Origin of the sequence: Actinoplanes sp. NPDC049802, assembly GCF_040656595.1 — a bacterium.
GTDB lineage: Bacteria > Actinomycetota > Actinomycetes > Mycobacteriales > Micromonosporaceae > Actinoplanes.
Genome location: NZ_JBFAMR010000022.1, coordinates 46896 through 102117, shown reverse-complemented (window position 1 = coordinate 102117; position 55222 = coordinate 46896). Strand labels below are relative to the sequence as shown.

The window sequence follows — 55222 nt, the reverse complement described above, 5'->3', positions numbered from 1 at the left end:
AACGAGCGGAAGGTGCAGCTCCACGAGCAGGACGCCTTCGTCTGGCACGCCTACCTGCCGGGTGTGGAGCCCGGGCAGCGGTACGGCTATCGAGTCTACGGGCCCTACGAGCCACACCGGGGACTCCGGTGCAATCCGCACAAACTGCTCCTCGACCCGTACGCGCGGGCGGTCGACTCGGACATCGACTGGCATCCGTCGCTGTACGCCTACGACTTCGGCAACCCGGATCAGATGTCGGATCTGGACTCGGCGCCGTACATGCCCAAGGGCGTCGTGGTGAACCCGTACTTCGACTGGGGCAACGACCGGCGGCCGGACATCCCGTACCACCATTCGGTGATCTACGAGACGCACGTCAAGGGGCTCACCCAGCGGCACCCGGAGATCCCGCGGGACATGCGCGGCACCTACTCGGCGATCGGGCACCCGGCGATCATCGAGCATCTGAAGAGCCTCGGCGTGACCGCGGTCGAGCTGATGCCGGTCCACCAGTTCGTGCACGACAACCGGCTGCACGACCTGAGGCTGCGTAACTACTGGGGTTACAACACGCTGGGGTTCTTCGCGCCGTACCACGGCTATTCGGCGATGGGCTCGCTCGGTCAGCAGACCCAGGAGTTCCGCGGCATGGTGAAGGCGCTGCACGCGGCCGGCATGGAGGTCATCCTCGACGTCGTCTACAACCACACGGCCGAGGGCAACCACCTGGGCCCCACGCTGTCGCTGAAGGGCATAGACAACCGCACCTACTACCGGTTGGTGGACGATCAGCCGCAGTTCTACATGGATTACACGGGTACGGGTAACAGCCTGAACGTGCGCAGTCCGCAGAGCCTCCAGCTGATCATGGATTCGTTGCGTTACTGGGTCACCGAGATGCACGTCGACGGGTTCCGGTTCGATCTGGCCTCCACCCTGGCCCGCGAGTTCTACGACGTGGACCGGCTGTCCACGTTCTTCGAGGTGGTGCAGCAGGATCCGGTGGTCGGCCAGGTGAAGCTGATCGCCGAGCCGTGGGACGTCGGGCCGGGTGGCTACCAGGTGGGCAACTTCCCGCCCAACTGGACCGAGTGGAACGGAAAGTACCGGGACACGGTCCGCGACTTCTGGCGCGGTGAGCCGGCCACCCTGGCCGAGTTCGCGTCCCGGATCACCGGGTCGGCCGACCTCTACCAGGACGATGGCCGCAAGCCCTTCCACTCGATCAACTTCGTGACCGCACACGACGGGTTCACGCTCAACGACCTGGTGACGTACAACGACAAGCACAACGAGGCCAACGGCGAGGACAACCGGGACGGCGAGAGCCACAACCGGTCCTGGAACTGCGGCATTGAGGGCCCCACCAAGGACGAGAAGGTGCTGGCCCTGCGGGCCCGGCAGCGGCGTAACTTCCTGGCCACGCTGATGCTCAGCCAGGGCGTGCCGATGATCTCGCACGGCGACGAGCTGGGCCGCACCCAGCAGGGCAACAACAACGCGTACTGCCAGGACGGCGAGATCAGCTGGATCGACTGGGAGAACGCCGACGAGCGGCTGCTGGAGTTCGCCCGCAAGCTGACCGCGTTCCGGCACCGGCACCAGGTGTTCCAGCGCCGCCGGTTCTTCACCGGTCTGCCGGTGACCGCCCGCGGCGGCGGCGACCCGCTGCCCGACCTGGAGTGGTTCACCCCGGACGGGCGGCAGATGGCCGGTGACGACTGGGGCAACGACTTCGGCCGGGCCGTCGCGCTGTTCGTCAACGGCGAGGGCATCCGGGAGCGCGGCCAGTACGGCCAGCGCCACGTGGACAGCTCGTTCCTGCTGTTCTTCAACGCGCACGACGCGCCACTGGAGTTCACCACTCCTCCCGCCGAGTACGGCGAGAAGTGGGAGAAGGTCATCGAAACCGCCGACCCGTCCCCGGATCGCCCGTCCGTCGTGGAAGCTGGACACAAGATCTGGGTGCCGGATCGGTCCCTCATCGTGCTGGACAGGACGGTGTGATGCCCGCCAACAGGCCGAGCGGTACCTATCGAGTTCAGATACGCCCCGACTTCCCGCTGCGAGCCGCCGCCGAGATCGCCGACTACCTGGCCGATCTCGGGGTGAGCCATCTCTACTCGGCGCCGCTGCTGACCGCGGCACCCGGCTCCGAACACGGTTACGACGTGGTGGACCACTCGGCCGTCAGCCCGGCGCTGGGCGGGCCGGACGCGCTGCGCGATCTGAGCCGCGCGCTGCGGGCCGCCGATCTGGGCCTGGTCGTCGACATCGTCCCGAACCACGCGGGAATCGCCGCGCCGATCGAGAACCCCACCTGGTGGGACGTTCTCAAGAACGGGCAGAAATCGGAGTTCGCCCGGTTCTACGACATCGACTGGTCGCGGGGCCGGCTGCTCGTGCCGGTGCTGGCCGACTCCCCGGGCGCCCTCGACGACCTGCGCGTCGAGGACGGCGAGCTGCGCTACTTCGACAAGCGGTTCCCGATCGCCGACGGCACCGGCGACGGCACGCCGCGGGAGATCCACGACCGCCAGCACTACGAGCTGGTCAACTGGACCCGCGGCGACGCCGAGCTCAACTACCGCCGCTTCTTCGCCATCACCGACCTGGCCGGCCTGCGCGTCGAGGAGCCGGAGGTCTTCGACGCCACCCACGCCGAGATCCTGCGCTGGTACCGGGAGGGCATCGCGCAGGGCATCCGGGTCGACCATCCGGACGGGCTGCGCGACCCGGGCGCCTACTTCGCCCGGCTCCGCGAGGCCGTGCCGGGCGCCTGGATCGTGGTCGAGAAGATCCTGGAGCCGGGCGAGAAACTTCCACCCTGGCCGGTCGACGGCACCACCGGATACGACACGATGTGCCTGCTCAACGGCGTTTTCGTGGACCCCGGCACGGAGGCCTTCTTCGACACCCTCGACCGGCACCTGACCGGTGCCACCACGTCCTGGCAGGACCTGGTCCACCAGGCGAAGTGCGCGGTCGCCACCGGTTCCCTCGCCGCTGAGCTGGCCCGCCTGGCCCGGCTCGTCCCGGAGATCGAGGCCGCCGACAAAGGCCTCGCCGAGCTGGCCGCCTGCTTCCCGGTGTACCGCTCCTACATGCCGGCCGGTTCCCGTTACCTGGCACAGGCCCGGGCGGAGGCGGGCCGCCGCAGGCCGCAGCTGATCGGCGTGCTCGACCGGCTCACCGCCCGTCTCCGCAACCCCGCCGACGAGCTGGCCGTCCGCTTCCAGCAGTTCACCGGCGCGGTGATGGCCAAAGGGGTGGAGGACTGCGCGTTCTATCGGTGGACCCGGTTCGTGGCCCGCAACGAGGTCGGCAGCGACCCGGCCAAGTTCAGCGCCATCCCGGAGGAGTTCCACGAGGCCTCCGAGGAGCGCCAGGCCGCATGGCCGGGCACCATGACGTCGCTGGCCACCCACGACACCAAACGCGGCGAGGACGTCCGGGCCCGCCTCGCGGTCCTCTCCGAGGTGCCCGGCGACTGGACCGAGGTGGTGCGCCGGTGGGTCCGGTTCGATCCGCTCCCGGACCCGGCGCTGGCCCATCTCCTCTGGCAGGTCACGGTGGGCGCGTGGCCGATCTCCCGGGAGAGGCTTCAGGCGTACGCCCGGAAAGCCGCCCGGGAAGCCGGGACCGGAACGTCCTGGCTGAAACCGGACGAGGGTTTCGAGGCCGCCCTGCGGCGGATGGTCGACCGGATCTACGACGATCCGGCGCTGCACCGGGAGGTCGCCGACTTCGCCGCCTCGATCACCCCGCCCGGCTGGATCAACTCGCTCGGCCAGAAGCTCGTGCAGCTGGCCATGCCCGGTGTGCCCGACGTCTACCAGGGCACCGAGCTGTGGGACCACTCGCTGGTCGACCCGGACAACCGGCGGCCGGTCGACTTCGCCGAGCGCCGCGAGCTGCTCGGCCGGATCGACGACGGGTGGCTGCCGCCGGTGGACGACACCGGCGCCGCCAAGCTGCTGATCACCAGCCGGGTGCTGCGCCTGCGCCGGCAGCGCCCGGAACTGTTCAGCTCGTACCGGCCGGTCTTCGCCGAGGGGCGGGTCGGCGATCACGTGCTCGCGTTCGACCGTGGCGGCGTGATCGCGGTCGCCACCCGGCTGCCGGTCGGATTGTCACGGCACGGCGGCTGGGGCGACACCACACTGTCACTCGACGGTCACAGTTGGACGGAAGTGTTCACGAATACCAGCTACGGTGGGAATCGTCTGACGGTGGCCGAGCTGCTGCACACCTATCCCGTCGCTCTCCTGGTGAAAGAATGACTGTCTTCGAGGTCTGGGCGCCGGATAAGCCGGTCAAGCTGCGTCTCGGTGAGCACGATCACACGATGGAGGCCGTCGGGGACGGCTGGTGGCGGGCCGACGTGCCGGCGCCCGCCGGTGCCGACTACGGCTTCCTCCTGGAGGGGCGCGACGGGCCGCTGCCCGACCCGCGATCGCCCTGGCAGCCGGACGGGGTGCACGGCCTGAGCCGGCTCTACGACCACTCCGCCTTCGCCTGGACCGATCAGGCGTGGACCGGCCGCCGGCTGCCCGGCTCGGTCCTCTACGAGCTGCACGTCGGCACGTTCACACCGGAGGGCACCTTCGACTCGGCGATCGAGCGGCTCGACCACCTCGTCGACCTCGGCGTCGACCTGGTCGAGCTGCTGCCGGTCAACGCGTTCAACGGCACCTACAACTGGGGCTACGACGGGGTCTGCTGGTTCGCCCCGCACGAGGCGTACGGCGGGCCCGACGGCCTCAAGCGCTTCGTCGACGCGGCCCACGCCAAGGGCCTCGGCGTCGTGCTGGACGTCGTCCACAACCACTTCGGGCCCAGCGGGGCGTATGCGCCGATGTTCGCCCCCTACCTCAGCAGCGGCAGCAACGCCTGGGGCAGCGCCGTCAACCTCGACGGCCCCGGCTCCGGCCAGGTGCGCCGCCACATCATCGACAGCGTGCTGATGTGGCTGCGCGACTACCACGTCGACGGTCTGCGGCTGGACGCCGTGCACGCGCTGCACGACGAGGGCGCCGTCCACCTGCTCGAGGAGATGGCGGTCGAGGTGGAGACGCTCGCCACCGAGCTGCGGCGGCCGCTGTCGCTGATCGCCGAGTCCGACCTCAACGACCCCAAGCTGATCACCCCGCGCGAGGCGGGCGGGTTCGGGCTGCACGCGCAGTGGGACGACGACGTGCATCACGCCCTGCACACCCTGCTCACCGGTGAGCGCCAGGGCTACTACGGGGACTTCGGATCGCTCGACTGTCTGCGTACCGTGCTGGAGGGGGCGTTCTTCCACGCCGGCACCTGGTCGTCGTTTCGCGGCCGGCGGCACGGCCGCCCGGTCGACCGGCAGCGCACCCCCGGCCACCGGTTCGTCACCTTCCTGCAGAACCACGACCAGATCGGCAACCGGGCGATCGGCGACCGGCTCACCGCCACCCTCTCGCCCGGCCTGCTCAAGGTGGCCGCCACCCTGCTGCTCACCTCACCGTTCACGCCGATGCTCTTCATGGGCGAGGAGTGGGCGGCCGGCAGCCCCTGGCAGTACTTCACCTCCCACCCGGAGCCCGACCTGGCCGCCGCCGTGCGGAACGGGCGGCGTAAAGAGTTCGCCCGGCACGGCTGGGACGAGTCCGAGGTGCCCGACCCGCAGGACCCGGCCACCTTCGAGCGCTCCAAGCTCGACTGGTCCGAGCTGGAGAAACCCGGCCACGCCGAGATCCTCCAACTGCACCGCGACCTGATCAGGTTGCGCCGCAGCGTCCCCGGCCTCACCGACCCGTGGCTGCACCGGGTCGAGGTCTGGCACGGCGACCGGCACGTGGTGATCCGGCGTGGGCCCAACGTGGTGGCCGCCAACCTGGCCGGCACGGCACAGACCGTCAGCGTGCGCTCGCTGCCCCGCGCCGTGCTGCTGGCCACCTCGCCCGGTGTGACCGTCGAGCGGGACCGGCTGGTGCTGCCACCGGAGAGCGCCGCGGTCGTCTCGGTTCGCTGACGTGCCAAGATCCGTCATCATGTGATCGTGAGCGTGCGGAAATCCCGGAAGAAGAAAAAGAAGTCGTCGCACTGGTGGGACTCGTGCGCCGGCCCCGACTGTGACTGCGACATCCCCGGCTGTGACTGTTTCTCGCTGAGCACCATCGTGCGGTTGTCCGCCGTGCTCGTTCCGGCGACCCGTTCCGAGCGCGCCGTGGTCGGCGCGATCCACGGCTACCGGAAGATCTCGCCGAAGCTGCCGACCCGATGCCGGTACACGCCCACGTGCAGCGCCTACGCGTTGCAGGCGATCGAACGGCACGGGTTGCGGGCCGGGCTGCGGCTCACCGCGGGCCGGCTCGCCCGCTGCCGTCCCGGCGTCCGGTACGGGACCGGGGACCCCGTTCCCTGACCTCGTCGGGCACGATGACTCGTCAGGGACGAAGGGACGGGTCGATGGGGGACGAGAACAGGCCGCCGGAGCAGCCGCAGTGGCGGCTGCCCCGGCAGTTGCAGATGGCGCCGGAGCTGGTCCGGCTGCTGCTGCGCACCCCGCCGCCCCCGGTGCCGGGGCAGCCGGAGCCGACCGCGGAGGAGATCGCCTCGCAGACGCTCGCCCAGCAGGAGGTGATCGAGGAGGTCATCGCCGAGGTCGAGAACGCCATCGTGGTCGACCGGGAGTACCGGTTCAAGGTGTGGCGGCTCGCCGGGCTCGGGCTGCTCATCGTGATCACCATCGCGGTGGTGCTGGGGCGCCTGTTCGTGGGCGGGCCGCCGACCGTGGCGGAGCTTCGGGAGCAGGCCGGAGTCGACAGGTGGCCCACTCTCGACATCGGCGTCAAGGACGATCAATTCGGTACGGCCTACTACGACCCCGCCGCGAAACAGTGGTCGGGCTTCGACATCGACATCGCCTACATGATCGCGGAGGACCTCGGGTTCCGCCGGGAGGACGTGCGCTTCTTCGGCATGGAGAGCGAGGACCGGGCCCGGATGCAGGCCAACGACCCGGACGGCGGGGAGCGGGTGCCGGTCCACATGGTGATCGCCAGCTACAGCATCACGCCGGAACGCGAAGACCGGCCGGGAGTGACGTTCTCCCAGGCGTACCTCGACACCGAGCAGTCCGTCATGACGCTTCGGGGCCATCCGCCGGTCGCCGCGCTGAACGATCTGGAGGGCAAGAAGGTCTGCACCCTGTCGACCTCGACCAGCCAGTCCACGCTCGACGATCTCGGCGCCACGGTGATCCAGAAGAACCGTGTCCGGGAGTGCTTCGCCCTGCTGGACGGCAGGGGAGTCGAAGCGATCAGCACCGACGCCGCGATCCTCGCCGGATGGAAACACCGATTCCCCGAGAAATACGAGCATTTTGACCTGGGGTTGGACACCACCGAACGCTGGGGCGTCAACGTCGGCGAGAACCTGGCCCTCAAAGAACTCGTCGACCTCACCCTCTACCGCTCCTGGGCCGACCCCGAGGACAGCCGCTGGGAAGAAGCCTTCGACCGCAACCTCCAGGTCGAAGTGAAAAGGAACGGCAGCACCCCGATCGCCGCCGCCCACCAGCCCCGGCCCGAACGGCCGAACGTGGGCTGGCTGCCGTGGGAGGACCCGCTCACATGAGCGAGCTTGCGAGCGAAGTCGAGATCCACACCGGCGCCGTCGGCAAGGAACGGCCGCTGCCCCGGCAGAGCTACCGCGCCGAACTGAACTGGCTGCTCGCCGTCCTGCCCGGCTTCCCGCTGCTGCTGCTCGTGCTGCGGTTGTGGTACCTGAGCCGGCAGGACCTGCCCACCATGCTGCTGCTCGTGCAGTACATCAACCCGCTCGGCATGATCGGCGCGCTCTTCATCACGCTGAGCTGGACCATCCCCGCCGCCATCCTGCTGGTCCGGGTGCTCGGCGGCATCCTGCTGGTGAGCGTCCCCGGGCGCACCGCCAACTCGTTCCTCGCCGTGACCGCGCTGCGGATGCCCGGCTGGGTCGTGGTGATCGCCGCCGGGATCGCCGCCTTCACCTGGCAACTGCGGATGCTGCCGCTGCTCATGATGCTGATCGTCGCCGTCCTCGGGCTCACCGCGGTGCAGGGCGAGCAGGGGGAGCCGTGGCTGATGCGGTGGCTCACCCTCGGCGTACCGATCCTCACCGGGATCCTGGTGTGGCTCTTCGTCTGGCCGGGACTGGTGGCCGCCGTCCGGGCGGGGCAATGGGCGACAGCGGTGCTTCTGGCCGTACCCCCGCTCTTCGGTCCTCTGCTGACCGGCCCCGTGCCGGAGCGATGGGCGCGGATCGCCACCCACTGGCCGGCCGTGGCGACGGCCTTCGCCATGCCGTTCGTGGTCGGCGTCGTCTTCCTGCGCGCCCCGGTCCTGCCGGACAGCGCCATCGAGGTGACATCGGAGAAGGAACCGGTCAAGGTCGTCCGCGGCCAGTTGATCGCGGTCGACGACACCTCCACCACCATGCTCCAGCCCACCGGCGAGGTGACCTTCATACCGAACGGGCAGGTCCGGTCCAAGACCCTCTGCCCGCAGTCGGTGCGACCACCGGAGAGCGGCCTCACCGTCCGGGGATGGCCGGTCGAGGCGTCGGCACTCCAGTGGATCGCACCGACACGGACCGTCACCGAAATCGATCCGCGCTGCCTCGGGCGCCCTCTTGACCGGGGTTGAGGGTATTTTCAGCAACGACATGTGCGACATGCCGCCCACCACGTGCAGACAGGTTGGCGCCGACCTGGCAGGCTGCACGCCATGACCTTGCACCTCCGGTGGGCGGCCGTGACCGACCAAGGACACGTCCGGAGCAACAACGAGGACTGTCACTACGCCGGTGATCGGCTTCTCGTCGTCGCGGACGGCATGGGCGGCATGGCCGCCGGCGATCTGGCCAGCCGGATCGCCATCGAAGCCATGGTCTCGCTCGACATCCCGATCGACACCGAACATCAGATGGACGCCCTGCACCGCGGGCTGGAGTTGGCCAACGGCCGGATCGCCGAACAGGTGGCCGCCGACCCCTCCCTCGCCGGCATGGGCACCACGCTGACGGCGGTCCTCTTCAACGGCGAGCGGGCCGCCATGGCCCACGTCGGCGACTCCCGGGCGTACCTGTTGCGCGCCGGCCGCCTCAACCAGCTCACCAAAGACGACACGTACGTCCAGATGCTCGTCGACCAAGGACTGATCAAACCGGAGGAGGCGGCCGCCCACCCGCGGCGGGCCGTCGTCACCCGGGTTCTCCAGGGGGAACCGGTGACCCCCGCCTACGTCATCGTCGAGCCGCAGGCGGGCGACCGCTGGCTGCTGTGCAGCGACGGGCTCACCGGCGTGGTCCCGGACCCGGTCCTCGAAGAGGAGTTGCGTACCGTCTCGGATCCCAAGTCGTGCGCGGAGCGTCTCATCGACCTCGCGCTCCGCGGCGGCGGGCCGGACAATGTGACGGTGGTAGTCGCCGACGTGACAGCCGGAGACTGACCCGCACCCCCTTCGAAGGTGGCTCTTCGTGGCAGTCATCACCACGGCGCTGATCCTGGGCCTGGTCGCGTTCGGTGAACTCGTCCTCGGCACCCCACGCCACTTCACCGCCACGGCGCAGCTCATCGCCGGCATCGTCGCGGCGACGGTGTGCGTCACCGTCGGCCGCGGCCGGTCCGGCGTCCCGCGCCAGTGGCGGCTGCTCGCCGCCTGCGGCCTCATCGTCTGGTCGCTCACCCGGCTGTGGTGGGCGCTCGGCGACCCGCCGCCGGCCGTGTACGGCATCGGCTACCTGGTGCTGCCCGCCTGCATGCTGCTCGGGCTCCTCGTCGCCGTGCACACCCGGCCCCGGCCCGTCCCCACGTCGCCGCTGCGCGACCAGATCGCCCTCGTCATCGACAGCGTCCTCATCACCGGCTCGGTGCTCGCCCTCGTCTGGTCGGTGATCCCCGGCGACTCCATCGGCGACCTCACCGGGACGGCACTGCTCGGCTACGTCGTCGCCGACCTGATCCTGCTCACCATGGTGGTGCTGCTGCTCACCACCCGGCCCGACTCACCGGCCGGCAGACGGCCGCTGCGGCTCATCGGCGCCGCCCTCGTCGCGTTCGGCACTGCCGACACCATCCGGTTGGCCGGGGACGGACCGGCCTGGCTGGAGAACGCCGGATACCTACTCGGGCCGGCCCTCATCACACTCGCCGCGCTGAGTCCCGCCCGGAACGCCCCCGCCCGGCCGGCCGCCGAACTGCTCCAGCGCGACTGGTTCCATCTGCTTCTGCCGTACGGGCCGGTGCTGGTGACCGGGGTGGTGCTGGTGGTGAGAACGGTCGCGGGCAGCACGCTCACACCCTTCGAGGCCTACCTCGGGTGGCTCGGGCTGGCCCTCGTCGTCACCCGGCAGATGATCACCATCGTGGACAACACCGTCCTGTTCGACCGGGTCGCGGAAACCCAGCAGCGGCTGCACCATCAGGCGTACCACGACCCGCTGACCGGCCTCGCCAACCGCGCCCTCTTCCGGGAACGGCTCGTCCTCGCCATCGACGCCCACCACCAGCACGGCGCGCCGGTCGCGGTGCTCTTCGCCGACCTCGACGACTTCAAACTCATCAACGACACCTTCGGGCACGCCATGGGCGACCGGGTGCTGCACGCGATCGGCGAGCGGATGCGGGCCTGCGTGCGCCCGCAAGACCTGGTCGCGCGGCTCGGTGGCGACGAGTTCGCGGTCGTCCTGGGACACACGCCGCCGCCGGCGCCGATGCCGCGGCGCCGTCTTCGCTCCCGGCTGGGTTTCGCGGCGCGCGGCCGTCGCTACATCCTCTCCGCCGCGGGGGTACGGGTGACGGGCGCTCCCGGCCTGCCTGTTCCGCCAGCCGGCCGGCCCGCACCTGGGTCGGGTGGCGTGGCCGGGCCGGCTTCGGCTCAGGTCCCGGCTTCGCGTCGCCCGGTGACCGGCCGGCCGATGGATTCGGATGCCCGTGCCGGGGCGCCGGCTTCCTCGTCCGCGTCTCGTGCGGCTTCGTCCTTCGCTCCTGGGCCTGCGTCTGCTGGGCCTGCGTCTGCTCCCGGGTCCGCGTCATCCCCGGAACTCGCGGCCGCGGCCTCTTCCGGGTCCGCGGCCTTTCTCGGGGCGGTGTCCTCTGTCAGCACCGAGCCGTTCGGTTCCGTGCCCCCGGACACTACCGGTTCCACGTCGGCCTCCAGCGGGAACGGCGCCGTCTCCCCGGTGGAGGAAGCCGACGCCGGTCCGGCGGGGGAGGGCTGGGCCGGTGAGGCGGAGGCGATCGGGCAACGACTGCTGGCGGCGCTGCGGGAGCCGTACATCATCGATGGCCGCTCGGTCGGGGTCGGTGTCAGCATCGGCCTGGTGGCGGCGGAGCCGGGTGACCGGCTCTCCGCCGACCTGCTGCTGCGCCGCGCCGACGCCGCCATGTATGCGGTCAAGCGCCGTGGCAAGGGCGCCCTCATCCGGTACACCGGCCGCCGCGACTCCGGCCCCAATGCCGACCTGCCACAGCTCCTGGCGGGCGCCCTGGCCGACGGAGGCAGCCCCGCCGAAGCCGGCTTCGAGGTCCACTACCAGCCGATCGTGCGGCTCGGTGACAGCGAGACCGTCGCGGTCGAGGCCCTCGCCCGCTGGACCGACCCGGTGGCCGGCCCCGTCCACCCCGACGTCTTCGTCACGATGGCCGAACGCACCGGCCTGGTCGCCGCCATCGACGACTTCGTCCTGGACCGGGCGTGCGCTGACGCCGCGGCCCTCGCCGACCGTTTCGGCCACCCGATCGACCTGCACGTCAACGTCTCCGCCGGCCGGCTCGGCCAGCAGGGCCTGGAAGACGCGGTGCGGGCCGCGCTCGCCCGGCACTCCGTGCCGGCCGCCCGCCTGATCATCGAGATCACCGAGACGTTGCGCATCCCCGACCTGCCCCGCGCGGCCGCCGTCGTGGGCCGGCTCAGAGCCCTGGGCGTACGCGTGGCGCTGGATGATTTCGGCAGTGGCTACAACGCGCTGGCCCAGCTCCACGCGATCCCGGTCGACATCGTCAAGCTCGACGCCACCCTGACCGACGTCTCCAGCGCCTCGGACCGGTCCGGCGCCCTGTGCCGTTCCGTACTGGCCATCTGCGCCGAACTCGGCATCACGGTCGTGGCCGAAGGACTGGAAACCCCGGAACGCTCCGCGGCCCTCAACGACCTGGGCTGCCCACTGGGCCAGGGCTACCTCTTCGGAGCGCCGGCACCGCTCGCCGCGCTGGGCCCGCCCACGTCCTGAGCGAGCGGGAGATGTCCCGCAGGACGAGCTTCCTGGAAACCTGAAAGAGGCCGACGCTGCTACCAGGGCCGGCCGCAAGGTTTCTACTGCGTGCCGCGGGAGGACACCGACGACATCATCCGGCGGCCGACGGAACCCACGCGCGAACTCTGATGCCGCGCCCACCCGCACGGATGCGACACCGTCCGCCTCGCGGATCATCGTGAGCGGGGCTTCAGGCGGCGGGTGGGCTCCGCCGTGGTCGGATCCTCCGGCCACGGGTGACGTGGGTAACGGCCCCGCATCTCGGCCCGCACCTGCGGATAGCCCTGCACCCAGAACGAACCGAGATCCCGGGTGACCGCCACCGGCCGCCCGGCCGGGGAGAGCAGGTGCAGGAGAACCGGAACCCGGCCGTCGGCCAGCCGTGGTGCCTCCCGCCAGCCGAACGCCTCCTGCACCTTCACCGCCAGCACCGGCGCCGCCGGGTCCCGGTAATCGACCCGCACCTGCGACCCGCTGGGTACCGGCAGCCGCTCCGGGGCGACCTCGTCCAGGCGGCCCGCCACCCGCCACGGCACCAGGCGCCGCAGGCCCGCGGTGACGTCCAGCTTCGCCAGGTCGGCCCGGCGACGGACGGAGCCGAGATCCAGCCACTCCTCCAGGCCCGCCAGCAGCGCGGTGTCGGACACGTCCGGCCACGGATCGCCGAGCGCCGCGTGCGCGAAGGCCAGCCGTTTCCGCAGCTCCTCGGCACCCCGGCTCCAGGGCAGCAGACCCAGACCCGACTCGCGCAGGCCGGTGGTCAGCGCCTCCCGGATGAGCGCCGGATCAGGATCGGTCAGCCGCTCGGACGTCAGCGTGATCGCCCCCAGCCGCTGAACCCGCCGGGCCACCACATCCCCGTCGATCCAGCCGATCTCGGTGGCATCGGTGAGCAGCGGTGCGGCGACCTCCCGTGCGGTGTCCTCGTCGATCGGCGCGGCACTGCGGATCCGCGCCACCCGTGCACCGGCCGGGCGATCGGCGCTCGCGACGGCGAGCCACGGCGTGCCCGCGAGCGAGCTGCCTGACGGCAACTCGGCCGCGGTGCCGCCGGCCATCAGATAGGCCCGCCCGCCCGGCTCCCGGACCCGCGCCACCCGCTCCGGAAACGCCAGGCCCACCACCAGCCCGGCCGCAAGGTCGTCCCCGAGCCGGCCACCCGACGCACCCGTCCCGACCGTGGCACGCCGCTCACCACCGTCGCGTGCGGGGGCGAGCGTGTCCCGTGGCGGCCGCTGGGCGCTCCCGCCCGCGGTGAGTGCGGGGGTCTGGGCGGGTGTGTCGCCGTGGGGTGAGGCGCCCGGGGCCGGTGTCCGCGTGGCCCGGTCGACGGCGCTGGTCAGGCGGCGGACCTCAGCTCGCCAGGCGGTGTCGTCGGAGGAGCGGGAGCGGCGCCACGCGGCGACCACGTCGTCGGTGGCCGACCGGTCGTCGTCGAGGACGGCGACGAGTTCGGCGGCACGGCGGACCCCGACCGTGGTGGCGCCGTCGAGCAGGGCGCGCGCCAGGCGTGGATGCAGCCCGGCGGACGCCAGGGCCCGGCCGCGTGGGGTGACGCGGCCGTCGGACCCGAGGGCGCCCAGGTCGTGCAGCACGGCCGTGGCGGCGCGGAGGGCGCCGGCCGGCGGTGGGTCGGGCAGAGCGAGGCCGGTGCCGTCGGGATGCCCCCACAGGGCGAGGTCGAGCGCGAACCCGGTGAGGTCGGCGGCCGCGATCTCCGGCTCGGGCTGGGCGGGGAGCCGGTCGTGCAAGGCCGGGGACCAGCAACGGTAGACGCGTCCGGGCGCCTCTCGCCCGGCCCGGCCGGCGCGCTGATCCGCGCTGGAGCGGGACACCGGCACCGTGGCCAGCGCGCCCAGACCCCGGGCATGATCCATCCGTGGGACCCGGCTGAGCCCGGCGTCGACCACCGCGCGCACCCCGGGGACGGTGAGGCTGCTCTCGGCGACCGCGGTGGCCAGCACCACCCGGCGGCGTGGGCCGGCGCGCAACGCCGCGTCCTGTGCTGAGCCGGACTGCCTGCCGTGCAGGGCGACCACATCGACATCGAGGCCGTGAAGCCTTCCGGCGACCGTCTCGATCTCACGGGCGCCGGGCAGGAAGACCAGGACGTCGCCGTCGCCCTCGGACAGCGCACGCCGTGCCGTCGCGGCCACGTGGTCGAGCAGACGTGGGTCGACGCGCAGCCCGTGCGGTGGCGCCACCGGACCGGCCGGCGGCGCCCAGATCACCTCGACCGGATGGGTGCGGGCGTGTGCCGTGAGCACCGGCGCCGGGCTGTCCGGCGCCCCGAGAACCGCGGCGAGGCGATCGGCGTCGGCGGTGGCCGACGTGGCGAGCAGGCGCAGATCGGGGCGGAGCGCGGCCCGAACCTCGACCAGGAAGGCGAGTGCCAGATCGGAGTCGAGGTGACGCTCGTGGCACTCGTCGAGGATCACCGTGGCGGCACCGGCCAGCTCGGGATCGGCCTGGAGCCGCCGGACCAGCAGCCCGGTGGTGACGACCTCGACCACGGTCTCGCGGGAGACCTGGCGCTCACCGCGCACCGCGTAACCGACCCGGCCACCGGGATGCTCGCCGAGCAGCGACGCCATCCGGCGGGCGGCCGCCCGGGCGGCGACCCGCCGTGGTTCGGCCACGATGACCCGGCCACCGGCGGCGAGCGCCAGCGGGACCAGCGTGGTCTTGCCGGTGCCGGGCGGGGCGACCAGGACCGCGGCGCCGGTGCCGGCGAGCGTGGCGGCGACCCGGGGCAGCACGGGGCGGACCGGAAGGTCGGGGAGAGCGTCGGTGGCGATGAGCACGGGACCAGTCTGGCCCATGCCTGTGGCACTTCCGCGGTTGTCCACAGGCTGGCTGTCGCTTACCACATTCCCGGCGGAAGCGGGCGTTGTCCACAGAAGCTGTTACGCCCACTGGCGTTGTCCACAGGCGAGGTTTTCCCGCGTGTTTCGTGGCAGGGTGGCGGACGAACGAGCCCTGTTAATTCTTCGGTCCGCCGGTGCACGCCGCGGGCCCGGCCTGATTGACTGGCCAAGATCGACGAGGGGGTGACCGATGGGTGTGGTGGATGTCTTCAACGCTCTGCCCACGGAGCGTCTGGAGGAGGAGTTGCTCGCCTGCTGCGCGGCGCCCGCCTGGGGCGCCCGGACGGCCGCCGGCCGGCCCTATGCCGACCGGGCCGCGATCATCGCGGCGGCCGATGCCGCTTCCCGTGAGCTGAGCTGGTCCGATGTGCTGCTCGGCCTGTCCGCGCATCCACGCATCGGCGAGCGGGCCGCCGGACAGTCCCAGGAGGCCGCATGGTCCCGGGTGGAGCAGTCTGCCGCCGCGGGCAGCGCCGACGACGAGACCCGGGCCGCCCTCATCCTGGCGAACAAAGAGTATGAGGCCCGATTCGGGCACGTGTTCCTGATCTTCGCGAGTGGCCGGACGCAGGCGGAGATCCTGGCCGTGGCCCGGGAGCGTCTCGGCAACGACGACGCCACCGAGCGGGCGATCGTGACCGACGAGCTGCGCCGGATCGCGCTGCTCCGGCTGGAGCGGGTGCTCGATGCCCTCTGACGGCGTGACGGCCGAGTTCCACGCGCGGATCTCGACGCACATCCTGGACACGGTCACCGGCGAGCCGGCCCGGGACGTCTATGTCCGGCTGGAGCGCCGCGACGCCGACGGCTGGGGCACCATCGCCGAGGGCCGGACAGACGACGACGGCCGCCTGCGTTACGAGGTGCCGATGCACGCGTGGCAGGCCGGCGGTTACCGCCTCTTCTTCTACGTGGAGCCCTACCTGGGCGGCGACTGCTTCTTCCCGGAGATCACGGTCGCTTTCCACGTGCACGACCCGACCCGTCACTATCACGTGCCGCTGCTGCTGAGCCGGTACGGCTACACCACCTACCGAGGGAGCTGACCGTTGGCGATAGTTCTCGGACCGAACCGTTACGGCAAGGCGGAGACCCGTCTCGTCCGCGTGCACCGTGACGGTGAGACGCACGGCCTGGTCGACCTCAACGTCAGCGTCGCGCTCTCCGGCGACCTGACCGCCACCCATCTGACCGGGGACAACTCCGGCGTCCTGCCGACCGACACCATGAAGAACACGGTGTACGCGTTCGCCAAGAAGCACGGTGTCGGCGAACCCGAGGCGTTCGCCCTGCTTCTGGCCCGGCATTTCGTCGCCACCCAGCCGCAGGTGCACGGGGCGAAGGTGTCGATCGAGTCGTTCGCGTGGGACCGGCTCGGCCCGCATTCGTTCCGGCGTCGTGGCGACCACACCCGCACCACCGTGGTCACCGTGACCGAGGAGGCAACCCAGGTGGTCTCCGGAGTCACCGGCCTGGTGCTGCTGAACTCGACGGACTCCGAGTTCCACGGTTTCGTGCAGGACGAGTTCACCACCCTGCCACCGGCCACCGACCGGATCCTGGCGACCGCGGTGGATGCCCGCTGGCGGCACGGCGGCGACGCCGCCGACTGGGCGAAGTCGTTCGAGGGCGCGCTGGACGCGCTGGTCAGCGCTTTCACCGACACTTACAGCTACTCGTTGCAGCAGACGCTGTATGCGATGGGCGGCCGACTGCTCAGGGCTCGGCCGGAGGTGGCCGAGGTGCGGCTGGCGCTGCCCAACAAGCATCACTATCTGGTCGACCTGTCGCCGTTCGGTCTGGACAACCCGAACGAGGTGTTCATCGCCGGCGACCGGCCGTACGGATTGATCGAGGGCAGTGTGACGCGTGACGACGCGCCGCCGGCGACAGCGGAGTGGTGGCTGTGATCCTCATCGAGAACGCTACGGTCGCGACCGTCGACCCGGCCGGACGGGAGCACACCAGCGGTCATGTGCTGGCCGGTGACGACGGGCGGATCGCGGCCGTCGGCGCGGGACCGGCGCCCGTCGTGCCGGAGGGCACCCGCCGGGTGGACGGCTCCGGTTGCCTGATCACTCCCGGTCTGGTGAACACACATCACCACCTGTACCAGTGGGCCACCCGCGGCCTGGCGCTGGACGAGACGTTGTTCGGCTGGCTCACCACGCTCTATCCGATCTGGGGCCGGCTGGACGCCGAGATCGTCGGCGCGGCTGCCGGGGCGGGCCTCGGCTGGCTGGCCCTGTCCGGCTGCACCACCAGCATGGACCATCACTACGTCTTCCCCCGTGACGGCGGTGACGTGCTGGCCGCGGAGATCGAAGCGGCGCGCATGATCGGCGTGCGGTTCCACCCGACGCGGGGCTCGATGGACCTGAGCCGCAAGGACGGCGGCCTGCCACCCGATCACGTCGTCGAGGACACCGACGAGGCGCTCGCCGCCACCGAGGCCGCCATCGACCGCTGGCACGATCCGTCGCCCGACTCGATGCTGCGGATCGCGGTGGCTCCCTGCTCGCCGTTCTCGGTGACGACCCGGCTCATGCAGGAGGCCGCGGTGCTGGCCCGGCGCAAGGGGGTGCGCCTGCACACCCACCTGGCCGAGACCGACGACGAGGACGAGTTCTGCCGCAAGCGGTTCGGCTGCACCCCGGTGGAGTACGCGGAACGCGTCGGCTGGCTGGGCGACGACGTCTGGCTGGCGCACGGCGTTCACCTGGACGACTCGGCGATCGCCAGACTGGGCGCCACCGGCACCGGCGTGGCGCACTGCCCCAGCTCGAACGCGCGACTCGGCGCCGGATCGGCCCGGGTTCGTGAGCTGCTCGACCACGGCGTCCCGGTGGGGTTGGGCGTCGACGGGTCGGCGTCGCAGGAGGTCTCGCACCTGGGAGCCGAGCTGCGGCAGGCGCTCTACACGGCACGGCTGCGCGGCGGCCCGAAGGCGATGGACGCGCGGGAGGCGTTGCGGCTCGGCACCGTCGGCGGCGCCCGCTGCCTGGGCCGGGCGGACGACATCGGCTCGCTGGAGGTGGGCAAGCTGGCCGACCTGGTGATGTGGCGCCTCGACGGGCTGGGCCACGACGGCATCGACGACAAGGTCGCGGCTCTGGTCTTCGGCCCACCGGCGCGGGTCGATCTGGCGCTGGTCGGCGGCCGCCCGGTGGTGGAGCGCGGCGAGCTGGTGAACGCGGACGCCGACACGCTCACCGAGCGGGCGCGGCGGGCGCACCGTCGCCTCATGGACGCCGGCTAGCGGCCCGAAAGAGAAGTGAGCCACAGCGGCCGGGGGGTGGTAGACCGGTGGGAAGGACCATGAATAATGCTCGATTACGGTACGGGGGAGTAACCACACTGAGAGGAATCGTCAACGATGACCGAGATCCTGTCCGACGAGGCCGTGGCGTTCGTCGCCGACCTGAACCGGCGCTTCCGCGCTCGCCGTAACGAGCTCCTCCAGGCGCGGGCCGCGCGCCGAGCGGAGATCGCGGCCGGGGCCACGCTGGGCTTCCTGGCGGAGACCGCGGACATTCGCGCGGCCGAATGGACGGCGCCGCCCGCGCCCGCCGATCTCCAGGACCGCCGGGTCGAGATCACCGGACCGACCGAGCGCAAGATGACGATCAACGCGCTCAACTCCGGTGCCAAGGTGTGGTTGGCCGACCTGGAGGATGCGAACACCCCGCACTGGTCGAACGTGGTCGACGGTCAGCGGAACCTGTTCGACGCGATCCGGCGCACCATCACGCTGGAAACCGAGAAGAAGACGTATGAACTGAACGGCGGGCCGTACCCCACGATCGTGATGCGCCCCCGCGGTTGGCACCTCGACGAGCGTCACCTGCCCGTCGACGGTGAGCCGGCGGTCGGCGCGCTGGTCGATTTCGGGCTGTACTTCTTCCACAACGCCAAGGAACTGCTGGAGCGCGGCAGCGGGCCGTACTTCTACCTGCCGAAGATGGAGTCCCACAAGGAGGCGGCGCTCTGGAACGACGTCTTCACCCACGCGCAGGAGGCGCTCGGCATCCCGGTCGGCACGATCCGCGCCACTGTGCTCATCGAGACCATCCCGGCCGCGTTCGAGATGGAGGAGATCCTCTACAGCCTCCGGCCGCACATCTCGGGCCTCAACGCCGGCCGGTGGGACTATCTGTTCAGCATCATCAAGTACTTCCGTGACAACCCGAACATGATCCTGCCGGACCGTGCCGCGGTGACCATGACGGCGCCGTTCATGCGGGCGTACACCGAGTTGCTCGTCTCCACCTGCCACAAGCGGGGCGCCTTCGCGATGGGCGGGATGGCCGCCTTCATCCCGAGCCGCCGCGACCCGCACGTCAACGAGGTGGCGCTGGCCAAGGTCCGGGAGGACAAGGAGCGCGAGGCCGGCGACGGCTTCGACGGCTCGTGGGTGGCCCACCCCGACCTGGTCGGAGTCTGCAAGGAGATCTTCGACCGGGTGCTCGGCGACAAGCCCAACCAGCTCGCCAGGAAGCGCCCGGACGTCGCGGTCGTGGCCGCCGACCTGCTGCACGTGGCCGGCACCGGTGGCGCGGTCACCCGGGCGGGCCTGCACAACAACGTCAACGTGGCCCTGCAGTACCTGGAGGCGTGGCTGCGTGGCAACGGCGCCGTCGCGATCCACAACCTGATGGAGGACGCCGCCACCGCGGAGATCTCCCGCTCCCAGGTCTGGCAGTGGATCCACAACGGGGTCAAGCTCGAGGACGGTACGCCGATCACCGCGGAACTGGTCGGGCAGATCGAGGACGAGGAACTCGCGAAGATCCGCGAGGAGGTCGGCGACGAGGCCTGGACGGCCGGGCGCTACGACGACGCCCGCAAGCTGTTCGAGCGGGTCGCCCTCGCCGACGACTTCGCCGACTTCCTGACGAGCGCGGCCTACGACTCGATCGACTGACGCCCCCACGGCCGGCGCAAAGCGCACGCCACCCCGGCGGTCGGCACAAGCGAACGCCACCCCGGCGGCTCGCGGGAGGCGAACGTCACCCTGGCGGGGCGGCGGCTGGAGGCGAACGCCACCCCGGCGGGGCGGAAGACGAACGCCACCCCGGCGGAGCGGAAGACGAACGCCACCCCGGCGGGGCGGAAGACGAACGCCACCCCGGCGGAGCGGAAGACGAACGCCACCCCGGCGGAGCGGAAGACGAACGCCGCACGGCGCCGCCGATGCGGGTGACGGGGAGGTGACGCCGTCCGGGGTCGGCGGGAAGGCGGGCGCCACGAGCGCTCGTGGGTAGCTCCGGGGAGGCGCCGCTGTGCGGCGGCGTCACCCCGGGGTGGCCGTAACGGTCGCGAAACGACCGGGACGGACAATCACCGGCAAGATCGACGGGGAGGGTCGTGGATGCGCCTGAGTGGGCAGGACTACGACGAGATCGACGTGAGCCTCGCCGCACACGACGCGTTCCTGCGGGCCCGTTACCCCGGTGAGCAGGCCGGACGGCAGCCGGTGCACACGGTGTACGTGCCCGCCGACCGCCTCGGTGACTTCCGTGACTGGGGCGCCATCGCGCTGCGGACGATGGACGAGAACGACTTCCCCTGGCCCGACCCGGCCGTCCGGGCCAAGCTCGAACGCGAGCCGATCGAGGACCTGCGCGTCGACTTCGAGGACGGCTACGGGGTCCGCGACGACGACCAGGAGGACTCCGCCGTCCGCAAGGCGGCCGCCATCCTCGCCGCCGGGCCGACGCCGCCGTTCCTCGGGATCCGGATCAAGTCGCTGGAGGCCGCCACCCGTCGCCGCTCTCTGCGCACGCTGGACCTCTTCCTCGACAGCTATCAAAGTCTCTTCACCGTGACGCTGCCCAAGGTCAGCGGCCCGGACCAGGTCAAGGCCATGGTCACCCTCTGCGAGAAGCTCGAGCGATCGTACGGGCTGAGCGCCGGCGCCCTGACCTTCGAGATCCAGATCGAACTGCCGTCGGCGGTGCTCGCCGCCGACGGGACCGCCACGGTCGCCCGGCTGATCACCGCGGCCGGCGGCCGGTGCACGGGTCTGCACTACGGCACCTACGACTACAGCGCGGCCGCCGGGGTCGCCGCCGCCTACCAGTCGATGGAGCACCCGGCCGCCGACTACGCCAAGGCGGTGATGCAGGCCGCCGCCGCCCAGACCGGGGTGCGTCTCTGCGACGGCTCCACCAACATCCTTCCGGTCGGCGGCGCGGCCCAGGTGCGCGAGGCCTGGGAGTTGCACCGCCGTCTGGTCCGCCGCTCCCTCGAACGGGGCTATTACCAGGGCTGGGATCTGCATCCGGCGCAGCTGCCGACCCGTTTTGCGGCCACCTACGAGTTCTTCCGCGACGGCCGCGACGCCGCCGTTACCCGCCTGCACCGCTATCTGGACCGGCAGGAGAGCGGCATCGCCGATGAGCCGGCCACCGCCCGGGCACTCGCCGGCTATCTGCTGCGCGGCCTCGACTGCGGTGCCCTCGACGACGCCGGTTTCCCCCGCGCCGAGCTCACCGCCCTGAGCTGACCGTCCACCGACGGCTCGTGGGAGCCCGCCCTTGACCTCTTGACATCCTCGCCGCCTTAAAGGACGGCGATTCCAGCCACGCTGCGCGTGGCACGCGCGGCGTTCTGGTGGGTTACCGCTTCACTGCGCGGTGCCGGGACAAGTCCTGGTCTTACCTGCGCTCGACGGTCGTTGAAGTCCGCCTGCCCGGCGGCCTTGATGTTGATGGCGGCATTGACGTCCCGGTCGTGGTGGCTGCCGCACGGGCAGTTCCACTCCCGGACGTTCAGCGCGATCTTGGCGTTGATCCGGCCGCAGTCGGAGCACATTCGGGTGGACGGGAAGAACCGGTCCACCCGGGCGAAGGTGCGCCCGTAACGCGCCGCCTTGTATTCCAACATGCCGGTGAAACTGGCCCAGCCCGCATCATGCACGGACTTCGCCAGCCGGGTCCGGCCGAGACCGGCAACGCACAGGTCCTCGACGTACACCGCTTGGTTGTCGCGGATGATCGCCGTGGACAGTTTGTGCTGCCAGTCGCGCCGGGTGTCGGCCACCCGCGCATGAGCGCGGGCAACCTTAATCACAGCTTTCTTGCGACGGTTGCTGCCCTTCTGCTTGCGCGAAAGGGCCTGCTGCGACCGCTTGAGCTTGCGGGCCGCGCGGCGCAGGAACTTCGGCGCGGTCACCTTCGTGCCGTCGGACATCACGGCGAAGTGGGTCAGCCCGAGGTCGATACCGATCTCGGAGTCGACCGGCGGCAGCGTCTCGTCCTCGCCGATGGTCACGACGAACGAGGCGAAGTACCGGCCTGCCGCGTCCTTGATGATCGTGACGCTGGACGGATCCGAGGGCAGGGTCCGCGACCAGCGGACCGGCAGGTCGCCGATCTTCGGCAACCGCAGCCGGCCGTTGTCGAGGATCTTGAACCGGGCGTTCCTGGTGAAGCGGATCGCCTGCCGGTTGTCCTTGCGTGAGCGGTACCGGGGCGGGGCCGACTTGCGGCCCTTGCGCTTGCCCGAGAGCGAGTTGAAGAAGTTGCGGTACGCGGTGTTCAGGTCCGCGAGGGCCTGCTGCAACACCACCGCCGACACCTCGCCCAGCCACGCCCGTTCCGGGGTCGCCTTCGCCTCGGTGATGATCCGGCGCGACAACTCGCCGTCCGGGACGTACTTCTCGCCCGCCTCGCGGGCCTGCTGACGCAGTCGCAGCGCATCGTTGAAAACCACGCGGGCACACCCGAACGCCTGCGCCAGCGCGGTGCGCTGGGCGGCGTCCGGGGTGATCCGGTAGTTGTAACGGAGCTGCACGAACATCACTGTACCATCTTTGGTTTATGGTCGAAGTTCAAGGCATCCGTACTGGCAGGCACTGTGTTTTCGCGTTGCATGTCCACTTGGTTTTCGTGACGAAGTTCCGGCACGAAGTATTCGCCGACCGGCACCTGACCCGGATGGAGGAGATCATGCGGGACGTGTGCGCCGACTTCGAGGCCGAGCTGGTCGAGTTCAACGGCGAGAACAACCACGTCCACCTGCTCGTCGACTTCCCGCCCAAGGTGGCCGTGGCCCGCCTGGTCAACAGTCTCAAGGGCGTGTCCTCGCGCCGCCTTCGGCAGGAGTTCCCCGACCTGGTGCGCCACTACTACCGAGCCAACAAGCTCTGGTCCGGCTCGTACTTCGCCGGGTCCGTCGGCGGCGCACCACTGAGTGTGATCAAGCAGTACATCGAGCAGCAGAACCGTCCCGGTTAAGGCACTGCTCGGGCCTGGCGGCCCTCCCGCGCGGGCCTTCACCCCCGGCCTGAAGGCCGGAGCACTGGCCCGCATTCCGGTAGCCGGCTGACAGTTGGAGGTTTGCGCTCGGGGCGAGAAGGACACCGCGGACGGGCCGGGTGGGGGATCATTCAGATGCGCAACGGATGGCCGGCTACGGGGAGGACGGCAGTGGGCTACAACACCGATTTCACCGGTCAGGTGACGATCGTTCCCCCGCTGAATCCGTATGAGGTCGAATACCTGGACCGTTTCGCCGAGACCCGCCATTCACACCGCGAGCGGGGGCCGTACGCGGTGTGGGTCGGCGAGGTCACCGTCGACGACAGTTACGAGCCGGACCGCCCGCCGCCCGAGCTTCCGGGATACCACTGCAAGTGGGTGCCGACCGCCGCCGGTGAGGCGCTGACCTGGAACGGCGAGGAGAAGTTCTACTACGCGGACAGATGGCTCGCCTTTCTGATCGGCGCGTTTCTGAAACCGGGCGCCGTGGTTCGGGGCGAGCTGGACGACCCCGTTCCGGGACGGTTCTATCCGGCGGTGTTCGAGCATTTCACCTTCGATCACGTGCTGAACGGAACGGTCAGCGCGGAGGGCGAGGAACCGGACGATCTGTGGCGGATCGAGGTGCGTGACAATGTCGTGCACGTGGTGCGCTGGGTGACCCGGCCGAACCATTCCGACATCGATCCGGCCGAGCCCGGGTCGTGGGCTCCGGAGCGGTGGGAGGAGTTCGAGGCCCGCAGTCTCTACGACCATGTGTTCGTCATCGACGCCTCCGGGGAGCGTGACGTCGGCACGGCCGCGGAGAACGGATTCGAGCCGGTCGAGGCGCCCCGGTATTGAGCGTCAGACGACGGAGAACATCGGCACGACCAGCAACGCCGCGAGAGTGATCCAGATGGCGGCCTGCTCGTATCCCCGGTTCGCGGCGCGGACGGCCGTGTAGAGCAGGCCCGCGATCAGCATGGTCAGAGCGGTGGCGGCGAGGATCTGCGCGGTGCCCGGTTCCGCGAACCATTCCGGGGCCAGGCTGATCAGCGAGATCGGATTCAGGACGGCGAGCCCTCCGAAGAGCGTCACCGCGAGGGCGAGGACCGCCACGGTGATACCGAGCAGGAGGTTGTTGGGACCTTCGTCCACTTCGGCGGTGTCGACGGTCCCGGGCTTCTGGTGCGTCACGCCAATTGCCTTCCGTGATGATCCGTGGTGGTGACGTCAGACCATAGCGGGCTCGCCCATTGCCGTGGGGATCGAACCTTTCGGCGCCGGCGCGAGTACTACATGGCGGCATCACGCCGAATGCGGGAGGACACCGTGCAGAACCGGCCAGGCGAGCTCGACCGTGTCACCGGAACGGAATCGCCGGATCACACCTGTGAGCGACCATCGTGGAGTTGCCGCGCCTGCGGGCAGCCGTGGCCGTGCCCGCCCGCGCGGATGTCGCTCGTGGACGGTGCCGACCGGGTCATGCTCGCCATGTACATGTGGGGGCAGTTGGACCGGGCGATGACGGATCTGTCTCCGCTGGCGCCGGCCGAGTTCTACGACCGTTTCCTGGGCTGGACCGGAAACAAGTTGATCTAGGGTTTAGCGGCTGGCCGGCGAGATCTGGTCGCGCAGCCAGGACGGATCCGGGTTGACGTGGCCGCGGCCGCCGATGACGACGGTCGGCACGGTTTCGTCACCGCCGGTGATCCCTCGGACCGTGGCTGCCGCGTCCGGGTCCTGCCAGATGTCGACCCAGCGCACCCGGCCCGCTTCGGGACCGAGGCGGGCCCGCAACCGCAGGCAGTAGGGGCACCCGGGCCGCCAGTAGACGACCGGCCGGTCGTCGCCCGACCCGCCTGACGTGCGCGGAAAGGCGAGTGGTGACAGCAGGAAGCCGATCGCCAGGAACGCGGCGAGCAGCAGCGCCGCCGAACCGGGCGAGCCGTCACCGACTTTGACGGCGGCGATGAGCACCCCGCAGAGGGCTGTCAGCAGTGCCTGCCTCCACCGTCGCACCATGCAGCGGGACGCTACTCCGCTACCGCCGGTAACGACATCCCCGGCCCGCCGGGATGCGCGCCCGGTGAAACAATGGCGTCCCGCGAAACAAACCGCCGATAGAGTCCGATCATGGTTGATCTGGTGGTCCGGTCCCGGCGGGTGTCCGCGCCGGAGGGTGAGCGGGCGGCGGCGGTCCTGGTGACGGAGGGGCGGATCACCGCGGTCGTGCCCTACGACGCCGAGGTGGCCGCGGCCGAGGACGTCGATCTCGGTGACACCGCCCTGCTGCCCGGCCTGGTCGACACGCACGTGCACGTCAACGAGCCGGGCCGCACCGAGTGGGAGGGTTTCGCCACGGCGACCCGGGCGGCCGCTGCCGGTGGCGTCACCACGATCATCGACATGCCGCTGAACAGCCTGCCGCCGACCGTCACCGCCGCCGCCCTGAGGATCAAACAGGCGGCAGCGGCCGGGCAGTGTCACGTCGACGTCGGCTTCTGGGGTGGCGCGATCCCCGGCAACGCGGCCGGCCTGCCGGAACTGCACGCGGCCGGGGTCTTCGGGTTCAAGGCGTTCCTGGCCGACTCCGGCGTCCCGGAGTTTCCGCCGGTCGATCCGGACCAGCTGGCGGCCGCCATGAACGCGGTGGACGCCCTGTTCGTCGTCCATGCCGAGGATCCGGATCACTTGCACGACGCGGCGAGTTCGCCCGCGTACGCCGACTTCTTGGCCTCTCGCCCGGAGGGCGCCGAGCACGCCGCGGTCGCCACCGCGATCGCCGTGGCCCGCGCCGCGGGCCGCCGCGTGCACATCCTGCATCTCTCCGCGGCCACCGCGCTGCCGTTGATCGCCCAGGCCCGAGCCGAGGGGGTACGCGTGACGGCGGAGACCTGCCCGCACTACCTGACGCTGGACGCCGCGGAGATCCCGGACGGCGCGACCGAGTTCAAGTGCTGCCCGCCGATCCGTGGCACCGCGAACGCCGACCGGCTGTGGGAGGCGCTGGCTGACGGCCTGATCACGTGCGTGGTCAGCGACCATTCCCCGTGCACGCCGGACTTGAAGCGGCGGGACACCGGTGACTTCGCGGCTGCCTGGGGCGGGATCGCCTCGGTGCAGCTCGGTCTTCCGGTGATCTGGACCGCCGCCCGGGATCGCGGGCATACCCTCGCGGACGTGGTGAAGTGGATGGCGTGCCGCCCCGCCGACCTGGTGGGACTGCGGCACAAGGGCCGGATCGTCCCGGGCGCCGACGCGGATCTGGTCGCGTTCGAGCCGGATGCCGAGTTCGTCGTCGACGCGTACGCGCTGCATCACCGCAATCCGGTCACCCCGTACGCCGGAAAGAGGTTGCGGGGTGTGGTGCGCACGACCTGGCTTCGCGGGCGCAGGGTGACCGGTGATGCGGCCGGCGGGACGTTCCTGAGAACCAACGAGGAGGGCTGATGGAGTTCAGCGCGCTGCCCGATCTGGCGTCGCGGGTGTTCGGCGGCCGGGTCGCCCACGTCAACGACGAGTTCTTCGCCCCCGCCGACCATCTGGTCCAGCCCGGTGTGCCGGGGCACAAGCCGCAAACGTTCGGTCACCGGGGACAGGTCTACGACGGCTGGGAGACCCGGCGCCGCCGCGAGCCGGGTCACGACTTCGCGGTGATCCGGCTCGGCGCTCCCGGCATCGTCCACGGCGTCGACATCGACACCGCGTATTTCACCGGCAACTACCCTCCGTTCGCCTCGGTGGAGGCGGTGGAGCTGCCCGGCTATCCCGGGCCGGACGAGCTGGCCGCCGCCGACTGGGTGGAGATCCTGCCGAAGTCGCCGTTGAAGGGCGACGCGCACAACCTGTACCCGGTGGAGGACCGGCGCCGTTTCACCCATGTGCGGCTCAACATCTTCCCGGACGGCGGGGTGGCCCGGCTGCGTGTGCACGGCGAGGTGGTGCCCGATCCGGACCTGCTGCCGAAGGTGTTCGACGTGGCCGCCGCCGAGTACGGCGCCACCGTCGTCGATTGCAGCAACATGTTCTACGGCAATCCGCAGCGGATGCTGATGCCCGGCCTGGCCCGCGACATGGGCGACGGCTGGGAGACGTCGCGGCGGCGCGACGACGGCAACGACTGGGTGCTGGTCCGGCTGGCCGCCCCGGCCGTGTTGCGCTTCGCCGACCTGGACACCAGCCACTTCAAGGGCAACGCCCCCGGCTGGGCGTCGCTGACCGGCATCGACGCCGACAAGCGCAGCTTCGAGCTGCTGCCGCGCACCGCGCTGCGCCCGGACACCCCGCACCGGTTCCCGCTGGCCGAGGCGCCGGAGGCGACCCATGTACGGCTGGACATCCATCCGGACGGCGGCATGGCCCGGCTGCGGCTGCTCGGCCGCGCCGACCGCGGGTTCCTGCGGCAGCGGATCGGTCGCTGACCCGCCCGGCGCACGCGTCAACAGGCGCCGGGCCGTTTCACCGGCACCCTCCGATCCGGCGGGCCACGTCGGAGACCGCGGGCAGCGGCGGGCCACGGCCGGGTCGCGGCCGGGTCGGCGGGTCATCGACGGCTATACGGTGTCAGATATGGAAGACGCCCGCCGGCACTACCTCGACCTGATCCGGACGGACGGTGTCCCGCTCTCGCCGGCTCTGGCCCAGGCGTTCGCCACGGTGCCCCGGGAGGTCTTCGTACCGGACGGCTTCCTGGCCCGCGACGGCCGCCGCGTCCTGCCCGCCGACCCGGAGTTCCTGCCCACCGTCTACAGCAACGACGTGCTCGTCACCAAGCTGAGCGAGGGCCGCCCGGTGAGCTCGTCCAGCCAGCCGTCACTGATGGCCATCATGATCGGGGCACTGGATCCGCGGCCCGGCATGCGGATCCTGGAGATCGGCGCGGGCACCGGCTACAACGCGGCCCTGCTGGCCGCGCTGGGCGCGACGGTCACCACGGTCGACGTGCAGCCGGACGTGGCCGCCCGGGCGCGTTCCGCGCTGGCCCGCGCCGGCGTCTCCGGGGTCCGGGTGGAGACCGCCGACGGTTACACGGCGGCTTTCGCCGGTGACCCGGAGCGGTACGACCGGATCATCGTGACGGTGGGTGTCGCCGGTGTCTCCCCGCACTGGCTGGACCGGCTCGAACCGGGCGGCCGGATCATCGTCCCGGTCGAGCACGGCGGCACCCACCCGGTGCTGGACGTCCGGGAGCAGGGCGCCGCGACGGTGGTGTGCCCGGCCGGGTTCATGAGCGCGTCCGGCCCGCTGACCGCCCGGCGCCGGCACAGCCATCCGGAGCCGGTACTCGGCATGGAGGGCCTGACCGGGTCGCGCCCGTCGTGCTGGCGCCCGCCGCTGGAGGCGCTCGCGTACCGGGATCTCTGGTACGCGGCCGGCGCCTGGCATCACCGGGTCACCCAGGCGGCGCGCCCGGACCGGCAGCAGAGCTGTCTCGCGGTGCTCGACGAGTCCGGCGAGTCCGGCGCGGTCGTGCTGGCCGACGGCGCGATCCTGGCGTCCGGCGCGGAACGGGACCGGTACGCGGCGATCGGGGCGGCGCTCGCCGACCGGTGGGATGCGCTGGAGCGGCCGCCGATGAGCGCCTGGGACGTCGAGCTGGCGCCGTCCGGACCACTCTGGACGCCGTACCGGTGGACGCTGCGTCACCGGCGAGCCGAGGACAGTCCCCAGCCGGCCGAGGACAGTCCCCAGCCGGCCGAGGACAGTCCCCAGCCGGCCGAAGACGGCCCGCGGGCGGCCTGAAGGCAGCCGGCCGGCCGACGGCAGTCAGCGCGCGCGCAGGTAGGTGAGCACCGCCAGCACGCGGCGGTTGGTGTCGTCGGTCGGCGGCAGCCCCAGCTTGGCGAGGATGTTGCCGACGTGCTTGCCGACCGCCGGATCGCTGATGAACAGGGCCGCCGCGATCGACGAGTTGGACCGGCCCTCGGCGATCAGGGCGAGGACCTCCCGCTCCCGGCCGGACAGCCCGGCGAGCGGATCGGCGGGGCGGCTCAGCAGCCGGCGGACCACGTCCGGGTCGACGACCGTGCCGCCGTCGACCACGGTCCGCAGCGCCGCCACGAACTCGGCGATGTCGGCGACCCGGTCCTTGAGCAGGTATCCGACGCCGTCGCCGGTGCCGATCAGGTCGGCCGCGTACTCCTGCTGCACGTACTGGCTGAGCACCACGACGGGCAGGCCGGGCCGTTCCCTCCGCAGCCGCACCGCCGCCCGCAGACCCTCGTCGGAGAAGGTGGGCGGCATCTTGATGTCGGTGATCACCAGGCCCGGATCGTGCTTCTCGACCGCGGTGACCAGTTCCTCGGCGTCGCCGACCGCGGCCACCACCTCGAACCCGAACCGGATCAGCACCCCGGTGAGGCCCTCGCGCAGCAACACCCCGTCCTCGGCGAGGACCACCCGGGTCACAGCTCGACCCGCAGCAGGGTGGGGCCACCTTCCGGGCTGGCCAGCAGCAGCCGCCCGCCCGCCGCCGCCACCCGGTCGGCGAGCCCGGTCAGCCCACTGCCCCGGGCCGGGTCGGCGCCGCCCCGCCCGTCGTCCTGGACCTCCAGCACCAGGCCGTCGCCGGACGGGGTGAGACGGATCCGGGCGGAGGTGGCCCCCGAGTGCCGGGCCACGTTGGTCAGCGCCTCGGCGGCCACGAAGTAGGCGGTCGTCTCGATCCGTTCCGGCAGCCGGCCGAAGCTGTCGGGAGTCTCCACCGTCACCGGCACCGGTGAGCCGGCGGCCAGCTCCCACAGCGCGGCCGGCAGGCCGACGTCGCTCAGCGTCTGCGGGCGGATCCCGTGGATCAGGTCGCGCAGCACCACCATCAGCTCCTTGGCCTGATCGTGGGCCTGACCCAGCGGGGCGGCGGCGGGCGAGTCCTCGGGCAGGTCCAGCCGGGCCATGCCGAGGTGCAGGGTGAGGCTGGTCAGCCGGTGCTGGGCGCCGTCGTGCAGGTCCCGTTCGATGCGCCGCCGCTCGGCGTCGAACGCGTCGGCCAGCCGGGCCCGCGACTGCGACACCTCGATCAGCCGGTCGCGCAGGCCGTCGCCACCGCTGCCGAGCAGCCGCCGGGCCAGCGCGCCGTGCGCCGCCGCCACGCCGCCGATCAGGTAGAGCCAGACCGGGACCAGCACGATGCCGAGCACCATGAACGGTATCGACCGGGGGCCGCCGTCGATGGTCAGGTCGCCGATGTTCCACTCGACGATCCAAGGGCTGAACAGCAAGGTCGTCTCCAGGGTGAGGAGCACCCCGGTGAACGCCATGATCGGCGGGGCCAGCAGGGCCAGCAGGAGGGCGTACAGGACGGCCCGCCAGGTGGACTCGTGCGAGAACAGGGCCAGCGGGTTGGTGACGGCGACCCGGTGCGGCGCGGCGAGTGGCCGGGCGTCGATCATCCGGAGCCGCTGCCGTTCCAGGGCGGCCAGCGGCAGCGCCACCAGCGGGCTGAACGTGAGGATGAGGACGGTGCCCAGCGCCATGAGAAGGATCACCACGGCTCCCGGCACCTCACCGTTGGTCAGCTCCCGCCCGGCCACCAGCCACGGGATCAGCAGCAGCCAGAGGACGAAACCGAGTGGCAGGGCGATCAACCCGGTGATCGACAGGAACCCGGCCGCGCGCCACGGCCAGGCCGTGAGCAGGTAGCGGCGGTCCCGCAGGGCGGTGGCGAGATGCTCGGCGTTCAACACCAGCTCACCGTAGCCAGCACGGTGCGGCCCGCCCCAGCCGTTCAAACCCCCAAGTCAGGGTATGCCTAGGCATACCTACCAGGTGCCGGCCCGGCGATCACGCCACGGCCGTCCGTCCGGGTCATAGATCATCCGGTACGCCGGAAGCGCCCACAAACGCTGATACCACGGCAACGGCCGCGTCTCGTGCGGGATGAGCCGCCCCGGCGGACGGGCCCCTTGACGCCCGCCGTCACGCCAGTCCCGCAGCCGGTCGGCGGCCTCGGTCATCGCGGTGATCGCGGTCTCCGGGTCGAGCAGGTCCTCGTCGTCGCCGTCGGCCCGGTCGAGGTGCTCGCGCATCAGCGTCAGCCGCAGGTCGCGGGGGAGGCGGCGGGCGCCGTCACCGAGTCCGGCCGGGTCGGCGGGGGCCCGCTCGTCCCGGGTGCCGTCGAGGATCGCGCAGGACAGCTCGCTGTCGTGCGTCCACGATCGACGGTTGAAGTTGTCGCTGCCGACGCTGCACCACACGTCGTCGATCACGCAGACCTTGGCGTGCACGTAGATCGGGGTGCCGGCGTGGTTCTCCAGGTCGAAGACGTGCACCCGGTCGGCGGCGGCCCGCTTGCACAGCTCGATGGCCTGTTCCCGGCCGACCTGGTTGGGCGGCAGCGCGAACGCGCCGTCCACGTCCGGGTGCCGGGGCACCACGGCGACCAGGTGCAGCCGCGGATTGTCGCGCATCGCCTCGGCGAACAGTTGGGCCACCTCCTTGGACCACAGGTACTGGTCCTCCAGGTAGACGATCCGCCGGGCCCGCTTGATCGCCTTCGTGTAGCCGCGGGCCACGCTGCGCTCGCCCAGCTTCGCGAACCCGTACGCCGGGCGCATCGCCGGATAGGTGCGCAACACCTGAACGGTGTGCGGGCCGCACTCCGGCGGGTCCGGCGGCTGCTCGGGCAGCGGATCGGGGCGCATGTCCTCGTGCCGCAGCTTGTCGGTGACGGTGGCGATCGGGCCGTCCTGGTCGAGCGGCACCTTGTCGGTCCAGCGTTCCCGGAAGGCGCCGTCGAGGGTGCCGACGACCGGGCCGCGCAAAGCGAGCTGCACGTCGTGCCAGGGCGGATTCGGCCCGTACGCGGACGCCATCGTCACCGCCTGCGGATCACCGTGGTGCCGGGCGTCGTCGCGGCGGCTGTGGCACAGGTCGATCCCGCCGGCGAAGGCGATGTCCTTCTCCGGTCGTCCCGGATGCCGCAGCACGACGAGCTTCTGATGGTGCGACCCGCCCCGGCGGACCCGCTGGTCGAGCAGCACCTCGCCGCCGGCCGCCTCGATGTCGTCGCTCAGCGTCCGGTTCTCCTCCTCGCTGTACGCGAGTTTGTCCAGATGGGAGCGCCAGAGCAGGCCTTTCACGACGACACCGCGCTTGGCGGCCGCCGCGAACACCTCGGCCACGGTGGGGCCGCCGTCGCGGACCCGCTCGTCCGGGTCGCCGCGCCAGTCGGTGAAGAACAGGTGATCGCCGGGCTCCAGCTGTTCGATTTCGGTCACCAACCGATCGAAGTAACTTTGCCCGTGAATAAGTGGCTCGACCGTGTTTCCGGTGTTCCATATGGGTATGGAGGTGTCCGGGTTGCCGCGTTCGGCAGCGGTGAGAAGCCATTCCTGCGGCGGCACTGCAACCCCTTCGAGGTCGACGACGCCCTCACCGTAAGCCTCCTGACCGCCGCTCGCACCCGGAGCGGTGCCCCCTGACCCCCGCCGAGGAGTGGAACCATGAGCAGCGAGCCCCTGACCACAACACCGGTGACCGAGGCCACCGACTCCGCCGAGACCGGACTGCTCATCGCGGTCCTGATGCTGGTGGTGCTGGGCACCACCGCGATGCTGATGATGTCCTGATCGACAGAACCACCGGGATCGGCGAACCGCCCTCGCCGAACCCACTCGCCGAACCGGGGACTCAGAGGACCCAGGCGTCGTCGCGGATGATCTCTACGGTCCCCTTGGGGCCGGTGCCGGTCACCGTGATGCCCGCGCCGCCGATCACCACGTCGGTGTGCACCGCCGACGTGTTCAGCCCCAGCGCCTCCCGCTCGGCCGGCGGCAGCTCCCGCGCGCCCGGCACCGCGAACGGGAAGCTCGCACCCCAGGCCACGTGACACGCGGCGTTCTCGTCGAAGAGGGTGTTGTGGAAGACGATGCCGGCCTTCGCGATCCGGCTGTCACGGTCCACCAGGGACACCTCACCCAGGTAGCGGGCGCCCTCGTCGGTTTCGAGCTGGGCCGCCACGGCGTCCGCGCCCGACTCCGCCGACACCGCCGTGATCCGGCCGGCGGACAGCTCCAACCGCAGACCGAGCACCAGCCGCCCGTTGAGCACCAGCGGTTTCGTCACCTGGAGCACGCCCTCGGCGGTCCGCCGGTCGGGGCTCGTGAACACCTCCTCGGTGGGGATGTTCGGCATGTACGGGATACCGTCGTCGCCGATCAGGCCGCCACCCGTCCAGCGGCAGCCGGGGATCAGGCCCACCGTGAGGTCGGTGCCGCCTCCCGCGTACCGGATCGAGCTCAGCTCCAGAGCGTCCAGCGCGGCAGCCCGCTCGGCCAGCGTCGCGGCCCGCGCCCGCCAGGCCGCCACCGGGTCGTCGCTGTCCAGGCGCATGGCGGTGGCCACCGCCTCCCACAACCGCTCCACGTCCGGCTCGCCGAAGACCTGAGCGGCCCAGCCCGGGTTCGGCGCGCCCACCGCGGTCCAGCGCAGGCGGCCCAGCACCATCTCCCGCAACAGCGCGGTCTCCTCGGCCGGGAACGCCGCCGCCTTCACCGGATCGGCGCCGTCGAGCAGGTGCGGATCCGGATCACCGAGCAGAGCGATCAAGGCGATCCCCTGCTCCGACCACTCCCGGATGCGCTGCAACGCCCAGCCCCGGCTGGCGGTCAGCGTCTCCAGATCGGAGTGGTCGACGGCCGCGCGGCGCATCGGGCCGTCCGACCACAGCGGTTCCACCCAGGCCGCCCCGGCGGCGTACGCGGCGGACACCACCGCCCGGGCGATCTCCAGGTGCGCGGTGTCCGTACGAAGAATGACTCCCTGCCCGGGCTGGATGTTCACTCCAGCCCGGACCACGACGTCGGCGAAACGCTCGATCCGGTCCATGCCGGTCAGCGTAATCAGTCCGTGTGCGGCACGCGCCCCGCCGGAACGACGCCCAGCCGGCCCTTCTGGAAGTCCTCGAACGCCTGCCTCAGTTCGTCGCGGGTGTTCATCACGAACGGCCCGTAGTGGGCGATCGGCTCCCGGATCGGCTGCCCGCCCATGATGAACAGGTCGAGCTCGGTCTTCGCCTCCACCCGGACCGCCTCGCCGGGGCCGTGGGTGGCGAGCTGGCCGAGCCGGACCGGCCGCAGGTCGGCGCCCACCCGGCCCTCGCCGGACAGCGTGTAGACCAGCGCGTTGTAGCCGGCCTGCCAGGGCAGGTCGAGCCGCGACCCGGGCTGCATGGTGACGTGCGCCAGGTTGATCGGGGTGAAGGTGCTGCCGGGGCCCCGGTGCCCGGCGATCTCGCCGGCGATCACCCGGATCAGCGCGCCACCGTCCGGTGTGGTCAGCAGGGCCGCCGCGCCGCCGCGGATGTCCTGATACTTCGGGTCGATCATCTTGGCGGCGCGCGGCAGGTTGACCCACAACTGGAGGCCGTGGAAGAGGCCGCCGCTGACCACCAGGTGCTCCGGCGGCGCCTCGATGTGCAGGATTCCCGAACCGGCGGTCATCCATTGGGTGTCGCTGTTGGTGATCGAGCCGCCGCCACCCAGCGAGTCCTGGTGATCCATGATCCCGTCGATCATGTAGGTCACCGTCTCGAAGCCGCGGTGCGGGTGCCAGGGCGTGCCTTTCGGCTCGCCGGGGGCGTAGTCGACCTCGCCCATCTGGTCGAGGTGGATGAACGGGTCCAGCTCGCTGAGCGGGACCCCGGCGAAGGCCCGGCGCACCGGGAAGCCCTCGCCCTCGTAACCCTGCGGCGCGGTGGTCAGGCGGCGCACCGGGCGGATCTCGGCCGTCGCGTCGAGTTTCGGCAGGCGGGGCAGGACGAGGACGTCGTCGACGGTGATGGCTGGCATGGCTCAGACCTCTCTGATCTTGGCGAAGACGCGGCCGATCACGGCCAGGTCCTCGTCGTCCAGGTGATCGATGAAGCTCGTGCGGACGGTCTCCAGGTGGGCCGGCGCGGCGTCGCGCAGCGCGGTCAGGCCCTCGTCGGTGAGCACGGCCTCCTGGCCGCGGCCGTCGTCGGGACAGCTCTCCTTGCGCACCAGGCCCCGTTTGACCATGGAGCTGATCTGGTAGGTGACCCGGCTGGGCGAGAACACGAGCCGGCTGGCCAGCTCGCCCATCCGGATCCGGTGGCCGGGAGCCTCGGCCAGGGCGACCAGGACGTGGTAGTCGTTCATGCTCAGGCCGGTGGCGGCGCGCAACTCGTCCTCGAGGCGGGTGTGCAGCGCCCACGAGCTCTCGATGAAGGTGCGCCAGTGCGCCTGCTGGGTCGCGGTCAACGGTTCGGCCATGACCGGAACCGTACTCCTTCAAAACTGAAACTTCAAATCTGAAATACCAGGGACCGTTTAGGGTACGGATGTGAAGATTCGCCAAGCCACGCCCGACGACGCCGACGAGCTGATCCTGCTGCGGGTGGTGCTGCTGCAGACCTTCGGCCACGGTGACTGGAACGACGACTGGTGTGCACCCGCCCAGAAAACCCTGATCAGCCGACTGAGCGCGGCCGAGCCGACACTGGCCGCCTTCGTCGCCGAGCGCCCGGACGGCGGCGGTCTCGCGGCGTGCGCCGTGGGCACCATCGAGGAACGGCTCGGCAACCCGCACAACCCCGACGGCCGGATCGGGTACGTCTTCAACGTCGCCACCCACCCGGACATGCGCCGCCGCGGTTACTCCCGGGCGTGCATGGAGGCGCTGCTCCAGTGGTACCGCGACCGGGGCGTCCGGTCCGTCCACCTCCAGGCGTCACCGCAGGGCGAGCCGTTGTACATGTCGCTCGGCTTCACCGCCACGCCCGATCCGGCGATGCGCGTGCGGCTGTGACCGAGCTGCGGACCGCCCGGCTGCGCCTGCGGGCCTTCCGTCCCGGGGATGTCGCGGCGGTGCACGTCTACGCCGGCGATCCCGAGGTGGTCCGCTTCATGGAGTGGGGGCCGAACCGTCTCGCCGACACCGAGGCCTTCGTGGCGGAGGCCGTGGACCCGCCCGAGGGCTCCCACCCCTTCGCCGTCGAACGGGACGGCGTGCTGATCGGCGCCGTGGCGCTGACGGTCACCTCCGCCGAGCACCGGCGCGGCGAATTCGGTTACGTCCTGGCCCGCGGCGCCTGGGGCCGGGGCTACGCCACCGAGGTGGCGACCGCGGTGCTGGCCCACGCCTTCGAGCTCGGCCTGCACCGGGTCGCCGCCACCTGCGACCCGGCCAACGTGGCGTCCCGCCGCGTCCTGGAGAAGACCGGCCTCCGGTACGAAGGCCGTCTCCACGGCTACCTGCACATCCGGGGCGAGTGGCGGGACCGCCTGCTCTTCGCCACCGTCAGGCCGCGGGTGTCCGGAGAGCGTCGGTGAGGGCGTTGCGGAGCCGGCCGAAGTCGACGTCTCGCTCGGTCAGGATGAGCATGGCCAGGCCCTGACCCTCGCGGAGCAGGCCCAGCATGATGTGCTCCGGGGCGATGTAGTTGTGCTTGAGCCGGATGGCCTCGCGCAGCGACAGCTCCAGCACCTTCTTGTTGCGCGCGGAGAACGGCCGGTGCCCGGTGGTGGCCGAGGAGAACCGGCCGAAGAGGCCCTTCTTCTTCGGCTCGGGCCGGGGCAGCCGCAGCGCTCCCGCCCCGAAGTTCTCCTCGATGGCGGCGCGGACCGCCTCCAGGTCGATGCCGATCGCCTTGAGGGCCGCGGCGTCCTCGGCGTCACGGTCGGCGAAGCCGGTGGCGCCGCTCGGGTCGCCCACGTGCCGGATGATCGCGGCCCGCACCACGGCGTGATCGACGCCCGCGCCGCGCAGCGCGGTGCGGACCGTGTCGTTCTCCCCGGCGAGCAGGCTGAGCAGGGTGTGCTCGGTACCGATCGTCTCGTGGCCCAGCTCGCGGGCCTGCTCCTGCGCGCCGATCACGACGGCGCGGGCGTCCTTGGTGAATCGTTCGAACATCTCAGTTCTCCCGTGGATCCGGTATCGGCAACAGCTTCGCGTGCTTCTTGTGCACGCCCTGGCGGGTCACCTCGAGCGCGTCGGCGATCTCCTGCCAGGACCAGCCCTTGGCGCGGGCATTCGCCACCTGGAGGCGCTCCAGGCCCTCCAGGAGGCGGCGCAACGCGACCACCGCGCGCAACCCGGCCCGCGGGTCGGCGCTGCTCGCGGCGGCCGCGAGGTCGGTAGCTTCGGTCATGCCGTCAACCTACGTTGACAGGCCCCGAGTTGTCAACCAAGGTTGACGCGCCAGGTGCTGCGCATGAACGGGCCCGGTGCGGGTAGGGGAACAGGCGTTCGACACCACGACGGAAGGGCACAGCCATGACCGACTGCACCGAGCGGCACCCGGCCGCAGCCGACAACGGCCTCGTTTGCGAGCGCCGGGCGGGCGTGGCCGAGCAGGCACAGCGATGACCGACCGGGCGAATGCCGAAGACGGCAACACGATCAAGGACCCCGAGGACTGGACGACCGGCGACGAGCCGGCGACCGGAGCGCAGGAGTCCTACCTGCGTACCCTCGCCTCGGAAGCGCGGGAGGAGGCACCCGAGGGTCTGAGCAAGGCGGACGCCTCCCGCAAGATCGACGAGTTGCAGGAGCGGACCGGGCGGGGCCGCTGACCCGGGAGACGCGGAGAGGCCGACCCCGTGGGGTCGGCCTCTCCGCGTGATTCTTCTCGGTCTGCTGAGGGTCAGTCCCAGGCGGGCAGGGAGCCCAGTGAGACGGTCAGCTCGACCGGGTGGTGCACCGGCGACGCCACCGTGAACCGGGCGCCGAACGGGTCCCGCAACTCGGCGAAGGCGGTCAGCCCGTCCTCCGACGGCTCGGTGATGACCGCGCCGCCCAGCGCCTCGCACAGGTCGGCCGCGACCTGGATGTTCTCCACCTGGAAGGCGGCCCGCCACCAGGCGCCCCGGTAGCCCGGCGCCAGGCCGGCGACGGCGTCGTGCGCCTGGTTGAGCCACTCGCCCGTGCCGAACTCGTGACGCAGCAGCCAGCCGAACGCGGAGCCGTAGAACCGGGCCGCGCTGTCCGGGTCGTCGGTGATCAACTCCGGCCACGACATGGTGCCGGGCTCACCGCCGGCCTGTGCGCCGGCGAAGTCGTAACCCTGCCACAGGCCGATGATCGCGCCGGCCGGGTCGGCGACGATCGCGCGCCGGCCGCCGTGCGCCTCGGCCGGGTCGCTCACACAGTACCCGCCGGAGAGCTCGACCTGGTCCAGCGTCTCCTCGAGATCCGGCGTGCTGACGTGGGTCAGCCATCCGTCCGGACGGTCGGGCCCGCTACGGGTGAGGCCTGCCACGGCACGCCCCCCGAGCTTGAATCGGTCACCCGCAGACTCCCAGCCGAACAACTCTCCGTAAAACTGTGCCGCGCGTGCGGGGTCCGCACTCGCCAGTTCCACCCAGCAAGGTGTCAAGGGTGCATAGCCTCTGATCCGCATGAGCCGCTCCATGGTGGACATCCCCAGTCGCCTCGGTACTCTACGGCACTGATAACGCTTCGTCACCACCAGCCGGTTCATTGTCCGGTTTAGAACAGTATTAAACTACTGCGCGTGAGCGGCTGAGTGATCCAGGTGACGCATGACCGGAGTGGCCGCCACACCGTGCAGCAGCACCGACACGACGACGACGAATACCGCCGTCGCCCAGAGGAGATCCTCGGCGGGAAAATCGGCATGAGTCACTGCATACGCTAGGTAATAGAACGTGCCGATGCCACGGATACCGAACGTGGCGATCACCCAGTGTTCCGCAGTGGTTCCGGGGGCACCGCGAAGCGCCAGGAACGCGCTCAACGGACGGATCAGGAAGATCAGGGTCAACCCCGCCAGAGCGGCCGGCCAGGTCAGCGGGGCGAGCATCCCGCCGACCACCGCGCCGCCCAGCAGAAGCAGCAACAGGACGGTCAACAGCCGCTCGGTCTGCTCGGCGAAATTGTGCAGCACCTGGTGGTACTCGTGCGACCGTTCGGCCGCCCGGATGGCCCGCGCCGCCACGAACACCGCCAGGAAACCGTAGCCGCCGGCCACCTCGACCAGCCCGTACGCCAAGAAGGTCGCGGCCAGGGCGAGAAAGCCCTCGGAGTGACGGGACAGCCGCAGCGCGTCCCGCTTCGCGCGGAAGAACAGCTTCCCGAGCAGCCGGCCGATCAGCAGACCACCCACCACACCGGCCGCGCACTTGTAGAGGACGTCGGTCAGCACCCACTCGCCGACCCAGCCGGTCCCGCCGTACGTCGCCAGCGCGATCGCCGCGTACACGAAGGGAAAGGCCAGCCCGTCGTTCAGGCCCGCCTCCGAGGTCAGCGCGAACCGCACCTCGTCCTCCGAGTCCTCCTCGTCGGTCGGCTCACCCACCTGCACGTCCGAGGCCAGCACCGGATCGGTCGGCGCCATCGCGGCGCCCAGCAGCAGCGCCGACGCCGGCACCAGGCCCACCCACCACCAGCCCAGCAACGCCATCGCGGCGATCGTCACCGGCATCGCGACGATCAGCAGACGCCCGGTCGACGCCCAGCGGCGCCGGCCGAACGGCCGATCGATCTTCAGCCCGGCGCCCATCAGCGCCACGATCACGCCGACCTCGGTGAGGTGCTCGGTCAGGTCCGGATGAGCCGCCGGATCAGCCGGCGGCAATCCGAACGGGACACCGAACAGCAGCAGACCCAGCCCGAGGAAGGCGATCGGCATCGACAGCGGGCGCCGCTCCAGCAGGCGCGGCAGGATCCCGGCGAGCAGCGCGGCCGTGCCGACCAGGGCATACACCACATCGGACAGCTCGGTGCCCGGGAACGTCATGCGGGCGCTTTACCCGCCAAGAGCATCTCGAACCACACCGTGGAACCGCGCACCGTCGGATCGGTGCCCCACGAATCGCTCAGCTCCTCGATCAGGCCCAGCCCACGGCCCCGGCTGGCCAGCGTGTCGGCCCGCGCGCGGATCACACTGCCCCGGGTGCCGGTGTCGGCCACCGACACGAGCAGGCGCTCCGCGTTCAGGTCGATGTGCACCTGGGCCGGCGTGCCCGCGTGCAACAGCGCGTTCGTGGTCAGCTCGCTGGTGCAGAGGATCGCCGCACCGATCACCGTCTCCGGCACGCCCCACTCCCGCAGCCGGGTCGTCATCCACTGCCGGACCCGGCTCGGCCCGGTCGGCTCCGCCGCCACCTGCATGGTCGCGGCCCGGCTCAGCGCCAGAGCGTGCTCCACCGCCAGCACCGCCACGTCGTCGTCGGTGGTGCCCTCGACCGCGGCCGTGGCCAGCGAGCACATGTTCCTCGGGTCGCCGCTCGGCGACGCCGCCGCCGCGGCGACCAGCGCGTCCAGCCCGTCGTTGAGCGGACGGCCGCGCCGTTCCACCACGCCGTCACTGAACATCAGGATGGTGTCGCCCGGCTCCAGCCGCAGCGTGCCGGTCTGCCAGCGCCCGCCCAGGCCCAGCGGGGCTCCCGGCGGCACCTTCACCAGCTCGGCCGTCGCCGGCTCGCCGGCCTGCCCGGCCCGGCGCAGCACCGGCGGCGGATGACCCGCGCTGGCCAGCGTGACCGAACCGTCCGACGGGTCCAGCACCCCGTAGACGATCGTCACGAAGATCTCCTCGTTGCGCGACTCGGCGCCCAGCGAGCCGACCAGCCGGTCCAGCCCGGCCAGCACGCTCGGCGGCGCCGGATCGGTCAGCGCCAGCGCCCGCAGCGCCGCGCGGACCTGGCCCATCACGGCGGCCGCCCGCACGTCGTGCCCCGCCACGTCGCCCAGCACCATCGCGAGCCGCCCGTCGGCCAGGCGGAACGCGTCATAGAAGTCACCGCCGGCCGCGTTGCCGTCGACACCCACGTCGTAACGCGCCGCGATCCGGAACATGTCCAGCTCCGGCAGATGCTCCGGCAGCATGCTCCGCTGCAACAACTGCGCCGTGCCGTGCTGCGCCTCGAACCGGCGGGCACGCTCCGCGGCCTGCGCCACCAACTCGGCCGCCGCCTTCAACAGCGCCCGCTCGGCCGGCAGCCAGACATGCGCCCGGCGGAAACCGACGGTCAGCGCGCCCCGCAGCGACGGCGTCCGCAGCGGCAGCGCGGCCAGCGCGCGGACCCGCCGCTCGTGCCGGTCCGTCGCCACCGCCTGCAGCGGCTCGCCGTCGGCCACGAAACTCGCCCGCCCGGTCTCCGCCGCCGCCACCGCCGGGGCCGCCGGGTCGGCGCTCACACGCCGCCACACCGGCGGCAGACGCTCGTCCGCCTCGTCCAGCATCTCGCCGCGGATCCGGCGGACATAGCGATAGGCCACGCCGTCGTCCACCGCCAGCACGCAGTGGTCCAGGTCGAAGGAATCCATCGCGTACGCCAGGACGACGCGAGTCACATCGTCGATGGTGAGCGCGCCGGCCAACCGTGCCGTCAGCTCACCGAGGCTCTGCAGGCGGTGGATGACGTGCGTGGTCTCGGCCGCGACGGTCAGCACCCCGGCCACCGCGCCGCGCGACGAGCGGATCACCGAATGGCCCCGGGTGTAGAAGGCCGGCTCGGTGTGGCCCGGCGCGAACTGCACCTGGCTCTCCGGCTCCAGGATCGCCCGCCCGGTCCGGTGCACCTGCTGGATCACGTCGCCCAGGCCGGGCTGATCCCACGCCGGGCCGAACGCCCGCGCGGCCGGGGAGCCCAGCACCGCCGGGTGCAGGGCGTCGAGAACCTCGGCATACGCGTCGTTGTAGATGACCAGGAAGTCGCCGCCGACGGTCAGCAGCATCGGCACCGGGGAGGCGAGCACCAGCTCGACCGCGGCGCGGACCGCCGGATCCCAGCCGGTGATCGGGCCCAGCGAGGTCTCCGACCAGTCGAAGGCGTGCACCAGCGCCGCGCAGCCCAGGCCGGTGTGGTGTGCGCCGACCGCCTGTGCGGGTAGAGCGGTGACCGGAGACGGGAGCAGACCCCCCGACCCGTGACCTCCCGAGCCGACCATGCGGAAAGCCTATCCCGACTGGTCCGTTTGTACGATGCCCCACCGGCCGTCCGTCCGGTTATTGACCGTTCGCCGGTATCGTACGCGGGGCGTCCCCGAGGATGTCCCACGCTCGGCGTCACCGAATGTGACCAGGTCGTCAGCGATCCGATCTTGGTCAACGAAACAGTCGCTCACCTATAGTCGCGGCGTGATCGAACCTCCCCGCGGTGTGATGCGCTACACCGCCGACCAGCAGCAGATGGAGGAGCACCACTCCGATCCCATGGCCCAGCGGTACGACGCCCTCGCGGCCTGGTCCGAGTCGGCGGAGACGATGACCATGGCCGCGGTCCGGGCGGAACCGTCCCCGGCGTACCCCCAGGAGCCCGAAGAGCCCCGCCGCGCCGCGCCCACCACCCGGAGCCGCCCGCTGCGCTCCCGCCGCGCCGGGCCCGCCGCCGAGAGCGGCCCGCTGCGCACCCGCCGCGCGCGCGTCACGATCGTGGCCGCCGCCGGAGTCGCGGCGCTCGCCGCCGGCGCCACCCTGATGTGGGGCGACGAGGAGCCCGCCACCCCGATCACCGCGGGCGCCGCCGCCACCACGACCACCGTCGAGCCGCCGCACGCCGAAACCGAACCGCCGGTCGCCCCGAGCGCGGCCGCCGGCGTCACGGCGTCCGCCTCCACACGCCCTGCGCCCTCCCCGTCGAGGACGGCGAGCGGCACCGCGAACCCACGGCTGGTCCTGCCCACCGGCAAGACGTCCCGCACCGCCGCCCGCGAGGTGACGAGCACCCCCGGCGCCGCGATCCTCAGCGCCTCCTACGGCTACCAGCTGGACGACGAGGCCGGCTACCGCGGATCCGTCCGGGTCAGCAACACCGGCACCGCGGCGGCCGCCGACTGGACCGTCGCCCTCACCGTCCCCGGCGCCGAAGAAGTGACCGTGACCAGCGGCGACGTCACCGCCAGCCAATCCGGCAGCAGTGTCACCTTCCGCCCGTCCGGCGCCAAGGTTCCCGCCTCCGGCTCCGTCTCGTTCAGTTTCACGCTGGCGTCCGCGCCCGCTGAGCTCCCCACCGGCTGCGCCCTCGACGGACAGCCCTGCTCCTGACCCGAGCCGGTCCGGTCTTGCTCAGCTGGTCGTGGGTGCTGTCTCGAGCGTTCTGAGGCCGCGCTCACGACCAGCTGGACAAGATCGATCACAGCGCATTCGCCACCTGCGAACGAACGCACCACCTAACCCTCCGTGGCCGGTCATGTGCCAATGGTGAAGCGCATGGTTATGGTTCGTTGAGGCCCACTCGCGGCGCGACGGCGTTGGCAGGAGGACGGATGACCGGTGACGGGCTGAGTCGTGGCGTGAGCGACATGTGGCGGTCGGTGGTGCTGTACCTTCCGTCGATCCTGGTGTTCCTCGTGATCCTGATCGCCGGCTACCTGCTGGCCCGGCTCGCGCGGACGATCACCACCAGGACCCTGCGGCGGGTCGGCTTCGACCGCGCCGTCCAACGCGGGCCGGCCGGGCGGCTCCTCCGGCCGGGTGCGCCCAGCGCCACCGACGTCTGCGCCCGCCTGGCGTTCTTCCTGGTGTTGCTGTTCGCGCTGCAACTGGCGTTCGGCGTGTTCGGGCCCAACCCGGCGAGCGAGCTGATCAACGCTTTGATCGCGTGGTTGCCGCGCGTGTTCGTCGGGATCGTCATCGTCGTGGTCGCCGCGGCCATCGCGGGGGCCGCCCACGACCTGATTCTGGCCGTCCTCGGTGGGCTGGGATATGCGAGGGTGCTGGCCAAATCGGTCGCCGCGGTGATCGTCACGCTCGGCGTGATCGCCGGACTGGATCAGGTCGGCATCGCCACCTCCGTCACCCGGCCACTGCTCGTGACGATCCTCGCCACCGTCGCCGGAGTGATCATCGTGGGTGTCGGCGGCGGGCTGATCCGGCCCATGCAGCAGCGGTGGGAAGGATGGCTCGACCGGGCGGCGGCCGAGTCGGCGACCATCCGGGACCAGGCCCGGGCCTATGCCGAGGAGCGAGCCCGCCGGGCGGCCGAGGAACCCCGCACGGCGGCATCCCCGCCCGCGGCGGGCGCGGGCGTCTCGTCTCCTGAGGCTACGGTCTCCGCTCCGGCGGAGCCGTCTTCCGCGGCCACGGTCTCGACCCCGGCGGACCCGGACGTCCTGTCGTTCCCCGGTGCGACGTCGCCGGCCGGGCCGTCGCGCGTACCCGATCGAGCTCCTGCCGTGACATCGGAATCGGCCGGGGCACCCGGACCGGCCGGTGGGCGGGGCGGGGGCGTCGCAGTGCCGGCGCAACCGGCCGAGGGGCGCCTCGACGGCCGGACCCCGGCGTGGACCCCCGGCACCGCGGGCGGAGGCGACGGGCGGGCGTGGGCGGCGGGAGCGGATTCCGGCCGTCCCGGCGGCGACGGCGCGTTCCCGGACGAGGCCGAGGAACTGGCCTGGGAGGCCCGGTGGGCCGAGGAGGAACGCCGGTCCCGGGAGCCGGACAGCGACGAGACGCAGGTGATCGTCGCCCCGCAGCCCGGTGGTGTGGGCGACGAGCGCACCACCGATCTGCACGCTTCGGACGGCGACGAGCCGACGACCGCCTTCCGTGCCACGGGGGAAAAGGACACGGTGTTCGTCTCCAGTGGCACCGCGGAGACCACGATCCTCACCCCGGGGATCCGCCCGAACCGGGCTCCGGCCACCCCCGCCGCCGACGAGCCGGAGACCACCGCGCTGGTCACCGCCGGCCCGTCCGCCGATGACACGACGGTGATCAGAAGCCCGGGTACGGAGGCGGGTCTGACCATCGTCGAGGAATCAGGCGAGGAGCGGACCCAGGTGGTACCGCTCCCGCCCGCGTCGGGCACGCCCGTCCCGGCCGCTGGTGATGGTTCGGCGAGTCCGGGCGGTGCCGACGATCCGGACCGGACCGTGGAGGGCGTCACACCCTCGACGGGCGACGGCGAGCCCTCCGCCCGTGGGCGCCCTGCCGGCCCGGGGCAGCCGGGTTCGGCCTGACGCCCGGCCGGGGCATGACGAGGGGCCGGCACCGGGTCTCCGGTGCCGGCCCTCGAAGCCGGGGTGTCAGCCGGCCGATTCATCCGGCCGTTCGATGGAGGGGAGCCGGTCGCCCGGAGTCCTCGGCTCAGCGCGGAGCGGGCAGGGCACGCGCCAGCATGCAGACCGCTAGGAGACGGCGCAGGACCCAGTCGTCCCCGGTCCAGTCGATGGCGCCTTCGGGGGCGGCCCAGCCGTGCTGGAAGGCGGCGTCGCGCACACCCTCGGCGTAGGCGGCGAGCAGGATCGCGGTGAGCGGGCGCTGGTCCGCGTCGAGGCTGTCCCGGACACCGGCGGCGTGCTGGTCGATCACCGACATCAGGCCGGGGTTCTCCTGGGCGGCGGCGAAGCCGGTGAGCCCGACTGCTGCGGTGAGTTCGGCGAGCGAAGCGTGGGCGGAGCGGTGGGCAGCGCGGGCGGCGGCGTTGCTGAACAGGCCATTCATGAGAAGAGACGTTAGGTAGCGCAGGGTGACTACTGGGTCGCTGTGCGTTGCAGGCGGGTTGAACTTGGATCCTGGGGGAACTTGCCAGGATCGTCGTAGAAGCGGCACGGGCGAAGTCTCCCCGGTGGGCGCTGCCCGCGAGACGGCCGGGTGGGAGGAAGGGGTGGAAACGGTGGCGACGGAGACGGTCAGCGGTCACGCGGCGCGCGACGGCGGCGGGTGCCGGCCGGACGGCGTGCCGGCGGAACCGGCGGCGACGTGGGCCGAAGACATGCCGGAGGAGCGGCTCGAACGGTCCGGTGACGGGAGCGGCCGGCGCGGCGACGGCCCGGACGAGCGGCACCGGCGGCCGGACGGTCTCGACGACCTGACCGTGGAGGCGCTGGGAAAGCTGAGTGAGGCGCTGGAGACGGTCGAGCGGGTCCGCGGCCACCTCTACTCGGCGCATCAGCTGACCGGCACCGCCGATTTCGCCCTCGACGAGGCCGTCTCGCTGTTCATGCAGGCGGGGCACACCGAGACGGCGGAGCGGATCCAGCGGGAGCTGATCGGCCGCAACGTCATCCCGGGGCACTGGACGTTCCAGATCGTCGAGGAGTTCGACGACGGGTACTACGCCGAGTTCCGCGAGGTGGAACGGGATGCCCGGGAGCGTTACGCCGACGGCCGGCGGCACCTCCACGAGGCCGAGCTCAAAGAGCGCCGGCGGACCCGTGGCCGGCCGGGGCACGAAGCCCGCCCTGACTACTCCGGGTAACTGGCGGTCTCGGGCTGGCGGCGCTGAGCGTCGTCGGCGATGATCACGGTGGCCACCAGGCCGGCCACCACGACGGCGAAGAACCAGGAAGCGTCATCGATCAGCTTCGCTGCGAGCGGCGCTTGGAACGCGGCGAGGAGAAAACCCAGCCAGGCGAAGCGACGTTGACGTTCGGAGAGGAAACCGGCAGATCGCACTCGGACAGTCTGGCTCGAAATGGGCGCATCGCCGTCACCCGTTCGGCCGATTATGCGTTGTCCGATGGTGCCCTCCGTCTTGCGTCGCCGTCACTCAATCATCGTGGTCGCCGGCCTGGCCGCGCTGGTAGCCGGGAGTTCGGTGGCCGTCCGCGAGGTGCCCGGCCCCCGGCCCGTGCCGGCGCCGCGGGCGGTGCCACCGCTCGGAAAGGTCCGGGTGGTGGCCGGCGCGCTGCACCGGCGCACGGCAGCGTTGCTCACTCTGGGTGACGCGGCAAGCCGGGTACGGGTCCGCTTCGGCGACCTCCCGGGTCTCCTCTACCGGATCAGCACCGCCCCGGACTCCGGTGTCGCCCCCGTCGTCACGCGCCGCGGCGGCCGGGTGACGGTCAAGCTGGAGAGGACCGGCCGGGACGGCCTGGACGAGGTCCGGATCGTGCTGAACCGTGACGTCCGATGGGACATCCGACTCCCCGCGGGCGCCGGCGAACAGCACCTCAACCTGCGGGACGGCCGGCTCGACCGGGTCTATCTGGGCTCCGCCGGGCTGACCGAGGTGTGGCTGCCGGAGCCGGACGGAACGGTCCCGGTGATCCTCGCCGGAGGGGCCGGCACGGCGGTCCTGTCAGCCGGCGGCGGTGCGCCGTTCCGGGTCCGGTTCGACGCGGGCGCCGGGTCGGTGAAGACGCCGTGGACCGCCAACAACGGCACCCCGGCCGGAACCGTCCTCCGGGAGCCGGGCTTCCGCCTGTCCCGCGACCGCTACGTCGTCCGGGCCGAGGGCGGTTTGGGGGCCCTGGTGCTGCGCCGCGACGAGATCCCGGCCCCGGAGCGGCGTCCCCGAAACGCACCGGGGCGGGGCGCTTCGAGGACGGGTGACCACTGATGCGGCCCGGTGGGCGCGGCGCCCGCGTGAGTGGGCAGTCGATCGCGGCTCTGTCGTACCGGAAATGGGGTTCAATGCGGTCCGGTCCGGCCTGTCGTGCTCGGGCGCTGATCGGGTGAGGCCGGCTCCTGGCCGGTGTCGTTGTCGCCGGGGTCGTTCTGGCCGTCGGTGTCCCAGGTGGCCATCGCCTGGTTGAGCTGGTCGAGCGGGAGCCGCTCCTCGTCGCGCCACACGCCGTCTTCTTCGCGGGAATCGGTCATCGAAAAGCCTCCGTGGAAACCCCCGGATTCATCCGTGGGGATGGCGTTAAGTCACACGGGTACCCCGGGCCGCCCGGATAAAACAGCCGCCCGGAAACGGCGAAACGGCCGCCCGGAGGCGGCCGTTCCGAGCGATGAGAGATCACATGCCGGGCCGATCGACCTGGCCGCGCCACGCGCCGGTCTCGATGCCGCCGCGGCTCTCGATGAACTCCTTGAAGCGGTGCATATCACCTTTGATCTTGCGGTCGATCATGCCGAGCTTGTCACCGGCGGTCTCGACGATGCCCTGCGGGTCGAAGTCCATCTGGACGGTGACCCGGGTGTGGGTGTCGTCGATCCGGTGGAAGGTGACCACACCGGCCTGCTTCTCACCGTCGGTGGCGTGCCAGGCGACACGCTCGTCGGGCAGTTGCTCGGTGATCTCGGCGTCGAACTCCCGCTTGATCCCGGCAATCTCGGTCTTCCAGTGGGTGTGGGTGTCGTCGAGCTGACGGATCTCGGTGACCCCCTCCATGAACCGGGGGAACTCCTCGAACTGAGTCCACTGGTTGTAGGCGGTACGCACCGGGACGTTGACGTCGACGAACTCGGTCACCGTGCTCACGCGGTTCTCCCTTCACTTGCTTCCCAAGCCTGTGCGGCGTTCTCGAAGATCTGCCCGTCGGGCAGGGTCGCCAGCCTCCGCATCACGTCGTCCGGGGCCTCGAGCGTGCGCGCCGACCGTTCCAGCGCGGCCCGGTCCCCGGGGAAGGCGGACAGGCCGATGTAGGTGCCGAAGCGGCTGAACGCCTCGCCCTGGGTGCTGCCGACCCCGTCGGGGACGCCACGGCCGTAGCCGGCGGGCGCGAACGTCACCTCGGGCTGGTCCTCACCGGCCGGTTCAGGTGTCTTCCATTCCTCTGCGCGCCCTCCGGCCGTCCCCTGGACGTTGCCCCGGGTCTCCTGGGCCATCCGCTCGTCGAGGAGGGCGCCGTGCTTCGTGTTTCCCCGTTCCATGATTCATGGGGTGCCCGGGGTGTCCGGGGCTAAACGCGGAGCCAGCGGGGTTTCCGGATCGCGGCCGCGGCCACCGGGCCCGGTTTGCGGCCGGCGCGGGCGGGTAGCGTCGGCTCGTGGAGACCGTGGACGCCATCGTCATCGGGGCCGGGCACAACGGACTGGTCGCCGCCAATCTGCTCGCCGACGCGGGCTGGTCGGTCCGGGTTCTGGAGGCGACCCCGCATCCGGGCGGCGCGGTCCGCTCCGGGCACGTGACCGCCCCCGGCTACCTGTCCGACCTGTTCAGCTCGTTCTATCCACTGGGGTACGCGTCGCCGGTGATGAAGGCGCTGGACCTGGACCTGCGCTGGACGCACGCGCCGGACGTGTTCACCCACCTGCTGCCGGACGGCCGGGCCGCTACGGTGAGCCGGGACCTGGAGCGGACGATGGCGTCGATGGAGGCGTTCGCGCCCGGCGACGGGGAGCGGTGGCGTACGGCGTACCGGGAGTGGCGGGGTGTCTCGGACCGGATGCTGGACGCGCTGTTCAGCCCGTTCCCGCCGGTACGGCACGGCCTCGGCCTGGCCCGGCAGTTGCGGGTGGGCGGCTCGCTGCGGCTGGCCCGCCGTCTGATCCTGTCGGTGCGGGAGCTGGCGTCCGAGCTGTTCGAGGGGGAGGGCGCGGCGCTGGCGCTGGCCGGCTGCGCCCTGCACACCGACCTGTCCCCGGAGGAGGCGGGCGGCGGCGTCTACGGCTGGCTGCTGGCGATGCTGGGTCAGCAGGTGGGCTGGCCGGTCCCGGTCGGCGGCGCCCAGGAGATCACCTCGGCGCTGATCCGGAGGCTGGACGGGGAGATCGTCTACCAGGCCCCGGTCACCCGGGTCCTGGTGGCTCGCGGCCGTGCCATGGGGGTGCGCACCGCGGACGGCCGGGACTGGCGGGCCCGCCGCGCGGTGATCGCCGACGTGCCCGCCCCGGCGCTGTTCCTGGACCTGGTCGGCGAGCGGTGGCTGCCGCCGCGGATGACCGAGGACCTGGCGCACTTCCGCTGGGACGGCGCCACCGTGAAGGTCGACTGGGCGGTCCGCTCGAAGATGCCGTGGAAGAATCCGGCGGCCGCCGGCTCCGGCACCGTGCACCTGGGCGCGGATCTGAACGGCATGACCCGGTACGCCGCCCGCCTCGCCTCCGACCAACTGCCGAAGCACCCGTTCCTGTTGCTGGGGCAGACCACGACCGCCGATCCGGCCCGGTCACCGGAGGGCACCGAGTCGGTGTGGGCGTATACCCATCTGCCGCACCGCGCCTCCTGGACGGCCGACGAGATCGCCGGGCACGTGGAGCGGATCGAGTCGGTGGTCGAGGAGCACGCGCCCGGTTTCCGGCGCGAGGTGGTGGGGCGCAACGTGTTCGGCCCGGCCGACCTGGAGCGGGAGAATCCGTCGCTGGTCGGCGGCGCGCTGGGCGGCGGCACGGCGGCCGCCTTCCAGCAGTTGTTCCTGCGGCCGATCCCGGGGCTGGGCCGCCCGGACACCCCGGTGGACCGGCTGTTTCTGGGCAGCGCGTCGGCGCACCCGGGCGGCGGCGTGCACGGGGCCCCGGGGGCGAACGCGGCCCGCGCCGCCCTGGCCCGCGACCGCCGGCTGACCGGCGGGCTGTACCGTGCCGCGATCGACGGCGCCCACCGGGTGATCTACGACTGATGTTCGGCCGGGCCGGCTGGTCTACGACTGATGTTCGGTCTGCCGTTCGGCGATGTCGGCGAGCCGGCGCAGCGTCTCCACGTTGCGCCGGTGCAGCAACAGGTCGTTGATCTTGTTGCGGACCCAGCGCAGCGGACCCTCGGTGAAGTCCTCCTCGATCACCACCCGGGTGGCGTCGCCGTCGACCGGGGAGAGCCGGATGTCGACCTCCGCCGCGCCGAACGGCCACAGCCCGGCGTTCAGCTTCAGCTCCTTGCCGGGCGTGCAGGCGAGCACCGTCGACGAGTCGTGCAGCGACAGCGGCCACGGACCGGCCTTGTGATGGAGCCTCGTGCCCGGCGCCGGCCAGGCCGGCTCCACGTCGCGGATGTGTACGGTCCCGACCACCCAGTCGCTGTAGCTCCAGCCGTCGGCGAGGACGGCGAAGACCCGGTCGGGTGGGGCCTGAACGGTTCGTGTCACGGTAGCCACGAAATCCGGATTACCCTGCTCGGGCGGCCTGTAACAGGTAGGCCATGTTTACCGTTCAGGCTCTAGGGCATTGGCTCCGCGTACCCCGATCCCAGCATCTGGAGGAGACCCCGTGCGCATTGCGATGATCTCCGAACAGGCCGGCCGGGCTGATGATCTGGCGGCCGCGCTGGCCGAGCTGGGCCATGACGTCCGTGTCTACACCCGTCGCGAGGACCCGGACGTCGCCGAGGTGGTCGTCACCCCGGCCGGCGTGCACGTGGTTCACGTGGTGGCCGGCCCGGTTCGGCCGATCCCCTCCGATCTGCTGCTGCCACACATGGGCGAGTTCGCACGGGTGCTCGGCGACCACTGGCGCCAGGGCTGGTCGCCGGACGTGGCGCACGCCCACTTCTGGACCAGCGGCCTGGCCGCCGTCACCGCCGCCAAACAGATCGGCGTCCCGGTCGTGCAGTCGTTCCACGAGCTCGGCGAACTCGACGACACCACGCACGGCCCGTCCCGGTCCGGCTACGAGCGGGCGCTCGGCCGGGCGGTGGACCGGGTGGTCGCACAAACCCAGGACGAGGTACGCGAACTGGTGCGCATCGGCGTGCCCCGGGCCCGCCTGACCGTGATCCCGGCCGGTGTGGACAGTGAGCGGTTCACCCCGGAGGGCCCGTCCGCCCCACGGGACCCGGAGCGCCCCCGCATCCTGTCGGTCGGCAAGCTGGTCGAGCGCAAGGGCTTCGGCGACGTCATCCAGGCGATGCGGTACGTGCCCGGCGCCGAGGTGGTGGTCGTCGGTGGCCCGCCGCCCGAGCGGCTCTCCACCGATCCGGCCGCCGGCGTGCTGCGGTCGATGGCCGAGCAGTTCAAGGTCGCCGACCGGTTCCGGCTGATCGGCGCGGTGTCGCAGCGGGAGCTGCCGAGCTGGTACCGGTCGGCGGACGTGCTGGTGGCGGCCCCCGGGGACGAACGGTCGGCGCTGGAGGCGATGGCGTGCGGACTGCCCGTCGTGGGCGCCGCGGTCGGCACCCTGACCGAGACGGTGGTCGACGGGCTGACCGGCGACCTGGTCCCGGACCGTGATCCGCGGGCGCTGGGCGGGGCGCTGCGCCGGCTGATCAACGACAAGGTGCGCCGGTTCACGTACGCGACCGCCGCCCTGGACCGCGCCCGCCAGGCGTACTCGTGGAAGCGGGTGGCCGCCCAGATCGGCTCCGTCTACTCCAGCCTGCGCCGCAGCAACGCCACGGTGTAGTCCGGCATCAACCGATCGGTGGACGGCAACGGCCGCCCGCTGTTCGATTCGAGCCCGGCGGCTGTCACGCGACGCTCTACGCATGGCAGTCATCGAGGTCGAGAACCTGGCGAAGAGGTACGGCGAGACCGTCGCCGTACGGGACGTGTCGTTCAGTGTCGAACCCGGCGAGATCTTCGGGATCCTGGGACCGAACGGCGCCGGAAAGACCACCACCGTCGAATGCATCTCCGGCCTGCGCACTCCCGGCTCGGGCCGGATCACCGTGCTCGGGCGCCCGGCCGGCGATCCGGAGCTGCGTGCCCGGATCGGGGTGCAGTTGCAGGAGAGCGAACTCCAGGACAAGATCACCGTCCGGGAGGCGCTGGAGCTGTACAGCACCTTCTACCCGAACCCGGCCGACTGGCGTGACCTGGCCGCCGACCTGGGGCTGACGGCCAAGCTCAAGACCCGGTTCGGCAAGCTCTCCGGCGGCCAGAAGCAGCGCCTGTCCATCGCTCTGGCCCTGCTCGGCAACCCGGAGATCGCCATCCTGGACGAGCTGACCACCGGCCTGGACCCGCAGGCCCGCCGCGACACCTGGGACCTGATCTCGGGAATCCGCGACCGTGGGGTCACGCTGCTGCTGGTCACCCACTTCATGGAGGAGGCCGAGCGCCTCTGCGACCGGGTCGTGGTGATCGACAAGGGCGCCGTGGTGGCCCTGGACACCCCGAGCGGTCTGATCGGCCGGGCCGGCGACGAGCAGCGGATCCGGTTCCGCCCGTCCCAGCCGTTCGCCGACGAGTTGCTCACCGGCCTGCCCGAGGTGCGCGAGATGCGCCGCCAGGGACAGCGGATCGAGATCATCGGCTCCGGCAACCTGCTGCACGCCGTCATCTCAGTGCTCGCCCGCGACGGCATCGTCGCCGCCGAGCTGATCCTCGAACAGGCCACCCTCGACGACGCCTTCGTCCACCTGACCGGCGGGGAGTGATCCACATGTCCGTCTTCACCAAACTGACCGTGTCCGAGTTCAAGCTGACTCTCCGCGACCCGCTCTACGCCTTCTTCACCCTGCTCCTCCCGGTCATGCTGCTGGCCATCCTGGGCAACGTCGACTCGATGCGGGAGGCGCCGCCGGAGCTCGGCGGGCTGCGGGTGATCGACCTGTACGCCGGGCTCGCGCTCAGCCTGTCCATCGCCATCATCGGTCTGCAGGGTATGCCGGGCGTCCTGGCCGGCTACCGGGAACGCGGCATTCTGCGACGGCTCGCCACCACCCCGGTACGCCCCGGCCTGCTGCTCGGCGCCCAGCTCATGATGAACCTGATCACCGTGCTGGTGACGACGCTGCTGGTCTACACGACCGCCATGCTCGGTTTCGGCGTGCCGTTCCCGGAGAGCCCGGCCACCTTCGTGCTGGCGGTGCTGCTCAGCTCCTCCGGCGCGTTCGCTCTCGGCCTGCTGCTGTCCGCCCTGGCGCCGTCCGGCAAGGCGGCCAACGCCATCGGCACCGTCCTGTTCTTCCCGATGATGTTCCTGGCCGGGCTGTGGGGGCCGCGCGAGCTGATGCCCGAGTGGGTGCGGCAGATCGGCGACTTCACGCCGCTGGCGGCGGGCCAGGACCTGATGAGCGACGCCCTGCTGGGACGGTCACCGTCGATGCTCTCGATTACCGTGCTTCTGGGATACCTGGTGGTGTGCGGCGCCGCCGCGATCAAGTTCTTCCGCTGGGAGTGACGATGACGGAGCCGAGGGAGCCGGGTTTCGACTGGGACAACTGGCGGCCCGTCCTGACCTACGGGACGCTGCTCAGCGCGCTGCTCGTGGTCCTGCTGTCCAGCAACGTCGAGGAGCTTCCCCGGCAGGACCTCCCCACCATCCTGGCCGTCACCGCGGCGGCGGCCCTCTGGACGGCGTGGTGGGTCGACCTGCACCCGGCCTGGGCGGGCCGCCGGCCACTCATGCTGGTCTTCCTCGCCGGCTGGCTGGCCATCGGCGTGCTGCTGGTCATGTGCAGTCCGCTCTTCGGCATCTACACCTGGACCGGCTACATCCTCGTCGGCTACGCGATCCCCGGCCTGTGGCAGCTGGCCGGGGTGCTCCCGGTCGCCGCCGTCAACGCGCTCTCCCAGGTCGGCGGCCCGGAAACCTACGCGGACGACGACGGGCCGGCCATCTACCTGGCGGTCCTGCTCGCCAACGCGCTGATCGCCGGGATCATGACGTACGTGGGCGTGCGGGACGAGCAGAACTCGCAGCGCCGGGAGAACCGCATCGACAGACTCGCCGAGGCCAACGCGAAACTCGCCGCCGCCCTCAAGGAGAACGCCGGGCTGCACGCCCAGCTGCTGGTCCAGGCGCACGAGGCCGGTGTCCTCAACGAACGGCAGCGGATGGCCGGCGAGATCCACGACGTGCTCGCCCAAGGGCTGACCGGCATCGTCACCCAACTGGAGGCGGCCGAGTCGCATCCCACCGAACGCGACCGGCACCTCACCGCGGCGAAACGTCTGGCCCGGGACAGCCTCACCGAGGCCCGCCGCTCCGTCCAGGCGCTGCGCCCGCAGCACCTGGACGCCGCCCGGCTGCCCGAGGCGCTCGACGAGGTGGTGCGGGCGTGGGCCGGCGTCCACGGCGTCCGCGCCGACCTGAAGGTCACCGGGACGGCCCGGCCGATGCTTCCCGAGATCGAGACGACCCTGTTGCGTACCGCCCAGGAGGCCCTGGCCAACGTGGCCAGGCATGCCGCCGCCGGCCGGGTCGGCCTCACCCTGTCCTACATGGGGGACGTGATCACCCTCGACGTCCGCGACGACGGCGCCGGCTTCGACCCGGAGGTGCCGCGCGAGGTCACCGAGGACGGCGGATTCGGCCTGCACGCCATGCGGGAACGCCTCGCCCGCATCGCCGGAACCCTCGAGGTGGAGTCGGAACCGGGCGGTGGCACCGCGATCTCCGCGTGTGTGCCCGCCATCGCGATCGGAGCAGCATGAGCG

General features: G+C 71.5%; 55 protein-coding genes and 1 pseudogene (1 of these 56 running past the window's edge). 33 read left to right on the top strand and 23 right to left on the bottom strand.

Features of this window, described 5'->3' with window-relative positions; genetic code table 11:
* The 8 genes from glgX to AB0I88_RS17695 all read left to right on the top strand — a co-directional run.
* A protein-coding gene (gene glgX, locus AB0I88_RS17730; RefSeq protein WP_361024909.1) for a glycogen debranching protein GlgX crosses the window boundary here: on the top strand, positions 1-1989 show its 3' portion. Its footprint begins 123 nt before the window's first position; 1989 of the gene's 2112 nt are visible here — the last part of the coding sequence; its start codon lies off the left edge, out of view; its stop codon occupies positions 1987-1989.
* On the top strand, positions 1989-4265 hold the full coding sequence (treY, locus tag AB0I88_RS17725; protein ID WP_361024906.1) for a malto-oligosyltrehalose synthase: 2277 nt from the start codon (positions 1989-1991) through the stop codon (positions 4263-4265). The genes glgX and treY overlap by 1 nt, the downstream gene beginning before the upstream one ends.
* On the top strand, positions 4262-5989 hold the full coding sequence (treZ, locus tag AB0I88_RS17720; protein WP_361024902.1) for a malto-oligosyltrehalose trehalohydrolase: 1728 nt from the start codon (positions 4262-4264) through the stop codon (positions 5987-5989). The genes treY and treZ overlap by 4 nt, the downstream gene beginning before the upstream one ends.
* Positions 5990-6016: 27 nt before the next feature.
* A complete protein-coding gene (yidD, locus tag AB0I88_RS17715; RefSeq protein WP_361024899.1) occupies positions 6017-6382 on the top strand; it encodes a membrane protein insertion efficiency factor YidD in 366 nt (121 codons plus the stop codon).
* A gap of 44 nt (positions 6383-6426) precedes the next feature.
* Positions 6427-7596 carry a transporter substrate-binding domain-containing protein gene (locus tag AB0I88_RS17710; protein WP_361024896.1) on the top strand — a complete coding sequence of 390 codons (1170 nt, stop codon included), beginning with the start codon at positions 6427-6429 and terminating at the stop codon, positions 7594-7596.
* Complete coding sequence (locus AB0I88_RS17705) at positions 7593-8645, top strand: hypothetical protein (RefSeq protein WP_361024893.1); 1053 nt, start codon at positions 7593-7595, stop codon at positions 8643-8645. The genes AB0I88_RS17710 and AB0I88_RS17705 overlap by 4 nt, the downstream gene beginning before the upstream one ends.
* 81 nt (positions 8646-8726) lie before the next feature.
* On the top strand, positions 8727-9449 hold the full coding sequence (locus tag AB0I88_RS17700; protein WP_361024890.1) for a protein phosphatase 2C domain-containing protein: 723 nt from the start codon (positions 8727-8729) through the stop codon (positions 9447-9449).
* Between the two features lie 28 nt (positions 9450-9477).
* Complete coding sequence (locus tag AB0I88_RS17695) at positions 9478-12231, top strand: bifunctional diguanylate cyclase/phosphodiesterase (protein ID WP_361024887.1); 2754 nt, start codon at positions 9478-9480, stop codon at positions 12229-12231.
* Between the two features lie 197 nt (positions 12232-12428).
* Here AB0I88_RS17695 and AB0I88_RS17690 read toward each other — a convergent pair whose 3' ends face one another.
* On the bottom strand, positions 12429-15053 hold the full coding sequence (locus AB0I88_RS17690; protein ID WP_361024956.1) for an ATP-dependent helicase C-terminal domain-containing protein: 2625 nt from the start codon (positions 15051-15053) through the stop codon (positions 12429-12431).
* A gap of 259 nt (positions 15054-15312) precedes the next feature.
* On the opposite strand from AB0I88_RS17690, the gene uraD reads away from it, so the two are divergent.
* The 5 genes from uraD to aceB all read left to right on the top strand — a co-directional run bounded on the left by uraD (position 15313) and on the right by aceB (position 20046).
* The gene (gene uraD, locus AB0I88_RS17685) at positions 15313-15819 is read left to right on the top strand and encodes a 2-oxo-4-hydroxy-4-carboxy-5-ureidoimidazoline decarboxylase (RefSeq protein WP_361024884.1); all 507 of its coding nucleotides are present in this window, start codon (positions 15313-15315) and stop codon (positions 15817-15819) included.
* Positions 15809-16168, top strand: coding sequence for a hydroxyisourate hydrolase (uraH, locus tag AB0I88_RS17680; RefSeq protein WP_361024881.1), 360 nt, complete (start codon positions 15809-15811; stop codon positions 16166-16168). The genes uraD and uraH overlap by 11 nt, the downstream gene beginning before the upstream one ends.
* A gap of 3 nt (positions 16169-16171) precedes the next feature.
* Positions 16172-17032 carry a factor-independent urate hydroxylase gene (pucL, locus tag AB0I88_RS17675; protein ID WP_361024878.1) on the top strand — a complete coding sequence of 287 codons (861 nt, stop codon included), beginning with the start codon at positions 16172-16174 and terminating at the stop codon, positions 17030-17032.
* Positions 17029-18381: an 8-oxoguanine deaminase gene (locus AB0I88_RS17670; protein ID WP_361024875.1), complete on the top strand. Its 1353-nt coding sequence runs from the start codon at positions 17029-17031 to the stop codon at positions 18379-18381. The genes pucL and AB0I88_RS17670 overlap by 4 nt, the downstream gene beginning before the upstream one ends.
* A 117-nt stretch (positions 18382-18498) precedes the next feature.
* Complete coding sequence (aceB, locus tag AB0I88_RS17665) at positions 18499-20046, top strand: malate synthase A (protein ID WP_361024872.1); 1548 nt, start codon at positions 18499-18501, stop codon at positions 20044-20046.
* Here the strand turns inward: aceB and AB0I88_RS17660 are convergent.
* Positions 20028-20276, bottom strand: coding sequence for a hypothetical protein (locus tag AB0I88_RS17660; RefSeq protein ID WP_361024869.1), 249 nt, complete (start codon positions 20274-20276; stop codon positions 20028-20030). The genes aceB and AB0I88_RS17660 overlap by 19 nt on opposite strands.
* 217 nt (positions 20277-20493) lie before the next feature.
* On the opposite strand from AB0I88_RS17660, the gene AB0I88_RS17655 reads away from it, so the two are divergent.
* The gene (locus AB0I88_RS17655) at positions 20494-21630 is read left to right on the top strand and encodes an aldolase/citrate lyase family protein (RefSeq protein ID WP_361024866.1); all 1137 of its coding nucleotides are present in this window, start codon (positions 20494-20496) and stop codon (positions 21628-21630) included.
* A 56-nt stretch (positions 21631-21686) separates the two neighbouring features.
* Here AB0I88_RS17655 and AB0I88_RS17650 read toward each other — a convergent pair whose 3' ends face one another.
* Positions 21687-22925, bottom strand: coding sequence for a transposase (locus tag AB0I88_RS17650; RefSeq protein ID WP_361024863.1), 1239 nt, complete (start codon positions 22923-22925; stop codon positions 21687-21689).
* 20 nt (positions 22926-22945) lie between these two features.
* On the opposite strand from AB0I88_RS17650, the gene tnpA reads away from it, so the two are divergent.
* Both tnpA and AB0I88_RS17640 read left to right on the top strand, forming a co-directional pair.
* Positions 22946-23362, top strand: a complete 417-nt coding sequence (gene tnpA, locus AB0I88_RS17645; protein ID WP_361024860.1) for an IS200/IS605 family transposase — start codon at positions 22946-22948, stop codon at positions 23360-23362.
* Positions 23363-23554: 192 nt separating this feature from the next.
* The gene (locus AB0I88_RS17640) at positions 23555-24229 is read left to right on the top strand and encodes a hypothetical protein (protein WP_361024857.1); all 675 of its coding nucleotides are present in this window, start codon (positions 23555-23557) and stop codon (positions 24227-24229) included.
* Between the two features lie 3 nt (positions 24230-24232).
* On the opposite strand, the gene AB0I88_RS17635 is transcribed toward AB0I88_RS17640, so the two are convergent.
* On the bottom strand, positions 24233-24565 hold the full coding sequence (locus AB0I88_RS17635; RefSeq protein WP_361024854.1) for a hypothetical protein: 333 nt from the start codon (positions 24563-24565) through the stop codon (positions 24233-24235).
* Between the two features lie 267 nt (positions 24566-24832).
* Here AB0I88_RS17635 and AB0I88_RS17630 point away from each other — a divergent pair, with 267 nt between their 5' ends.
* Entirely contained in the window at positions 24833-24970 is a 138-nt protein-coding gene (locus AB0I88_RS17630) for a hypothetical protein (RefSeq protein ID WP_361024851.1), read from the top strand.
* A 3-nt stretch (positions 24971-24973) separates the two neighbouring features.
* On the opposite strand, the gene AB0I88_RS17625 is transcribed toward AB0I88_RS17630, so the two are convergent.
* A complete protein-coding gene (locus AB0I88_RS17625; RefSeq protein ID WP_361024848.1) occupies positions 24974-25393 on the bottom strand; it encodes a glutaredoxin domain-containing protein in 420 nt (139 codons plus the stop codon).
* Positions 25394-25504: 111 nt separating this feature from the next.
* On the opposite strand from AB0I88_RS17625, the gene allB reads away from it, so the two are divergent.
* The 3 genes from allB to AB0I88_RS17610 all read left to right on the top strand — a co-directional run bounded on the left by allB (position 25505) and on the right by AB0I88_RS17610 (position 29113).
* The gene (allB, locus tag AB0I88_RS17620) at positions 25505-26821 is read left to right on the top strand and encodes an allantoinase AllB (protein WP_361024846.1); all 1317 of its coding nucleotides are present in this window, start codon (positions 25505-25507) and stop codon (positions 26819-26821) included.
* Positions 26821-27792, top strand: a complete 972-nt coding sequence (gene alc, locus AB0I88_RS17615) for an allantoicase (protein WP_361024843.1) — start codon at positions 26821-26823, stop codon at positions 27790-27792. The genes allB and alc overlap by 1 nt, the downstream gene beginning before the upstream one ends.
* A gap of 148 nt (positions 27793-27940) precedes the next feature.
* Positions 27941-29113: a methyltransferase domain-containing protein gene (locus AB0I88_RS17610; RefSeq protein ID WP_361024840.1), complete on the top strand. Its 1173-nt coding sequence runs from the start codon at positions 27941-27943 to the stop codon at positions 29111-29113.
* A gap of 24 nt (positions 29114-29137) precedes the next feature.
* Here AB0I88_RS17610 and AB0I88_RS17605 read toward each other — a convergent pair whose 3' ends face one another.
* The 3 genes from AB0I88_RS17605 to AB0I88_RS17595 form a co-directional block, all read right to left on the bottom strand.
* Positions 29138-29779: a response regulator transcription factor gene (locus tag AB0I88_RS17605; protein WP_361024837.1), complete on the bottom strand. Its 642-nt coding sequence runs from the start codon at positions 29777-29779 to the stop codon at positions 29138-29140.
* Positions 29776-31053 carry a sensor domain-containing protein gene (locus tag AB0I88_RS17600; protein WP_361024834.1) on the bottom strand — a complete coding sequence of 426 codons (1278 nt, stop codon included), beginning with the start codon at positions 31051-31053 and terminating at the stop codon, positions 29776-29778. Before AB0I88_RS17600 ends, AB0I88_RS17605 begins: the two co-directional genes overlap by 4 nt.
* A 75-nt stretch (positions 31054-31128) precedes the next feature.
* Positions 31129-32712 carry a phospholipase D-like domain-containing protein gene (locus tag AB0I88_RS17595; RefSeq protein WP_361024831.1) on the bottom strand — a complete coding sequence of 528 codons (1584 nt, stop codon included), beginning with the start codon at positions 32710-32712 and terminating at the stop codon, positions 31129-31131.
* A 99-nt stretch (positions 32713-32811) separates the two neighbouring features.
* On the opposite strand from AB0I88_RS17595, the gene AB0I88_RS17590 reads away from it, so the two are divergent.
* A complete protein-coding gene (locus AB0I88_RS17590) occupies positions 32812-32937 on the top strand; it encodes a hypothetical protein (protein ID WP_361024828.1) in 126 nt (41 codons plus the stop codon).
* Between the two features lie 61 nt (positions 32938-32998).
* On the opposite strand, the gene AB0I88_RS17585 is transcribed toward AB0I88_RS17590, so the two are convergent.
* Genes AB0I88_RS17585 through AB0I88_RS17575 form a run of 3 tightly spaced genes read right to left on the bottom strand, consistent with a single transcriptional unit; the run spans position 32999 to position 35601 of the window.
* Positions 32999-34195, bottom strand: coding sequence for an aminopeptidase (locus AB0I88_RS17585; RefSeq protein WP_361024825.1), 1197 nt, complete (start codon positions 34193-34195; stop codon positions 32999-33001).
* 14 nt (positions 34196-34209) lie between these two features.
* Entirely contained in the window at positions 34210-35157 is a 948-nt protein-coding gene (locus AB0I88_RS17580) for a pirin family protein (RefSeq protein WP_361024822.1), read from the bottom strand.
* 3 nt (positions 35158-35160) lie between these two features.
* The gene (locus AB0I88_RS17575) at positions 35161-35601 is read right to left on the bottom strand and encodes a MarR family transcriptional regulator (protein ID WP_361024819.1); all 441 of its coding nucleotides are present in this window, start codon (positions 35599-35601) and stop codon (positions 35161-35163) included.
* A gap of 70 nt (positions 35602-35671) precedes the next feature.
* Here AB0I88_RS17575 and AB0I88_RS17570 point away from each other — a divergent pair, with 70 nt between their 5' ends.
* Complete coding sequence (locus AB0I88_RS17570) at positions 35672-36136, top strand: GNAT family N-acetyltransferase (RefSeq protein WP_361024816.1); 465 nt, start codon at positions 35672-35674, stop codon at positions 36134-36136.
* A complete protein-coding gene (locus AB0I88_RS17565; RefSeq protein WP_361024813.1) occupies positions 36133-36660 on the top strand; it encodes a GNAT family N-acetyltransferase in 528 nt (175 codons plus the stop codon). Before AB0I88_RS17570 ends, AB0I88_RS17565 begins: the two co-directional genes overlap by 4 nt.
* On the opposite strand, the gene AB0I88_RS17560 is transcribed toward AB0I88_RS17565, so the two are convergent.
* The 3 genes and pseudogenes from AB0I88_RS17560 to AB0I88_RS17550 form a co-directional block, all read right to left on the bottom strand.
* The gene (locus tag AB0I88_RS17560) at positions 36629-36748 is read right to left on the bottom strand and encodes a hypothetical protein (protein WP_361024953.1); all 120 of its coding nucleotides are present in this window, start codon (positions 36746-36748) and stop codon (positions 36629-36631) included. The two genes, AB0I88_RS17565 and AB0I88_RS17560, sit on opposite strands and share 32 nt — an antisense overlap.
* Positions 36749-37048: 300 nt before the next feature.
* Positions 37049-37240: pseudogene (locus tag AB0I88_RS17555) on the bottom strand (Clp protease N-terminal domain-containing protein); the annotation flags it as partial.
* A gap of 1 nt (position 37241) precedes the next feature.
* Positions 37242-37478: a helix-turn-helix domain-containing protein gene (locus AB0I88_RS17550; RefSeq protein ID WP_361024810.1), complete on the bottom strand. Its 237-nt coding sequence runs from the start codon at positions 37476-37478 to the stop codon at positions 37242-37244.
* A 214-nt stretch (positions 37479-37692) separates the two neighbouring features.
* On the opposite strand from AB0I88_RS17550, the gene AB0I88_RS17545 reads away from it, so the two are divergent.
* Complete coding sequence (locus AB0I88_RS17545; protein WP_361024807.1) at positions 37693-37902, top strand: DUF3072 domain-containing protein; 210 nt, start codon at positions 37693-37695, stop codon at positions 37900-37902.
* A 71-nt stretch (positions 37903-37973) separates the two neighbouring features.
* Here the strand turns inward: AB0I88_RS17545 and AB0I88_RS17540 are convergent, their stop codons facing one another.
* The 3 genes from AB0I88_RS17540 to AB0I88_RS17530 form a co-directional block, all read right to left on the bottom strand.
* Complete coding sequence (locus AB0I88_RS17540) at positions 37974-38729, bottom strand: VOC family protein (RefSeq protein ID WP_361024804.1); 756 nt, start codon at positions 38727-38729, stop codon at positions 37974-37976.
* 105 nt (positions 38730-38834) lie between these two features.
* The gene (locus AB0I88_RS17535) at positions 38835-40088 is read right to left on the bottom strand and encodes a cation:proton antiporter (RefSeq protein WP_361024801.1); all 1254 of its coding nucleotides are present in this window, start codon (positions 40086-40088) and stop codon (positions 38835-38837) included.
* Entirely contained in the window at positions 40085-42244 is a 2160-nt protein-coding gene (locus tag AB0I88_RS17530) for a SpoIIE family protein phosphatase (protein ID WP_361024798.1), read from the bottom strand. The genes AB0I88_RS17535 and AB0I88_RS17530 overlap by 4 nt, the downstream gene beginning before the upstream one ends.
* 190 nt (positions 42245-42434) lie before the next feature.
* On the opposite strand from AB0I88_RS17530, the gene AB0I88_RS17525 reads away from it, so the two are divergent.
* Together AB0I88_RS17525 and AB0I88_RS17520 are read left to right on the top strand one after the other, a co-directional pair.
* Positions 42435-43340 carry a cellulose binding domain-containing protein gene (locus tag AB0I88_RS17525; RefSeq protein WP_361024795.1) on the top strand — a complete coding sequence of 302 codons (906 nt, stop codon included), beginning with the start codon at positions 42435-42437 and terminating at the stop codon, positions 43338-43340.
* A gap of 221 nt (positions 43341-43561) precedes the next feature.
* Positions 43562-45256, top strand: a complete 1695-nt coding sequence (locus AB0I88_RS17520; RefSeq protein ID WP_361024792.1) for a hypothetical protein — start codon at positions 43562-43564, stop codon at positions 45254-45256.
* A 127-nt stretch (positions 45257-45383) separates the two neighbouring features.
* Here the strand turns inward: AB0I88_RS17520 and AB0I88_RS17515 are convergent, their stop codons facing one another.
* Positions 45384-45740 (bottom strand): DUF6401 family natural product biosynthesis protein, encoded by a 357-nt coding sequence (locus tag AB0I88_RS17515; RefSeq protein ID WP_361024789.1) that lies wholly within the window; start codon positions 45738-45740, stop codon positions 45384-45386.
* A gap of 271 nt (positions 45741-46011) precedes the next feature.
* Between AB0I88_RS17515 and AB0I88_RS17510 the strand changes: the two genes are divergently transcribed.
* Positions 46012-46497 carry a hypothetical protein gene (locus AB0I88_RS17510; protein WP_361024950.1) on the top strand — a complete coding sequence of 162 codons (486 nt, stop codon included), beginning with the start codon at positions 46012-46014 and terminating at the stop codon, positions 46495-46497.
* Here the strand turns inward: AB0I88_RS17510 and AB0I88_RS17505 are convergent.
* Positions 46485-46694 (bottom strand): hypothetical protein, encoded by a 210-nt coding sequence (locus AB0I88_RS17505; RefSeq protein ID WP_361024786.1) that lies wholly within the window; start codon positions 46692-46694, stop codon positions 46485-46487. The two genes, AB0I88_RS17510 and AB0I88_RS17505, sit on opposite strands and share 13 nt — an antisense overlap.
* A 79-nt stretch (positions 46695-46773) precedes the next feature.
* Here AB0I88_RS17505 and AB0I88_RS17500 point away from each other — a divergent pair, with 79 nt between their 5' ends.
* Positions 46774-47580, top strand: a complete 807-nt coding sequence (locus AB0I88_RS17500; protein WP_361024783.1) for a hypothetical protein — start codon at positions 46774-46776, stop codon at positions 47578-47580.
* A gap of 71 nt (positions 47581-47651) precedes the next feature.
* Here AB0I88_RS17500 and AB0I88_RS17495 read toward each other — a convergent pair whose 3' ends face one another.
* From AB0I88_RS17495 to AB0I88_RS17485, 3 genes are all read right to left on the bottom strand, one after another.
* Entirely contained in the window at positions 47652-47840 is a 189-nt protein-coding gene (locus AB0I88_RS17495) for a hypothetical protein (protein WP_361024780.1), read from the bottom strand.
* A 142-nt stretch (positions 47841-47982) separates the two neighbouring features.
* Entirely contained in the window at positions 47983-48447 is a 465-nt protein-coding gene (locus AB0I88_RS17490) for an SRPBCC family protein (RefSeq protein WP_361024777.1), read from the bottom strand.
* Positions 48444-48839, bottom strand: a complete 396-nt coding sequence (locus AB0I88_RS17485) for a hypothetical protein (RefSeq protein ID WP_361024774.1) — start codon at positions 48837-48839, stop codon at positions 48444-48446. Before AB0I88_RS17485 ends, AB0I88_RS17490 begins: the two co-directional genes overlap by 4 nt.
* 116 nt (positions 48840-48955) lie before the next feature.
* Here AB0I88_RS17485 and AB0I88_RS17480 point away from each other — a divergent pair, with 116 nt between their 5' ends.
* Positions 48956-50527 carry an NAD(P)/FAD-dependent oxidoreductase gene (locus AB0I88_RS17480; RefSeq protein ID WP_361024771.1) on the top strand — a complete coding sequence of 524 codons (1572 nt, stop codon included), beginning with the start codon at positions 48956-48958 and terminating at the stop codon, positions 50525-50527.
* Between the two features lie 21 nt (positions 50528-50548).
* Here the strand turns inward: AB0I88_RS17480 and AB0I88_RS17475 are convergent, their stop codons facing one another.
* Entirely contained in the window at positions 50549-50989 is a 441-nt protein-coding gene (locus tag AB0I88_RS17475) for an SRPBCC family protein (protein WP_361024769.1), read from the bottom strand.
* Positions 50990-51122: 133 nt separating this feature from the next.
* Between AB0I88_RS17475 and AB0I88_RS17470 the strand changes: the two genes are divergently transcribed.
* From AB0I88_RS17470 to AB0I88_RS17455, 4 genes are all read left to right on the top strand, one after another.
* Positions 51123-52241, top strand: coding sequence for a glycosyltransferase (locus AB0I88_RS17470; RefSeq protein WP_361024947.1), 1119 nt, complete (start codon positions 51123-51125; stop codon positions 52239-52241).
* Between the two features lie 82 nt (positions 52242-52323).
* Positions 52324-53217: an ABC transporter ATP-binding protein gene (locus AB0I88_RS17465; RefSeq protein ID WP_361024766.1), complete on the top strand. Its 894-nt coding sequence runs from the start codon at positions 52324-52326 to the stop codon at positions 53215-53217.
* 5 nt (positions 53218-53222) lie between these two features.
* Positions 53223-53963 (top strand): ABC transporter permease, encoded by a 741-nt coding sequence (locus AB0I88_RS17460; protein ID WP_361024763.1) that lies wholly within the window; start codon positions 53223-53225, stop codon positions 53961-53963.
* A gap of 2 nt (positions 53964-53965) precedes the next feature.
* The gene (locus AB0I88_RS17455; RefSeq protein WP_361024760.1) at positions 53966-55219 is read left to right on the top strand and encodes a sensor histidine kinase; all 1254 of its coding nucleotides are present in this window, start codon (positions 53966-53968) and stop codon (positions 55217-55219) included.
* Positions 55220-55222 lie beyond the last annotated feature (3 nt).

Bases quoted from the DNA above. Each gene is read 5' to 3' on its own strand.
- treY (WP_361024906.1), top strand. From the start codon at position 1,989: ATGCCCGCCAACAGGCCGAGCGGTACCTATCGAGTTCAGATACGCCCC.
- treZ (WP_361024902.1), top strand. From the start codon at position 4,262: ATGACTGTCTTCGAGGTCTGGGCGCCGGATAAGCCGGTCAAGCTGCGT.
- AB0I88_RS17710 (WP_361024896.1), top strand. From the start codon at position 6,427: ATGGGGGACGAGAACAGGCCGCCGGAGCAGCCGCAGTGGCGGCTGCCC.
- AB0I88_RS17705 (WP_361024893.1), top strand. From the start codon at position 7,593: ATGAGCGAGCTTGCGAGCGAAGTCGAGATCCACACCGGCGCCGTCGGC.
- AB0I88_RS17700 (WP_361024890.1), top strand. From the start codon at position 8,727: ATGACCTTGCACCTCCGGTGGGCGGCCGTGACCGACCAAGGACACGTC.
- uraD (WP_361024884.1), top strand. From the start codon at position 15,313: ATGGGTGTGGTGGATGTCTTCAACGCTCTGCCCACGGAGCGTCTGGAG.
- uraH (WP_361024881.1), top strand. From the start codon at position 15,809: ATGCCCTCTGACGGCGTGACGGCCGAGTTCCACGCGCGGATCTCGACG.
- aceB (WP_361024872.1), top strand. From the start codon at position 18,499: ATGACCGAGATCCTGTCCGACGAGGCCGTGGCGTTCGTCGCCGACCTG.
- AB0I88_RS17655 (WP_361024866.1), top strand. From the start codon at position 20,494: ATGCGCCTGAGTGGGCAGGACTACGACGAGATCGACGTGAGCCTCGCC.
- AB0I88_RS17650 (WP_361024863.1), bottom strand. From the start codon at position 22,925: ATGTTCGTGCAGCTCCGTTACAACTACCGGATCACCCCGGACGCCGCC.
- tnpA (WP_361024860.1), top strand. From the start codon at position 22,946: ATGGTCGAAGTTCAAGGCATCCGTACTGGCAGGCACTGTGTTTTCGCG.
- AB0I88_RS17625 (WP_361024848.1), bottom strand. From the start codon at position 25,393: ATGGTGCGACGGTGGAGGCAGGCACTGCTGACAGCCCTCTGCGGGGTG.
- allB (WP_361024846.1), top strand. From the start codon at position 25,505: ATGGTTGATCTGGTGGTCCGGTCCCGGCGGGTGTCCGCGCCGGAGGGT.
- alc (WP_361024843.1), top strand. From the start codon at position 26,821: ATGGAGTTCAGCGCGCTGCCCGATCTGGCGTCGCGGGTGTTCGGCGGC.
- AB0I88_RS17610 (WP_361024840.1), top strand. From the start codon at position 27,941: ATGGAAGACGCCCGCCGGCACTACCTCGACCTGATCCGGACGGACGGT.
- AB0I88_RS17590 (WP_361024828.1), top strand. From the start codon at position 32,812: ATGAGCAGCGAGCCCCTGACCACAACACCGGTGACCGAGGCCACCGAC.
- AB0I88_RS17585 (WP_361024825.1), bottom strand. From the start codon at position 34,195: ATGGACCGGATCGAGCGTTTCGCCGACGTCGTGGTCCGGGCTGGAGTG.
- AB0I88_RS17580 (WP_361024822.1), bottom strand. From the start codon at position 35,157: ATGCCAGCCATCACCGTCGACGACGTCCTCGTCCTGCCCCGCCTGCCG.
- AB0I88_RS17575 (WP_361024819.1), bottom strand. From the start codon at position 35,601: ATGGCCGAACCGTTGACCGCGACCCAGCAGGCGCACTGGCGCACCTTC.
- AB0I88_RS17560 (WP_361024953.1), bottom strand. From the start codon at position 36,748: ATGCTGGGCCTGCTCCGCGAGGGTCAGGGCCTGGCCATGCTCATCCTG.
- AB0I88_RS17550 (WP_361024810.1), bottom strand. From the start codon at position 37,478: ATGACCGAAGCTACCGACCTCGCGGCCGCCGCGAGCAGCGCCGACCCG.
- AB0I88_RS17545 (WP_361024807.1), top strand. From the start codon at position 37,693: ATGACCGACCGGGCGAATGCCGAAGACGGCAACACGATCAAGGACCCC.
- AB0I88_RS17540 (WP_361024804.1), bottom strand. From the start codon at position 38,729: ATGCGGATCAGAGGCTATGCACCCTTGACACCTTGCTGGGTGGAACTG.
- AB0I88_RS17535 (WP_361024801.1), bottom strand. From the start codon at position 40,088: ATGACGTTCCCGGGCACCGAGCTGTCCGATGTGGTGTATGCCCTGGTC.
- AB0I88_RS17530 (WP_361024798.1), bottom strand. From the start codon at position 42,244: ATGGTCGGCTCGGGAGGTCACGGGTCGGGGGGTCTGCTCCCGTCTCCG.
- AB0I88_RS17520 (WP_361024792.1), top strand. From the start codon at position 43,562: ATGACCGGTGACGGGCTGAGTCGTGGCGTGAGCGACATGTGGCGGTCG.
- AB0I88_RS17515 (WP_361024789.1), bottom strand. From the start codon at position 45,740: ATGAATGGCCTGTTCAGCAACGCCGCCGCCCGCGCTGCCCACCGCTCC.
- AB0I88_RS17510 (WP_361024950.1), top strand. From the start codon at position 46,012: ATGCCGGAGGAGCGGCTCGAACGGTCCGGTGACGGGAGCGGCCGGCGC.
- AB0I88_RS17495 (WP_361024780.1), bottom strand. From the start codon at position 47,840: ATGACCGATTCCCGCGAAGAAGACGGCGTGTGGCGCGACGAGGAGCGG.
- AB0I88_RS17485 (WP_361024774.1), bottom strand. From the start codon at position 48,839: ATGGAACGGGGAAACACGAAGCACGGCGCCCTCCTCGACGAGCGGATG.
- AB0I88_RS17470 (WP_361024947.1), top strand. From the start codon at position 51,123: ATGATCTCCGAACAGGCCGGCCGGGCTGATGATCTGGCGGCCGCGCTG.
- AB0I88_RS17465 (WP_361024766.1), top strand. From the start codon at position 52,324: ATGGCAGTCATCGAGGTCGAGAACCTGGCGAAGAGGTACGGCGAGACC.
- AB0I88_RS17460 (WP_361024763.1), top strand. From the start codon at position 53,223: ATGTCCGTCTTCACCAAACTGACCGTGTCCGAGTTCAAGCTGACTCTC.
- AB0I88_RS17455 (WP_361024760.1), top strand. From the start codon at position 53,966: ATGACGGAGCCGAGGGAGCCGGGTTTCGACTGGGACAACTGGCGGCCC.